We start from the raw sequence: 57,671 nt of genomic DNA, 5'->3' as shown, positions 1-57,671 counted from the left end.
TTTTCCTTTTATGTGAGCAATTTCGGCAATTACTCCGCAACTTACGGGAGCCTTGGCGGGATTATCATTTTAATCATCTGGTTTTTCCTGACCGGACTGATTCTCATGATCGGCGCAGTGATTAATGTGCTCTATCATCAGCGGCGCATCCGACGGAACCCGGAGAAAAATAAAGCTTCCCATATTTAAACACAGAACTTTAGGGGATGTCCTTTTCAAAGGGCATCCTCTTTTTTACCTGGACAACACCCCTGTCAGCAAATCCGCAAGCCGGTTTTCATGGGAGAAGAAATCAGACCAGGGCACCTGCATGGGTTGCAATGGTGTGATGAACGTGGCACCATCACGGAATCGTCCGGACGGTTCATCTGCAGCCCACTCCCCGGGCTCCACTCCGCTGGTGATCTCCAGCATACTATCACGTTTGATCCCTGTTTCCACCGTCTGTTTGATTAGTTTGCCTTCTTCATTCATTTTCCATACAGTATCAGCAAATACAACATCGTCAAAAAGCACGGTCGCATTTTCGGAAACTTGCACGCTTATCGCCAAATTCCCATGGTATCCCGGCAAAAGACCTTCCGTTTCTATTTCTTCATCAAATGTGATCTCGAATGGATACACGCTCTCCCCGTCAACCTGCAGTGCTTTTGGCGCGTCGCTGATCTGGCTGATTTCTCCGGTGAGGACGGCATTTGTTTCTTTCAACTTTACAGTAACCGGCATCCCTTCTTCTACGGTCGCCCGCTCTCGCTCGCTCAGCTCGCCTTCTGCCTGCAATGGGGCATTTTCAATCGTCAGCAACGGATCCCCGAGTGATATGGAGACATCACTCACCCTTCCGGCAAACGGACTCTCCATCGTAATCGTGTCCCCCGTTTGCTGCAGTTCAGTTAATTGAGCTTCGGCGCTCTCCAGTTCCGCAGTAGCCGCTGCCAGCTCCATTTCTTTTTCAATAATGTACTGTTCCTTGATGAGTTCTGCCTCTGCTGTTTGAGACTCCCCACTAGGCTGGGTTTGTCTGATTGGGTCATTCTGAGCAGGCTGCGTTCCACCAATCGAATTATCTTCGTCTCCCCCAAAAGGTGACTCTCCCGGTGGGTCCCCTCCGATTTCACCGGTGAATATATCCGGCAGGCTGGTCTGAGTGGAGGAAGCTGCCCCGTCATCCGGGATCTCATACAGATTCATCTCGGAAATCGCTGTTTCAATCGCAGCAATTTCTCCGTTCAAGGTCTCGATTTTTCCCATTAAATCGGCCTCTGTCTGATAATAATTGTCCACCTGATAGGAAAATAGCGGATCGCCCTCACTGACTCGGCTGCCCTCTTCCACCCCAAATTGCTGGAAACTGCCAAGGCTTTCGTCAAAGTAAATGTGTTCCTCACTCGAGTAAGCGAGAACGCCAGGTTTGTACAATTCATCAGCTATATCTGTAGAAAAACTCTCTGACCAATGGTTAATATATGATATCCTGTCAACCTTATTCTCGTCATCCAGGTAAACAAGGAGAAAATTAACGCCAATGAACAAAACTGTCAGGATCTGCAGAATTCTTAGCCCTCTTCGCTGCATCATACAAACCACCCGTTTATAAGATAAGTATCAAGTTCGGCCAGCAGTGTGGCCAAGCCCCAGAAAATAATATGTAAGAAAATCACCGTCATCCACAGCCACCGCTGCTTCATCATCGTCATCGCACGCAGGTATTTCACCTGGAACCAGATCAGCCACAGTTGAAAGAGCGAGATCGACCCAAAGAAATAAATCACCCACGACTCTTCCGTCAGATAGGAGGCAATGATCCCAAAGGACAGTGGCGACACATACCAGTCCAGCCCGGCATAAAGGACAAGCGGCACCCAAACTACCCGCTCCACTAAAAGAACAACCAGCACCGCCAGCTGCATAATCATCAGCTTGCGGTAAGGTATATCGGTGACCGCATAATAAATGAGCGATGGGACAAACAGCACCAGCGCTGCAAAGATGAGCGCAAACCCCACCCTTCCAAGCAAAAACCAGCCCTTCACCGTCTCATAACCCGCCGGGCTCAATTCAGTCGCATAGCCGGAGAGAATATTTGTGCCAACCCCCAGATAGGCCATCCAGCCATAAATCAGCATAGTGAGGAGGACAAGCAGCCCGCTTACTTTCCACAAATTATGTATCTGCTCCGCTTTTCGAATCCGGAAGAGATGATCCTCCAGCGAAAATGCCATTCTAAATAAATTCACACTATATTTCATTTCATCCCATTCCCTCTTCGCGATTCGACAGCGCCCGCCGCAATTTTAAATATTATTTTAATTTTAACGTAAAATTCGAGGGAATTCTATTGTTTTGGTGAAATTTTTTATGCGTTTGGTGGATGGGCTTGCGCGATTTTGGGGTGTGTGGCGCGATGCAGTGGGTAAGGCGCGCTATTTGAGGTGACGGCTGCGCGATTTGAGGTGCGGGTCGCGCTATTTGACGTGTGAAGCCACTCGCCCGATTCGAGGCGGTGATCCCTCAACTCAGCAACTGCAACCTCGCCCAAAAAAATTTCAAAAATCAATGATCCAATCTTCTTTTCTTTACGTTAGCTTTAAAGAATAAATCAAAAAGAGGAGCGTGAAGAACATGAAAAGGAAACACGCAGGAAAGAAGCTGCTTGCTGTCGTGATGAGCTTTGCTTTATTTTTCCCATTGGCGCAGCCAGTGCTGGCAAATGAAGAGTCATCTGCAGACACCCCCGCGGCTGAGTTGCGGTCGAATTTGGACCATTTACTGTCTGAGCATTTTGTGCTTGCAGCCATCTCAATGATGACTGCTTATGATGAAGCAGGATCAGCTGAATCGGTCAGGGAGCAATTGGAGCAAAATGCACAAGACATGACGCCGGCCATTGCTTCTATTTATGGGGAAGAAAATGCCGCAGAGTTTGAGCGGATTTTCACAGAACACAATACCTATACGGACGATATCGTGACAGCTGCACAAGAGGATGACGCTGCTATGAGGGAAGAAGCGGAAGCACAGCTCGACGCTTTTGTTGATGAGTTAGCTGCTTTTCTCACCACAGCGACAGAGGGTAATTTGCCCGAAGAAGCTGCTGCCGAGGCAATTATGCTGCATGAAGAGCAAGTATTGATGTTCTTTGATCACTATGTAGCTGGAGAATACCAGGAGGCATATCAGGCATTCCGTGATGGGATCGCGCATATGCACATGGTGAGTAAAGCCTTATCTACAGCAATCACTACCCAAATGCCGGAAGAATTCGATCACACCAGGGCGGATACTCCTGCAGCTGACTTGAGATCTAACCTGAACCAGTTGGCTGCTGAACACTTTGCGCTGGGTTCCCTTGGAATGTTGAAAGGTTCCACCCAATCGGCTGACTATGATTTCATTACATGGGCGGAAGATCAAAATACGAAAGACTTTAAAGCGGCCATTGCATCCATTTATGGAGAAGAACCTGCCGCGGCATTTCAGGAGGTATGGCAAACAGACCATATCAGTGCAGAAGCAGATCTTGTGACTGCAACGCTTGAAGAGGACGAAGAGGGCATTCAAGAAGCGAAAGACCGTCTCCTGAGTACCTTCCCGGCTGATATGGGTGCATTCCTAGCTTTTGCGACCGATGGAATTATCAGTGAAGAAGCTGCCGTTGAATCCCTGATGACGCATGAACAGCAAAAGATTGATACGTTCGATGCCTATGTAGCGGGAGATTTTCAGGCGAGCTTTAAGACATTCCGTGAAGGCTATGAATTTATGTATGGTGTTGGAAAAACACTGTCAGGTGCAATCGTTACGCAAATGCCTGGCGAATTCCAAGGTGAGGTGACCATGCCGGAAGAAATGCCGAAAACCGGCCTGGGCGGAATGAGTGAGACTTCCAACGTACCCATGATGACATGGGCAGTAGTTGGATCATTCATTTTTGTAGCTGGCGCTTCTCTCTTCCTTATTTATCGAAAAACGCACGAGCGGGAGTAGGATAATCCATGAAGCTCATGACCCTGTTTACCATTAGCGGCCTGCTGTGCCTGGTTCTTGTTTTTAATTATGCCAGTGCCTTTTATTCCGATCAGGCTGCAAAACAAGAAGGCCAGCAGGAAGCACTGATGGAAGTTGCAGAATCTGATGAATCTGATTTGCCGGAACAGCAGCAAGACCTGGCGGAGGAATTTTCCCTGCTTGACAGTTCAGCAAAAGAAGCACAGGCAACTGAAGAAGCAGGCATCGTTCCTGCCACGCTGGAAATCCCGGCAATCGATGTGACCGCACCTGTAGAAACGGTGGGAGTTTTGGAAAATGGCCAGATGGGCGTTCCTGCTGAAACCAAAAACGTCGGCTGGTTTGAGCCTGGTTTCCGTCCCGGCACCAAGGGCAATGCCGTGCTTGCCGGCCATGTCGACAGCAAAACCGGCCCTGCCGTATTTTATCACCTGGAAGATCTGCAGCCAGGAGATGAAATTGTCGTGAACAATGAAAATGGCGAGTCTTTAACATTTACTGTACAGGATCTCACAAGCTATCCAAGGAATGAAGCGCCGATAGAAGAGATCTTCGGCAATACGGATGGAAGGTATCTGAATCTCATTACCTGTGTCGGCACATTCGATCAATCTGCCGGCACCCATGATAAGCGCCTGGTGGTTAGAGCGGAATTAAATGAAGAAAGTGCAGAGCCGGATACCGAACCGCCCGCCGCTCCGGAAAACGTGGAAATCAGCGGGAATTTCGTGACCTGGCATGCAGTAAGGGATGAAAATATTGCCGGATACCGTGTGTACCGCAGTGAAGATGACGGCGAATTTGAGCATGTTGCCAGCATCTCGGAACATGAACGGAAAACTTATACTGATGAGGAAGCAACGGAACATCGCTACTATATTACAGCGGTCAATCTGGCCGGACAGGAATCGGAACCATCGGAAATTGCCGGAGATTAACCCGGAAATTTTAAAAAGCTGAGAAGGCCCGCGTCCCCATGTGGCGGGTTTTCTCAGCTTTTTCATTAGATTTTACAGGAATTACGCCCAAAAAAATTCAAGAAAAAATGATCCAATCCATGATCTCAAACCGTAAGCTTAGTAAAAGCGAGGTGAATCAAGATGATTGATGCAACTCAAATTTTATCAGATATCCTGAACGACAGTGCCAACAATGCGGTAAACGTGGATATCGAGATCAGCAACTTAATCTAAATTAAAAAATCTGGAATTAAAGGTTTAACTTTCCATAAACGAGGTAAAGTAGTATTGAAGGCGACGATAAGTCGTTTTAAAAACTAAATGGAGAAACGATAGGAAATCATTTCTTCCAAGCTTACTTAAGCTTTACAGAAAGCGAGGTGACATCAACCATGGATGTGACTCAAATCCTAAGCGATGTCCTGAACGGCAGTGTAAATGACACTGGTAACGTGAACGTGGACGTAAGCGACATTCTCTAAATTGAACCTAAATAACGAAAACGAATGACCAACCACAAGGAGGTGACATCACCATGGATGTAACTCAAATCTTAAGCGATGTCCTCAATGGAAGTGCCAATGAATCTGGCAACTTTGACGTGGACGTTAGCAGCATTCTGTAAATTTGAACCTAAATAACGAAAACGAATGACCAACCACAAGGAGGTGACATCAACCATGGATGTAACTCAAATCCTAAGCGATGTCCTGAACGGCAGTGTAAATGACACTGGTAACGTGAGCGTGGACGTAAGCGACATTCTCTAAATTGAACCTAAATAACGAAAACGAATGACCACCCACAAGGAGGTGACATCACCATGGATGTAACTCAAATCTTAAGCGATGTCCTCAACGGAAGTGCCAATGAATCTGGCAACTTTGACGTGGACGTTAGCGACATTCTGTAAATTGTACCTAAATAACAAAAACGTACGACCAACCACAAGGAGGTGACATCACCATGGATGTAACTCAAATCTTAAGCGATGTCCTCAATGGAAGTGCCAATGAATCTGGCAACTTTGACGTGGACGTTAGCGACATTCTGTAAATTGTACCTAAATAACAAAAACGTACGACCAACCACAAGGAGGTGACATCAACCATGGATGTAACTCAAATCCTAAGCGATGTCCTCAATGGAAGTGCCAATGAATCTGGCAACTTTGACGTGGACGTTAGCAGCATTCTGTAAATTTGAACCTAAATAACAAAAACGTACGACCAACCACAAGGAGGTGACATCAACCATGGATGTAACTCAAATCCTAAGCGATGTCCTCAATGGAAGTGCCAATGAATCTGGCACCTTTGACGTGGACGTAAGCAACATTCTGTAAATTTGAACGGAAAAACACAATGACAAAAATATGGAGGTGAATCATCATGACTGATGTAACTCAAATTCTAGGTGACATCTTAAACGGCAGTGCCAATGATTCTGCCAACATTGATGTCGACGTAAGCAACATCCTGTAAATTAGAACCCAAATAACAAAAGCGTACGACCAATCACAAGGAGGTGACATCAATGATAGACGCAACTCAAATTTTAAGCGACATTCTGAATGACACTGGAAATAACTCAGGTAACTTTGATGTCGATGTAAGTGAATTTCTGTAAGCTGAAAACTTTTTAAGACAAAAATACCATGGAGGTGAGATGAATGGATTTCACACAAATTTTGAGCGACATTCTGAATGACTCCGCGAACGAATCAGGCAATGTCGATTTAGACGTAAGTAACTTGCTATAAGCTTAGTTTATGAGAATTGCGAACGCCGGGATTTTCATATAAACTGAGATTAGAAAACAGCCGGGGTGAGGCCACCCCGGCTTTCTTCATTCATAGTCCTGAAAGGTACATAGTAAGGTGATGACATATGCTAAAACTTTTCCGTCTGTTAAAACCATATCGCTTACAAATCGCCGCAGTGCTGGTGCTTATTTTTCTGCAGTCGATTTCGCAATTATTCCTTCCCACACTGATGGCAGCGATTGTGGATACAGGCATTGTAAATGAAAATATCTCCTTTATCATACAAATTGGCGGAATTATGCTGGCGGTTGCTGCAATTGGAGTCGTTGTTTCCATCTGGAGCGGTTTTTTTACGGCAAAAATCTCCGCCGGTTTCGGCAGAAATGTGCGGGAGCGGGTTTTTGCCCAGGCAGAGAATTTTTCTTTGCAGGAGTTCGATACATTCGGCACCTCCTCCCTGATTACCAGAACCACCAATGACATCATGCAGGTGCAGCAAGTGCTGACATTGCTCTTGCGCACGATGATTATGGCACCAATGTTGTTTATCGGTGCGATGGTGCTTGCCGTCTGGATGAATCCCCAGCTGTCCCTGATTATCTTCGCTCCCCTGCCGATCATTGTGATTGCTGTCGTGATTATTGCCAAAAAAGGAATTCCGCTTTTTAAAGCGCTGAAAGAAAAAACCGATCGCCTCAACCTGGTGCTGCGCGAGGTTCTGACCGGTGTCCGGGTGATTCGGTCATTTAATCGTGCGGATTATGAGCGGGAGCGTTTTGATGAAGCGAATCAGGACTATGCCGATACTGCAATCAAAGTAAATCGGATTATTATCCATGCTACGCCGATCATGATGCTCGTGTTGAATTTCTCCGTAATCGCTATTATCTGGTTTGGTTCTTATAGCATCAGCAACGGTAATTTGCAGGTCGGGGAATTAATGGCCTTCATCCAATATGCAACGCAAATCATGTTTGCCTTCATCATGGCATCCGTGATGTTTGTCGCGATCCCAAGAGCCGCTGTCTCTGCGGGCAGGATTAATGAAATTCTGGAAACCGAACCAAAAGTAAAAGAGCCGGAGAATGCGATACCTTTAAGCGAAGTTCGTGGTCAGGTCGAATTCCGGGACGTGACATTCAGCTATCCCGGTGCCGAAAAACCAGTGCTTTCCAGGATTTCTTTTCAAGCCAACCCGGGAGAAGTAACAGCAATTATCGGCGGAACCGGCTCGGGAAAATCCACGCTGGTCAGTCTGATTCCGCGCTTTTATGATATTGACGAAGGGCACATCCTCCTCGACGGGGTCGATATCCGGAATATTACCCAACAGGAGCTGCGCGACCAGGTAGGTTTCACGCCGCAGCAGGCTTATCTGTTTGCCGGGACGATTAATGTCAACATCCGCTATGGCCGGGATTCGGCAACCGAGGAAGAAGTGCGAGAGGCCGCAAAAGCCGCTCAGGCAGACGAATTTATTTCTCAGCTGGAACAAGGCTTGGAAACACCGGTCGCCCAGCGTGGTGCCAACCTGTCCGGAGGGCAGCGGCAGCGGCTGGCGATTGCACGTACCCTGTTGCGGAACCCTGCCATTTACATTTTTGATGACAGTTTTTCCGCATTGGATTTTAAAACCCACTCCAGGGTTCGGGATGCTTTGCGGGAGAAAACGGCAGATGCCACGGTTCTTTTGGTCACCCAGCGGGCCTCTACGGTGATGGATGCGGACAAAATCGTAGTGCTCGACCAGGGAGAAATCGCCGGGATTGGCGATCATAGCGAGCTGATGCAGAGCAGTGAAGTGTATCGGGAAATTGTTGCTTCCCAGTTTACCGAGGAGGATACCTCATCATGAAAGAATTCTTGCGCCGTCTCTTGGGGGCCTCAAATAAAGAAGAAAAACCTGCCCCTTCCAAAGACACACCCAAACAATTCAAAGCGACGTTAATCCGGCTGTCCGGCTATCTGTCTGCCCATAAGCTTGCCCTCATTGCTGTTATGATCACTGCACTCTTGGGTACGGCATTCATGATTCTCAGCCCAAAAATTCTCGGCCTTGCCGTTACAGAGCTATTTCAGGGTGTGATGGGAGAAGGCATTGATTTTTTCCGGATACTGCAAATTCTTCTGCTGCTTGCTGCTTTATATTTGCTCAGCAGCTATTTCACCTATGTGCAGGAGTATCTCATGGTGGGAATTGCACAAAAAATTGTCTATGTGCTGCGAAAGGAAGTAAATGAAAAATTATCCCGCCTCCCTTTAAACTTTTTCGATTCCGTGAGCCACGGGGATGTCCTGAGCCGGGCCGTGAATGATCTGGAAAAGGTGAGCAGCACCATGCAGCAAAGCCTTACCCAGCTGATTACTTCACTGATTACCATGATTGGTGTTTCGATCATGATGCTCTTGATCAGCCCGCTGATGACGCTAATTGTCTGGGTGACGCTCCCGCTTAGCTTTTTCATTACCAAAAAAGTGGTTGCCCGCTCGCAAAATTATTTTAAAGGACAGCAGCAGGCACTTGGTAAGTTAAACGGCCATGTAGCCGAGTCGTATGCCGGCCATGAGACCGTCAAGGCTTTTGGCCGGGAACAGCAGACCGTCGGCACGTTTAACAAAATGAACCAAACGCTCTATGAATCCAGCTGGCGGGCGCAGTTTATATCCAGCATCATTATGCCTCTCTTGCGCTTTGTCAATAATATCGTTTATGTGGCGGTGTGTGTGGTCGGGAGTATCCTTGTCACCCAGCGGACGATCCCAATCGGCGACGTGCAGGCATTTATTATGTATGTGCGCCTGTTCTCCCAGCCGATCACCCGAGTGGCGAACATCTCCAATATTATTCAGTCGACTGCCGCTGCGGCCGAGCGTGTGTTTGAAATTCTTGATCAGCAGGAGGAGTCTGCTGGTTCAAGGGTTGGCCGCTCCCTTGACCAGCCAAAAGGAGAGGTGCGGTTTGAGGACGTATCTTTCCGCTACCAAAAGGATAAGCCGCTCCTTGAGAATGTTAATTTTTATGTGGAGCAGGGTCAAACGGTCGCTATTGTCGGTCCGACTGGGGCTGGTAAAACAACGCTGATCAACTTGCTGATGCGTTTTTATGATATCGACAGTGGACGAATTTCCATTGATGGTGTGGATATTCAGAAGCTCGAACTGGAGGAGCTTCGGCGCTTGTTCGGCATGGTACTGCAGGACACGTGGCTCTTTCATGGTACTATCCGAGATAATATCGCCTACGGACGGGAAAATGTTTCCGATGATGAGGTGATTCAGGCAGCCAGAGCAGCCCGCGCCGACCATTTCATCCGCACGCTTCCGGATGGCTACGATACTGTATTGAATGAATCTGCATCAAATATTTCCGCGGGACAGAAACAGCTGATAACCATCGCTCGAGCGATTGTTTCCAATCCGGCACTACTGTTGTTGGATGAGGCGACAAGCAGTGTGGACACCAGAACGGAAATCCATATTCAGCAGGCCTTGAAGCGACTGATGCACGGGCGAACCAGTTTCATTATCGCTCATCGTCTCTCCACTATCCGCGATGCCGATATGATTCTCGTGATGGACCAGGGACAGATTGTTGAACAGGGAAGCCATGAGGAGCTGTTGGAGAAAGGCGGATTTTATGCTGAGTTGTATGAGAGTCAGTTTGCGAGTGAAGCTTCGGGGTGATGGTTTTGCTGAGTGTGGTGTATCGGTGCGGGAGTTTTGGCCAGGGGGTGAGGGCTTCCTGGCTGGAGCTTTGGCATCATTATTATGTTTTTTGACATTGGTAAGTGGGTCTCACGGACATTTCACGCGCTTTCCCACCGGTTTTATCCTCGAGAACGCCTACTCTACATTATTTTGAATGCTTACTCAGTCATTCTTAGCTTCCCGACTGTGAACTTTGGAATCCTGCTGTGCTTCCATGCCACATCCAACAACTCCACTGAAAATTACTAAAGCCACTGGAACTCATTTAGGTTATAATAGATGCCAAACATGGATTTACAGAGGTGAAGCTATGATTGTTATTATCGATAATTACGACTCTTTTACATACAATTTGCTTCAATATTATAAACAAATCACAAGCGATGTTTGTGTATATAAAAATGATGAGGTTACCGTTCAGCAAATCGAGCGGATCCACCCTCATTTGATTGTATTATCACCAGGGCCGGGGACCCCTGAAGAGACAGGGATCTCAAGAAATATCATAGAAGCATTTCACCAGCAAACACCGATCTTTGGGGTTTGTCTTGGCCTTCAATTGATTGTGGAATTTTTTGGCGGATCGATTGTAAAAGGTCCCCAGCCAATGCATGGAAAAGTGACCAAAGTGGCGCATGATCAGCTTGGGGTTTTTGCTCAGGTTCCATCCCCTGCCTATGTGACACGCTATCACTCGTTGATCGCAGACAGCAATACCCTCCCTGCTCAACTGGAGATTAGCTCGCTTGATGACAAGGGAACAATTATGGGAATCCGCCACAAAAAACATCCTGTAGAGGGAGTTCAGTTCCACCCAGAATCGATTTTAACAGAACATGGTTTTCAAATGATTCAAAACAGCTATGAACAAGCTTTATTACACAGAACCGAGGGGGTGAAATGAATGATGAGCGCAGGGAACCCTTTTTTGCTCTTTGATTTTGAAACAAAAAAAGGCAGAAACTCACCTTATATATTTCAGGATCCTGTCCTAGTCTATCAAACCAATGATTTACAAGGAATAACAACGATTTTTTCTAAACTGGAAGACGCCATTGATGAGGGATATTATGTCGCAGGATGTGTAAGTTATGAAGCAGCTCCTGCATTTGATTCAACCCTTTCCGTTCATTCTCACTCAGCTTTTCCCTTGGTTTGGTTTGGGGTATTTGAACGTCCGGCAAATATAGAAATTCCAGCATTCAACGAGCCTTACCATGTAACGAAATGGACATACGGTTTGAGTTACAATCAGTATCAAGCAGCGATTGGCAAAATTAAAGACGCAATTGAAGCCGGGAACACATATCAAATCAATTTCACCTCCCGATTACAAGCACAATTTTCCGGAGATGACTTTTCCTTTTATCAACAACTGGCAAGAAATCAGCAAGCAGCTTATAGCGCCTATTTAAATTTGGGGAGATTTCGTGTTTTATCCGCTTCTCCTGAACTATTTTTTCAAGTTGAAGAAAATCGTATTTCTGCAAAGCCAATGAAAGGAACGGCCAAACGTGGACGTTTTCCATCAGAGGATCTTTCCTTAAAAGAGCAGCTAAAGCAATCAAAAAAGGAGCAAGCAGAAAATGTCATGATTGTCGATTTGATACGGAATGATATAGGGAGAATCGCTGTACCTGGGAGTGTTCGCGTACCGGATTTATTTGTTGTTGAATCCTATCCCACTGTTCACCAGATGACTTCTACTGTAGAAGCGGAGCTGGAAGAACATACAACTATTTTTGATTGGTTTCAAGCATTATTTCCCTGTGGATCGATTACCGGGGCACCAAAAAGGAGTACCATGAATTATATTGCGGAGTTAGAACAGTCCCCCAGAGACGTATATTGTGGTGCGATTGGATTTATTACCCCAAAAAGAGAAGCTATTTTTAATGTCCCGATTCGCACGGTCCTCCTTGATACCAATCAAAATAAAGCTATTTATGGTGTTGGCGGCGGAATCACCTGGGACTCAACGGTGGCTGGAGAATACGAAGAAATGGCTGCGAAAGCCCAATTACTGACGGAACGACGACCCGAATTTCAATTACTCGAATCACTCGCACTCACTTGTGGCGATTATCCACTTTTAAACGAGCACCTAAACCGCCTCAGGGATTCAGCGCGTTATTTCAACTTTAAAATGAATGAAGAAGATGTGAAAAATCATTTGCATCAATTAGCGTCCACCTGCACGGACGGGGAACATAAGGTGCGATTATTAATCAACCGATTTGGAGAAGTCTCGACGGAATCAAGCCGGATATCAAAAACGCAAGAACCAGTGAATTGTTCCCTTGCAAAATCACCAATCGATCGCCGTGATCCATACCTTTATCATAAAACGACGAATCGGACAATCTATGAAAGACATCAACAACAAGCAGCGAATGATGTTTTTTCCGTTTTATTATGGAACGAACAAAATGAAATCACGGAATTCACAACAGGAAACGTTGTGTTAAAACAAGGCAGCAAATTTTACACCCCTCCTGTCACATGCGGATTGTTAGAAGGAACGTTCCGAAAACAATTGCTGGATCAAGGGATTATTGAAGAAAAAAGGATAAATAAAGAAGACCTTGCCGAATATGACGAGATCTGGTTTATCAATGGGGTTCGAGGGTGGCTCCGGGTTAACTTGATCTTTTCATGAATGCCGGAATAAACATGTTCCGCTTTGTGTGTCAGCTTATCATAAAAAACGAAGGAGAGAGAATATGCCTGACTTAAAAAATCATGTCATTCTTATCACAGGTGCCAACCGCGGTCAGGGAAAAGCTATCGCTCGGCATCTTGCCTCGTTAGGTGGTACTGTGGTGGTTGGTGCCCGGAATTATGACAAGGCAGTGGAAGTGGCCGCTACTATAGGTGAAGACCGCGCATATCCGGTTCAGCTGGATGTAACAAAGGAATCACACTGGAAAGCAGCTACAGATGAGATTATGGAGGAATTTGGGGAAATTAATGTACTGGTTAATAATGCCGGAGCCCTTATAAGCAAACCGTTTACAGACATAACGATCGATGATTATCAACAGTTGATTAATGTGAATCAGCTCGGAGTGTTCCTGGGGATGCAGGCGGTTATTCCGCATATGGATAAGCAGCAAAAAGGTTCTATCATCAACAATATATCGATCTCTGCGTTTGCCCCAATAGGTCATTCTTCAGCCTATGCTGCGACAAAAGCGTCCGTGGTCGCAATGTCTAAAGCAGCAGCTATTGAATTGGGGCAAAAGGGAATCCGCGTTAATATGGTTCATCCGGGCGGAATCGAAACAGAAATGGCTACCCAAGGGGAGGGTGTCCCGGAATTTTATCATTCGATTCCGCTCGGACGTATCGGACAGCCGATTGAAATTGCCCGGGCTATAGCGTTCCTTGCATCTGATGAAAGTTCCTATTGCACAGGAACAGAAATTGTCGTTGATGGCGGGATGACTCTGGGGGCCCCTCGGGGAGAATAATATTCCGCGGGGTGCGAAAGTTGCAGCCAGGGGGAAGGGCTTTCTGGCTGCGGGCTTTGGTCCTCTTGACTGTGAACTTTGGCATTAAGAAAGGGCCTCTTCGGCATTTCAACTGTATAGTCAGCCAGTTTTGTCGGTGAGAAGCGGTCTCGCGGACATTTCGAGGACTTCTTTCGCTTGTTTTGTCCTAGAGAAGCGCCTATACGTCACTTCATCCTCCACTCAATTATTCATCAAAATTCTGCCACGTCTTCCCGTCCGTGTTATTCCGGACAATTTCTTGCATTGGAGCAAGCGGGCTGCCCTTTGGAAGTTTCTCGTTATGACTGGGATAATGCTCCAGTCCGCTTTCAATGACATCGTCCAAAATAGCAGGATTGCTGGTTTCATTTTGCACATTTTTCGCGTGTCTGTTATCGCGTTCGTCATTCCACATAGTAAGTCACCCCGATCTTTCATGCATATTGTCCATAGCATTTCCGGATTTTTGGTAACTATACAGATTAAGAGGTCACTCCAAGGTAAGAAGAATTTTATTCTAATTTAAACCTGAAGCAAAACATGCAGAAGCAATTGCCGCCATTTGTGCAGCCGGCTGGCGGCAAACAGTAGAAGGCAGGATCAGCGAAGAGTACCAGCGGAAGAACATAGAATTTTGGTATAACCATGCCCGTGTATGTAATGATATTCAAAAAGGTGCTTATACACATATAGCTCTGGCAGGTTCAAACGTTGCCGGTGTGATTGGCGGCGGCATGACCGGGTCGGATACTGCTGAAATTTTCGTGCTTTATGTGGACGAAACATACCGATATAAAGGCATCGGCACACTTTTGCTTGATGCCCTGACAAAAGAACATAGGAAAAATGGAGCTTCCCGGCAATGTGTTTCTGTCGAGGAAGATAATCAGTATGGTATTCCTTTTTATGAATCTCGCGGTTTTCTCTGCCAGGGAAGAGAGACGCTGACAGAAACAGGGGAACAGCATGTTTCGCTGCGATATGCAAGGTCATTGAAATAGGTTTGAAGGGTTGATACATATTGCGCGACTCATACGTATCAACCTTTCCTCCCCAACTTTAACGCCCCAATAACCAGCGGAATCTGCAAGGGCAAACGCAGCCATAAAACCCAAGGATTCGCTTCTTCTCCCGGCCGGAATGATATTTTTTTCACAGCCATGTACACATTTGCCGGGAAAACAGCGATCATAAATAATGCCAAGAGCTTTCCTGTGATATGTTGTCCTTTTTTCACCCAGAGCAAGACGGAAAAGATTATTTCAAAAACTCCCGTGATCAGCACTGCGGCCCGCCTGAAAGGAAGTGCTTTTGGAACGATCCTGCGAAAGCTTCGTTCATGGACAAAATGCAAGACACCTGCGCCAAATAAGATGATTGAGTAAAGTGATCGGAAAAATAATTTCATATGGATGCCACCTTTCCATGTGCGCTCAAAATATTAGCTGGAAAAATTAAATAAGAAACCTTGCACGGAAACATAAAAAACAAAAAGTGAAACAATAATACTAAGAAAGCCCATCCGCCTTCGTTCCTTTTTGATCTCGGATAAACCCATCGCCAAAAGCATTACTCCCATGAAAAACATCATATAGGGCATGACATGATGATTTCCTGTTATCAGCGCATAAATTGCTAAGGAACCGGCAATTACTGCTGTTATTATCCTAATTATATTTAACAATTTATACCTCCCTCTTTTCTGGAAAATAGCTGTTTATGAATTTTCAGTTCCCATCTTGCTATAAATTTCATAAGCAAAGTATCCAAGTAAATAGCCGATTGCAGCGCCTAAGCTAACTGAAGTTAACATGGTAACGGGGAAAAATATACTCAAAATTACACCGATAGCACAACCAAAAACCATTCCCATCGGTATTAAACTATCTAATACATTTTGAGCGGATTTTGATTTTTTCTTGCCAAGGTTACCTTGGTTATATTTATGTTTAAGCCGGTAAATGACAAATACCGCAATCGCTCCCGCTATTAAAACAGGTGCAATTGCCGTGAGGAACTCCATGTTAGAACCTCCCTTCTTTTTTTAATCAGATCATACCATCATAACCTCAGAAATCGTCATAGGTTAACCCTTCAGTGAATTTCTCCACTTTAACTGCGGCAGATAAAATCTCTTCTAAAAAAACTCTAAGCTCCATCTGCATATATAGTTCTCCTTAATATATCGGGTTTTAATGCGGGTTTAATATCATCTGCTATGATAAAATCTACCGGCTTTTGAAAATGATCCTCCATGTTAAATTTTAGATCCATGTAATTATCAAAAGACAATTCCGTATCATTAAATTCTACTATCACATCAATGTCGCTGAATTCTTTTTGCTCTTCGCGACTGTACGAACCAAACAAACCAATTCGCTTAACACCGTATTTCTCTTTCCAGGTGTTCAGGTTTTTTGACAATTCATCAAGGATTTTTTATTGAGATAACATATCAGCACTGCCCTACATTGATATTGGTTATTTATTTTGATTATAACATGGCGCTCTATATTTATTCTCTGGGTGCAGAGAAAAAGCTTCAAGTGAAGCATCTTACTACTCTTTCATATTATAAAAAGAATGAATAGCCACTAAAGAAGCAAAAGCCAGCAAGCGTTTCTCCTCAGGCAAATCATACGGAATATCAATAATATGTCCTCCATAAGGGAATAATTCCATTGATTGTCGGGGGATTCCGCCTACCTTTACTTGCATCCATTGGTCTTCCTCGTTCCCGGTAAGCTTAATAAGGTCCCCATGAAACCCGCCATGCAGCAATGCCAAGTAGTCGTCATCCCTACTCTTCACGTGAATTTTTATCATGATTAACTCGATCCATTTGTATGTGAATTTAGCGATAACTTTCCCATCATTATCCTTTAAATAAAATGGTTTTAATCCAGCCGTTTTCTCCAATGTTAACCTATTAGTATCGGAAATAAAAAACTCAAACTTCATGGACATCCAAATGCGTAAGTTTAAAAGACAGAGGATCGCAATCCAGATCATATTTTTAGGGTTAACTTCCTGAGCATACGCAATGCGTTTTCCTTTCACGGTAAAGAAATGAATGCCGTACCGCCAATGCGTTTCTCTCATCGCCATGACGCGTGAACTTTCAAGAAGCGGTCTCGCAGAACCCTCCAGCTCCTCTGCAGTTACAGATAAAGCTCCTTGCTTCGATAAATGCCTCAGCCATAATCCCCCAACATAACTCGCAACGGCTATTGGCAACAATGAAAAAATGAACGTGATGAAAGTACCTCTTAACCAAACGATGTCCCAAACCAGATAGGTGATTCCGGCAAACAATAAAGCGCCTGCCACTGCAACATGCCCTATAAGAAAAGCCCTACGAACCCTCCTTTTTTGCAGATCATTAAAGTTCATCATAAATCCCCTTGTATATTATGTTTAGACCTATCGCTTTCTTTGGTACTTTTTCGTTATTCAAACCTCTCATCAATTACGAACTCCTCTAACCAGTCTTATTTAAATATTATCACACCTTATTCTGCTATACGAAAACATTTTAAATTGTACTCGTGCCCTTTCATTTTTAAAAAAGGTCTAATCATTCGATATTATTTATGTTAAAAATGTCGAGTATTATTAAAGGGGCTTTGCTATGATGTAGACATGGAGGAGGGATACATTGCTAAAAGAATTAAACCTGGTGATGGACTATATTGAAGATCATTTAACCGATGAACTGTCTCTTGAAGATATTTCTGAATTTGCCGGGGTTTCCGACTATCACTTTAGAAAGATATTTTTTTATCTTTCAGGGCTGACGCTAAGTGAATATATAAGAAACAGAAAATTGGCGGAAGCAAATAAGGATTTATTGAATGGGGAGACGGTAACAGATGTTGCCTTTAAATATGGCTATCAGTCAGTGGATGGCTTTACTAGAGCATTTAAAAATTGGAGTGGGTTTTTACCCTCAGATATTATGAAAAAAGGGATCAGCAAATCGTATCCCAAACTTTCATTTATAATCACTGTTAAAGGAGGAACTAGTATGGAGTTTAGAATTGAAGATAAACCAGCATTTAATTTAGTCGGTGTAAGCAAACGTGTTCCGATGCAATTTGAGGGTGTTAATCAGGAGATTGAAAAGCTTGCGGAAAGCATAACAGAAGAACAAAGAGAAGAAATGCATTCCCTTCAGAATATCGAACCAAAGAAGATCGTTAATGCTTCTTATGATGCTGACGCTAAGTTTTTAAAAGAAGAAGGAGATTTAACGCACTTGATCGGTGTATTAACGACTAAAAATCAAGTTAGCGATCTATTAGACGCCGTGCCAGTTAAAGCCTATACTTGGGCAATATTTCCAAATGAAGGACCGTTTCCATCTACGTTGCAGGATACCATGGCAAAAACCTATTCAGAATGGCTTCCTGCTTCCGATTATGAGGTAATCAATGCGCCCAGTTTTTCTTTTACTAAAATGGATGATCAGAAAAAGGATTACGCTTATAGTGAAGTTTGGATCCCTGTCCGGAAAAAATATTCGTCGCAATGAAGCAACACAAGCGCTTTCCAACAAAAACAGGCTGCCGAAACATTGTCCCGGCAGCCTGACTATTGGAATTAATACCACATCGTCATTTATCCTATCTTCCTCAAAAACTACTCCGATTCATCAGCAAATGATCTGACGAAGCCATCAATGCCTTAGAAACCCAGCCTTTGTACGGAGGCTGGGTTTTCATACATCAAAATGGAAATTCTCTAGCTCTCTTCTGAACAGAAATCCACTTGCCCTCTGTAAACTCATCAATAATATATGGGCTGCCAAAACGGCCGATCCCGCTTTGACCCATACCCCCAAACATGGCGGTTGGTTCATCATTGACTGGCTGATCGTTAATGTGGGTCATGCCAAAATTGAGTTCCAGAGCATACTCACGTGCTTTATCCTCGTCCTTGGAGAAGATAGCAGAACTTAAGCCAAATTGGGTGTCATTAGCTTTTGCAATGATATCTTCATCTGAAGAACCTTTTACGATTAGTGCAATCGGTGAGAACATTTCCGTTTTGAGTAGATCACTATCGTTATCAATATTTCCGATAACAGTTGGTGTTAGAATGTTGCCGATCTGTTCCCCTTCAAGCAGCATGTCATAGCCGGCATCTTTGGCCTTTTGGATATGGGTCAATGATTTTTCCATCTGTTCTTCGTTGATCAGCGGTCCGACAATAACATCCGGGTCACGCGGATCACCGTGTTTCACTTCTTTGGAACGCGCAACGAATTTTTCCGTGAATTCATCATAGACATCCTTGTGTACAATAAAGCGATTGGTCATCATACAAATTTGACCCTGGTGCAGGTATTTACCGAAAACAGCTGCATCAACGGCTTTGTCAATATCGGCATCGCTCATCACACAAAATGGAGCGTTACCGCCAAGCTCCAATGACACGTCTTTCAGTTGCTCACCTGCCACTTTTCCAATCCGGCGGCCGACGGATGTGGAGCCGGTAAAGCTTACAAGGTTTGCCGCTTCATGATTAAACATGGCATCACCAGTTACATCCGGTGTTGTTAACAATGATTGAAATACACCTGATGGAATGCCAGCTTCTTCAAATGCTTTGGCGATTGCTGAGCCTGACACCAGGCCGCATTGAAGGTCTGCTTTGTGGACAACGGCATTACCGAGTGCCAGGGCCGGTGCAATCGTGCGCATCGATAGATACAGCGGAAAGTTAAATGGTGCGATGGATGAAATAACGCCCTTTGGCAGTCGGTAGTTCTCGTTCATTTTATCCGGGATGATGGATGTCTTTTCTTCAAATTTTCCAATGTGGTCGACCAGTGTCAGGGCCTCCTCCATCACACCCGCTGTCAAATCAAATTCAAGGTTCGCTTTGATGGCTGTGCTGCCTGATTCAAGTGTCAATATTTCCATGATGTCGTCTTTATGGTCTTTAAAATATTTAATGGCATTCGTCATAACCTTTTTACGCAATGCTGCATTCTTGCCCCAGTCTTTCTGTGCTTCCTTGGAACCGTTGAACGCCTCATTCACCTGTTCAAGGGAAGCAATCTTGACGTTTGCCAGGACATCCATGTTATATGGATTATGCAACTCAATCACTGTATCTTCGGCTCCGTCAATCCATTTTCCGTTGATATAACTTTGATTAAGCTTTTGATATTGATTCATCACGATAGCCTCCTGTCGAAAAAACTTTGGGTCATTTTAGGGATGGTGAAAGACTGTGTGTCAGCCCATTTTTACAATTGGCTTAACAGTTGTTCCTTCCTTAGAATCCTTAAATGCTTGATTAATTTCATCGAACTCATAAAACTTCACCAGCTTGTCAAATGGAAACTTGCCTGCCTTATAATAACTTATTAACTTCGGTATGAATAACTGCGGAATGGCATTTCCCTCAATCGCTCCTACAATTGATTTTCCCTCTGCCATAATATCCTCAAACACATTGAATTCCGCTTCTTGTGTAACACCTACAACAGCTGATACTCCCAAGGGTTTCAACGCCTGGACTGAATAGCGCGCAAGAGTGGGAACACTGGTTGATTCGACTGTATAGTTTACTCCCCCGTCAGTGATATTTTTAATTTCATCAACGATATCTACCTCTTTACTATTTATAACATCTGTTGCACCGAGTTCTTTAGCTAATTCCAGGCGACTATCATGCACATCCACGGCAATGATTTTTGCACAACCAACAATGTTTGCTGCCATAATCGCACTTAGACCAACTGCACCACATCCATAAACCGCAATGGTTTCCCCGAAGTTGGGCTGGAGTTTATTTAGTACGGTACCGGCTCCTGTCTGGATGCCGCACCCCAATGGGCCCAGCAAAGATAAATCCACATCTTTATCCACTTTTACGACATTCCTTGCGTTGGCAACAGCATATGTACCGAATGAAGATTGTCCGAAAAAGGTAGACAGTTCCTGATCCCCCTGATGGATTCGTTTTGTCTGATCATTCATGACCCCGCCAAAATTTAGGTCGTTAAAATATAAACAGTAAGTCGGATGTCCTGACAGACAATTTTCACAATGCCCGCATGAAGAAAATGATAATACAACATGGTCTCCGGACTCCACCGTTTGTACATTGGAACCAACCTTTTCTACAATACCGGAACCTTCATGTCCCAAGACAGCGGGCAGGGGAACAGGAACATCTTGATCCTTTGCGACAGCATCTGTGTGACAGACACCAGAAGCAACTATTTTTACTAACACCTCATTATCTTTAGGGTCATCCAATCTAACTTCTTCCAGTTTGAAATCTTTCCCCTTGTCATGTGTTACTGCTGCTTTAATTTCCATGTTTGTTTTCTCCTTTCAGTTAGTAGATGTATTCTAATAGCAGTATTCCCGTTAGAGATAAATTAACCCTTGCCTAAAAATGTTATGTTTTTCAGCAGTATGGCTCGAAAGTGGAATATCATGACATAAAACATCCTTAGACAAAGTACACGCAAAGTGGCTCGATAGTAAACTTTGTCTTTGCCCCTAAAATATTGCCATTAGTATTCCCAGTTCATACCAAAAAACCAGGCTGCCAAAACATTGTCCCGGCAACCTGGTCATTATTGAGATTTTAAAGTTTTAGCCTAACGCCATTTACCTATCAAATAATCCGCGTCTATTTTGAGTGTTTCATAGGCTTGTTCTGAAAGTAATGCATTCTCACGCTGATAATCCAGCAATCTTTTAAAGCCATCCATATGTTTGACGACCCTTTCCCCTGAGCCAATGTCTTCATAATGGCTGACAGAAGCCAGGTGGATCTTCAATGCACGAGCAGCCTCAACATCGGCTAATTCCCCTTCTTCCTCAAAATACGCAACAAGATCCGCTAAACTGGAGGCATCAAATGGATTGCTCCCAGGCTCAAGGATGATATCTGCCGTAACCGGAAGATGATCGGATGCCATCGACGGAATAACACTTGCTGACTGGACATCCATCCCTGTTGCTGTTAACACATAATCTATTCTTCTATCCGGAGCTTCTGCCGGAAACGTATAGCCTGGTTCCTCATTTGTTAAGTCCCACGTGTCTTCAAACTGCTGAAAAAGCGGTGCCAATTCAGGTGATTCAGGTGTCGCATTCATATCACCGACTAAAATATTGTTAGGGTGGGCGGGCATAATGTCGAGCATATCACTGACCTGCATTTCCCGAACGGTCGGATCTGAGCGATAATCAAGGTGTGTGACATAAAACCACACTTCTTCTCCCTTGACATGGATTTGCGCTTCAAGAAAACCCGGAGCAGGTGTCGGGACTGGGTTAGCATCCTGTGTCGACAACCTTGCTATCTCGCGGTTTTCAGCATGCAATATCGGGTATTTGCTTAAAACGGCTACACCGTATTGTCTTCTTGGCTCCCCTGATGCAAGCGGATCAAAATTGTAAATTGGTGCAAAAAAATAGTCCATATCCAATGTGTCAGCCAGTATTTGGATTTGATTTTCAAAATCGCTCCTGCTGCTCCAGTGAACATCCACTTCCTGCAACCCAATAATGTCTGCACCGGATTCACGAATCGTATTGGCTATTCTTTCCAAATGGTAATTGCCATCTGTTCCAATACCTGTGTGCATATTATAAGTTGCAACTCGGATTGTCTTCTCGTTACTTTCATCCGCGCTGACACTACCGACTGAAGACAATAGCAAAAACAATAAAACAGCAATGAGTGTATACCACTTTTTCATATAGATCCCTCCATTTCTAAGAATGGAAAACCGTGAGTAAAGATGGGTATCCAGTAAGGTGATCCTTCAACCAGCAGGGGTTTTACCCCCGCTGGTTGAATTGCTCCCCAGTTTGCTTATGACTTGATCAATCTGTCAATCTAGCATCCTACTCCCATTTACTCAGCAAATTGTCAGACGTAGCCATCAACGCCTCATAAGCCGCCTCCGAAATCAACTCGCTATCCTTCTGGTGTTCAACCAGCGCCTTAAATCCATTCAGATGTTTAATCGCTTTACCTATGGATTCAGAGCTTTCATATTGAGCAAGAGCACTCAAATGCATTTCAGCTTGGCTGGTTGCTCGCTCGTCTTGAAATTCTCCGCCATCCGCCAATTCACCAACAAGATTTTGCAAATCCGCTACCGTTGACTCTTCCGGTTGTGCATCTTCCTCCCCATGTTTCGCCAGCACTGTCGCAATCTCATCCTCAATACCTTTTACCGATCCTCCCAAATAGTTATTGATCATAATCGAGAAGGTCAGTTTTTCCCCATCCGCTGTGGTGACATAACCTGACAAAGCAGACATGCCGGTCAGCGAGCCGGTTTTCGCCAATACATTGCCCTGGACAGGTTCTTCGGTCATTCGGTATCTGAGTGTACCGCCGACAAAACGCTCTGGATGGCCAGCGACTGGCAGTGATTCTTCAAACGCCGGAAACCAGCTCGCGTCCTGGATCGCATAGAGCAGCTGGCTGATCTCATTGGCCGGGATCATGTTTTTATGCGACATGCCCGAACCGTCACGCAAAAGCATCGTATCAGGCTTCATACCATAGTCTGCCACCGTCTCTTCAAGCACGTCCAGACCGGCATCCCAGCTTCCTTCACCTTCCAGTACTTTGCCCATTTCCTTTGTCAGCACTTCGCCGTGACCGTTATTGCTCAGTTTCATAAATCTGGTGTAAATATCCTCAAGCGGAATGGACTGTTTTTCCGCTAACAGGTCTGCATCTTCCGGAGTCGGAGCAAATTTAATCGACGATTGCCCGATCAACTGGATGCCCTGCTCCTTGAGGGATTTTTTAAACACATCCATCGCATAGCCCGTCGGTTCCCATACCGAGACCCATGATTTGGAGTTCGAGCCGTCAACCGGCATCTGACCTTCAATTACTATATCGTTATTTCCATGTTGCCGCCGGATGGAAATATCCTTATCCTCGGATGCTGCCACCATTTCCGTGTTGTTGATGATGTTGACATAATCTGTCTCCGGGGTGAGTTTGACCTCTGCCTTGCCGCCTGCTTCCTCTGCCGCCATCACTTCCACCACGACAGTCCCGGCATCATAATCGGTGTCCGGTGCAAGTGTAAGCGCAGAGATTTGCGCACCGGTGTAAAACGGCTCATCGGACCAGTTGAGATCCTGCGACAGACGGACATCATCATACCAGGTATCATCACCGACAAGATCCCCCTTGATTCGATCAATCCCTTGTTCCTTCAGATCTTGGGCAAATTCATCAAGATCCTCTTTCATTAGCGTCGGATTGCCTTTCCCTTTCAGATAGAGATCCCCGTGCAGCACTGGTCCCCGCACCTCGCCATCTGTCCATATCTCGGTGGAAAACTGGTAATCCGGCCCAAGATTCTCCATTCCGGCCGCTCCTGACAAGAGCTTCATATTGGAGGCAGGGTGGAGCCGGAGATCGCCATTTTCCTCATAAAGCAGCTCGCCAGTCTCCGCACTCCGTACACTGACGCCAGTGGTTGTCCCATCCAGCCGCTCTTCCTCCAACACCGCATCGATCTTCTCCTCCAGGCTACTGTTATCTTCCTGGGAGGCTTGAACCATTGCGTCATTTTCCTGATGCATCAGCGGTAAAATGAGCAGCATCACAGCAATCAGCAGAAACGGAATTCTTCGTTTTGCCTGCATTTTACTGTCACTTCCTTCCCCTTTTTTTATATAGAACTTGGTTTGTCGCCATGTTTCTATTGAACTAGCGCCATTTCCCGATCAAATAATCCGCATTCGTTTTCAGCGTTTCATAGGCTTCTTCGGAAATGAATTCATTCATCCGCTGATAATCCAGCAAATAGTTAAAGCCTTCCATATGTTTCACCACTTTTTCCGCCAAATCTCTGTCTTCATAATGACTGATCGCGTTTAGATGGATCTGTAAGGAACGGGCGGCTTGATCGTTTGAGAATTCGTCGCGGGCTGCAAAATCCTCGACAAGCTCTGTCATCGTGTTAGCACTCCAGGCATTAATGGCGGCGGCTGTCTTCTCTGCCACTTCCCGACGTATCGGATTGGTGGATGGCGCTTCTCTTGTGGGGTGGACTGCATTTGTCAGTAAAATGGCTACCGTTTCTTTGTCCGGATTAATAACGATCGATGTTCCCGTAAAACCGGTATGTCCCATCGTTGTCGGACTGGACAGGTCATCCATATACCAATCCTGGTTCAGTTCCCATGCCAAGCTGTGCGCATCACCAGGGAACTCAGGAATTTCATTTGTTTCCATTATCTCCACGGTCTCCGCTTCGAGAATACGCTCGCCTTGATATATCCCGTCATTAAGAATCATTTGTGCAAATACCGCTAAATCCTGTGCAGTAGAAAACAAACCGGCGTGACCGGCAACGCCATCCATCGCCCAGGCGTTTTCGTCATGCACCTCGCCCCATACGATTCCCCTGTCTGTCTGCGGCTGATATTCCGTTGCAGCGGTGCGCATTTTTAATGATTCTGGCGGGTTGAACATCGTGTCCGTCATCCCAAGCGGTTCGGTAATATGCTCATTTATATACTGATCAAGCCGCTCGCCTGAAATTTCTTCGATTATTGCAGCAACTGTAATCATGTTCAGATCGCTGTATCCGTAATGGGTGCCGGGCTCGTGTTCCAGTGCCGTTGAGAAAACTTGCTGATAGGCTTCCTCGCGGGTCTCCGCCGTCCGATAAAACGGGATCCATGCCGGAAAACCGGATGTGTGTGTCAGCAATTGCCTGATCGTTACATCAGCCTTTCCATTTTGCGCAAATTCCGGAATGTAATCCGCCACCGGATCGTCCAGGTTAAATTCACCCTGTTCATATAACTGCATGGCCGCCGTCGCCGTAAACACTTTCGTAATGGAAGCTAAGTCAAATATCGTATCGGTTTGCATCTCCACCGGATTTTCCATTTCCGTATAGTCAGCATCCACATAGCGCGCCGCATATCCGTAGGCGTCTTGCTTCACTATGGTCCCGGCTCTGGCTGTCAAGAAGACAGAACCTGCCATGTACCCATCAGCGATCCCTTGCTGCATCACGCCGTCTATTTCATCTAATGGCTGCTGGAGCATCTCGACATTGCCTGGCGGTCCGGGCTCCACGACAGGATCGCCAGCAGCTATAGCTTTTTCGCTTCCTGAAACGAACATAGATGCAGATAAAACACAAGCCAGCGTGACCGAAATGAATCTGTTTTTCATCATGTTTCTCCTCCCTTTAGGGACAGGATCCCTCACGGCGAGCCGCGGCCCGCCGAAGGAACCACCCTATGAAACTACCCCCACTGGCCAATCATCGATTCCGCTTTTCCATAAAGCGCCTCATACGCATCCTCGGAAATCAGCTCATTACCCAGATGGTGGTCAAGTAGCAATTTAAAACTGTTGATATGCTTTTCGACTTTGTCAGCTTCAGCCCTTTGTTCAAACCGTTCCACGGCCTTCAAATGGACCTTTAAGGAACGAGCTGCTCCATCATTTGCAAACGCCCCTTCTGCTTCAAATTGTTCCGCCATGTCGATCATCTCCTGGGCGCTTGTGGTATACAGGAGGTAATCTCTCCGTACGTCTTTAAACTCCTCCAAACCTTCTTGCCAGTTGGCGATGATCTCATCAACGGATGTGCCATTTTCGATCGCCTCGCGCACCCAGCCATTGCCGATCAGGTTATCAAAAAAGGAGACGCCCTGGCTGTTTTCAGCGCGGAATGCAAAGTCATCCGGATACATGTCATGAATCGTTTTAACGATGGTAAGACCGGTTTTCACAGGCTGATAAGCTGTTTTGTCCTTTACGTGAATTTGAATGCCGCCGGACAGCTCACCAGCATGTTTGGAAAACTGCGGTGTGAAATAGGCAGAACGGAATTGCACACCAGCAAGTCCTGCATCATTCAGCTGTTCTGCAAGTTCGGCACCATCAATGAATGGCGCACCAATCAATTCAAACGGCTTGGTTGTGCCGCGTCCTTCCGAAACATTCGTCCCCTCGATCAAAGCGGCACCCGGATAGACGATAGCTGTATCCAATGTCGGCATATTTGGTGACGGAAGCACCCATTCAAGCGGTGTCTCATCGTAATAATCGGAACGCTCCCATCCATTCATTTCGACCACTGATAAATCCGCTCCAAGGTCAAACTCATCGTTAAATAACAATGCCAGCTCGCCAACCGTCATGCCGTGGCGAAGCGGAATCGGGTACAATCCGACAAACGATGAGTAGTCAGGATCAAGCACTGGCCCCTCTACATTGACACCGCCGATCGGGTTCGGACGGTCAAGCACCATAAATTCGATGTTATTTTCCGCAGCGGCTTCCATCGCATAAGCCATCGTGTAGATATACGTGTAGAAACGTGTGCCGACATCCTGAATGTCAAACAGCAGGACATCAACGCCCTCCAGCATTTCCGGTGTCGGTTTCCGCGTTTCCCCGTACAAACTGTAAACAGGCAGCCCTGTTCTTTCATCAATATAAAACTCAACATAATCCCCGGCCTGTTCACTGCCGCGCACACCGTGTTCCGGCCCGTATAAGGAAACAAGATTCACATCCGGGTGATTGTGCAGCGTATCGACAATACTGTTTAATTCCTGGTCAACACCAGTCGGATTCGTGATCAGCCCAACATTTTTGCCTTCCAGCTGATCCAGTTCTTCATCAAGCAGTACTTCCACACCAGCCGAAAAACTTTCCTCACCCGTTGAATCCGTCTTTCCAATACCGGTAACTGCCGCTGCCGGTATTAATGCCAGCAAAAGGACAACCGCCAAAGCCATGAAAAACCATTTTTTCATTGATTTCCCCTCCATTTTTAATTTTTGAAGGCACCCTGGGAAAGTTTACCACTCTGCCCAGGATGACCTTGTACTTCCAAACTATCAAACTATTGCCACTCCTCGATCAAAGCATCCGCATCATCCTGGAGAAAATTAAATGCCTCCGTAGAAATCAACGCATTCTCATGCTGAAAGTCTATACTTGGATGCTTCCTTTTCCACCTCGCTACCAGGTGCATGTGGGCCTATCACTTCACTTAAGTGCTCGATATGCGCGCCATCTCCCGATCTGAATAGAAAGTGGACGCTTCCCATTTCGCAATTAACGCATCTGCCTGAGACTGAAGAAGGTTATATGCGTCTAGCGAGATCAAATCATTATCTTGTTGATAATCCAGTAAACTTTTAAATCCTTGCATGTGCTTGATAACTTTTTCTGCTGCTTCTTGTTGTTCATAATGGCTAACTGCGGTCAAATGACGTTTCAGAGCATGCGAAGCGATATCACTTTCAAATGCTCCTTCATCCTCCAGCCGATCAACATGTGCTTTAATATCATCTGCACTTTCAGGTGGCTCCGCCTCTGCCTCATAATCCTCTCCATGACCAAACTCATAATGACCTTCAATGGTTACCGGAAGTTTGCCTCCCGGATTTGCACCATAAATGACATCGACAGCAGCTTCCCAGGAGACCGGGACAGCTGAACCCCATCTTTCAATAGCGTATGTTGCTATGTGTGCATCCACATCAGGGTATTCCTTAATGTCGTATGGAAGGCCTAAAGATATGGACACAGCCGGAGTTTCAATTTCCTCCAAGGCATTAACCAACTGGCTTTGACCATCAGCAAGTTCGCTGGCAGAAAAAGTAGAAACAATGATTCGATCTGCATGTTCGGCACGCTGGACGACTTCATCAATTTCGCTTTCGGATGGATTTTCGGAAGTGACATACGTCTCCACTTCCCCATTCGTTTTCTCTTGCACGGCACCAGCAATATCTTCCATATAGTGACTTTGATTGTAGATTTCCGGACCAACAACAAAAGTAGATTCATTGGATTCAGGATCAAAAGGCAAAGTATCATCATTTTTCACGAGAGTCATCGAGTCCTGTGCCATGCTTTGCGCCAATTCCTTGTGGGATTCCGTATTCACAATATCTGTCGCTTCTTGTGGATCGACATAACGATCATTAAAAAGCCCATAGATCACCTTTGTTGACAAAATCCGCTGAAGGGACTCGTCTACGCGTTTTTGTGAAAGCTCACCTGATTCATAGGCGGCAAGCAGAGTTTCAAAGGTTTCTTTTTGTTCCTCCAATGTTCCAGTAGCCATGACGATATCTGCTCCTGCCTGAATTGTCATGACGGCTGCTTCACCTGCTCCCCAATTATCTTTAATAGCTTGCATCGACATAGCATCCGTTACGATAATCCCGTTAAAGCCCATATCTTCACGAAGCAATCCAGTCAAAACATCTTCTGACAATGTTGCCGGAAGCTCTGGATCAATAGCTTCAATGATTACGTGGGATGTCATAATCGATGCAGCACCAGCATCAATGGCAGCTTGGAAAGGTGGAAGATGGACCTCTTTTAGTGTTTGCAGGTCGTATCCGACAGAAGGCAGGTCATAATGAGAGTCTTCACTCGTATCCCCATGCCCCGGAAAATGCTTTGGCGTCGATAATACGCCATTTTCTTGATACCCTTCCACTTGGGCAACAGTCATATCCGAAACGAGCTCGGTATTTTCTCCAAAGGAACGTACGCCAATCACAGGATTGTTCGGATTGGTATTTACATCAGCAAGCGGGGAATAATTCCAGTTAAATCCTGTTGCTTTCATTTCTTTTGCTGTGACACTTGCCATTTCCTTAGCTGCTTCTAAATCTCTTGTTGCAGCAATTCCCATTTGACGAGGAAATGCTGTAGCATCTGTTACATGCTGGTTAACACCATATTCAAGATCAGCTGTTGAAAATAATGGTACATTCATACGCGTATCCGATGCCCATTCCTGGAGTTGATTGTTATAGGCTGCCGTCGTGCTGGCGTCACGGTTTCCGTAAATGATGACAGAACCGGCTTTGTACTCTTTAATCAGCTCTTCGGTGTCCTCATTCGGCATGTTCTGCTCGTTATCATGAGTGGATGGCATCACAAGCTGGCCGATTTTTTCTTTCGGATCCATTTGTTGAATCATTTGTTGAATCATCTGTTGATTCGCATTATTAAGCATTTCAGCAGGCTTATTACCTTGTTGGGTCAAAGATGATTGTGCAGTGGTCGAGACTTGTGCCGTAAGAAGAACAAGCAATAACACGAAACTTAGAGATTGAACTGCTTTCTTCACTTTCACTCTCTCCTCTCATATGAATCTTTGATCTGCTAATTTTCTCCTTTAAAAAAGTCCCATAAAACTCTTTCGCCAATCGATGTGAGTAAAAATATGGTACTTGTACATGAAAGAGGCAGGCTCCATTCATCCTGCCCCTCTGTGTTAGTTGATCTATTACTCTTCCTCTTCTGCTGTTTGCTGGGCATTAAATGTCCATTCCAGATTTAGCGAATCACCCTGGAATTGGTTTTGATCCTCTCCGTTATCGACGAAGGTGAATGTAACAACGAGGTCATCGCTCGTACCTGTTTCCAGACCATCTTCTTCAAGCGCCGGAAGGAATACTTCTTCTTGTACAGCTTCAGGTGTCATGTCTCGCAGTTCAGCCAACGTTGTTTCAAAAACCACCTCATTCAGCTGATCCGCATTGTATAAAAACTCCACCTGAATGTGGTTTCCAAAGTCATCTGTATTGTCGCCTTCTGCATCTATAACGGAATAATCAGTCTCCAGGAGCACACTGTTAATATCCGTTGAGCCGTTGTTCTCAAGTTCAAAATCCCGGGTATATGATTCACCAGGCGAAATATTTTCCACATCAATTACTTCCGTAGGCTCCACAGCTAAGTCCAGCGTCCCCGCCGCAAATGTATTGTTTGATGTCTCGCTGTCACTGAAATACGCAAACGTTCCCCCTCCGATTAACGATAAACCAAGTCCCGCCGTCAACACACCCATGCCAAGTTGCTTTTTAATACCCATTTGAATTCCTCCCTTTAAATTTTTCCCAAGACTATTGGGATATTTATTGGAATACCTCATAGATTGGGTATCTATGGGCATTACAAACTATTCTAAGAGGATGTTCAAAAAACTCCGGTGAAAATGACACGTCATAGGGGGATCTTCTGCTAAAACCGCCCACGTCCTGTGGGCAACGCAGAAGTCACCACATCCTGTGGAAGCTCGTTGGCTTGCTTTTCCGCTACTCACGTATCTAAAAGCATACGCTCCGTTCCTTGGAAAAGAAAACCACTTTTCCTGCGTGCTGGATCGTCTGCTCAAAGCTGCGCCACCTCGAACTTCTCGGTCCTTTTCATCCTCGTTTTTGAACACACAATTAATGATTCTCCTTTACAGCTTTGCCTTCTGAACCTTCCAGTCGTCCCAGCACACGCCAGATGGTAACAACAGAGTAACCAAACAGCATAAGCCCTGGTAAAATAAGCAGGAGTGCAGCACCTTCAGGGGTATTAGCAAAACTCATCGCATAACCGACATATGGTATGGTGAATCCCGTGTAGGTGCCGACGATATTTTGCGCAATCACTGGCTCGGAATCAGCCTCTTCATTGTTATCCCCCTTGGTAATATATTGCTCCCCGCCTTCCATTACTTGGTCAACCCGGTGAGTGATGAGTATATTGTCAGCGTTTCGGAATGTGATCACATCACCTTTTTCAAATCGTGTCATATCCCCGCCCAGTTTGATTGCAATAATCGACCCCGTTTGCATCTCTGGTTCCATCGAGCCGGAGAGGACCGATTTTACTTGATAGCCGAAAAGATCTGCCTCCCCGCCCGATGCCCGGAAAGAGATCACCATCAGCGCGGTTGCAATTAACAGGACAAATAATAGAAATGTAGTGATGGAGCTTATCCCTTTCATGATCCGCCTAATCATTTTTCATCACCCCGTTCCGGATTTGACTCCGAAGTTTCATTCGACTTTTCGCTGGTGTTTGTTTTGGAAGTATTCGCTTGTTCTGCTTCGGCTTTGTTCTTTTCTGCATCTTTGCTGTCTGTTTTTGTAGATTGATTTGGTTCCTCGGTATTTGTCGGTTCTTCTTCCTTGGGCTCGGTTTTCTCCTGTGCCTTGTCTTCTGATGTATTTGCTGCGTCTTCTGTTTCCTTTGCGGCTTTCTCTTCGGTTGATTCAGAAGATGAAGTGGTTTCCTTATTTTCTTCCTCTTCCTCATTTACCTCATTTACCTCATTTACCTCTTCCTGCTCCTCGTCTCCCGTTTCAGATGGCTCCGTATGCTCCTCCTCCTCTGTGTCAGGATCCGCATCTGCTTCTTCCGGATCCTCACTTTCTTCCTCATTGGAACCTTCAGCAGCCGAAATGATAACGGAAACGCTCTCAAAATCACTGTAATGAGCAGTTGTCGGCTTATTAAGCAGAAAACCGATGCAAAACAACAAGTAAGCCGCAGCAAACATTTTAACAATCACATTCATGACTAAACGGTGACGTCTCATAAGATAAACACCTTCTTAAAATCCAGCTCATTCGTGCTACTCAACCTGTGACCAGTTCTCGATCAACCTGTCAGCTTCCGTCACAAGATAACTGTGAGCCTTCGCTGAAATCATCTCATTATCTCTGTAATGATCGAGCAGTATTTTGAAATTCTCCATATGTTTCACGACTTTATCTGCCGAATCCCTTTCTTCAAAATGGCTCACAGACCGCAGATGCATCGTTATGGAGCGTTCTGTACCGCCATCCTCGATTTCTCCCTCTTCTACCAAGGTTTCAACGAGTGCCTTCATGCCATCGGCGCTCTCTTCTGTTTCCACATAATCCAATCCATGCCCATACTCATATAAGTCAGGGATTGTGACCGGGAGTTTTCCGAATGGATTGACTTCCCCTGCGATGACATTTGCCAGTGCCTTCACCGACACATCCTGGAAGCCATATGTTGTCAAATAACCATCCACTTCCGGAAATACCATCAGGTCATACGGGTTCCGGATCGCTGCCACAATGACCGGTTTGCCAGTTGCCTCCAGTTCCTGCACCAGCTGCTCTTGTGCCGCATTGGTGTTGGCGGTATACGTTGTGACAATGACTTTATCGGCATCTTCCGCGTTCGCTACCGCCTCATCGATTTGTGCACCAGTCGGGCTTGTCCCAGTTGCAAAACTGGATGCCTCTATCCCTTTTTCATTTAACTCATCAGAAAGCAAACCAGGTTTCGCTGCTGATGGCCCGGTAATGAATACATCACCACTGCCGTCTAGCGGTAATACGTCACCCTCATTTTTCACCAGTGTAATACTTCTGTTGGCAATTTCCTCGGCAGTCTGCAAATGATCTTCCGTGCCGATATTTTCAATTGCTTCCGGAGCAGTGTACGGGTCTTCAAAAAGCCCTTTATCCATTTTTGCTTCTAAAATACGATAAACGGACTCATCTACTCTCTCTTCACTGATCTCCCCGCTTTCGACAGCTTCCATCATGCTGTTGTATGCCAGTTCAACATTCGGCGGGTTGAGAAGAATGTCGTTTCCGGCTTTGAACGCTTCAATAGCAACACGATCCTCCGGAACAACATTTGCGCCTGACATACCAAGACTGTCGGTGACAATTAATCCTTCAAAACCCATCTCCCCGCGCAATAAATCGGTAAGAATCGGCTCAGAAAGCGTTGCCGGCAGTCCGGAGTCATCAAGAGCCGGGACGACAATATGGGCCGTCATAATGGAATCGACGCCTGCGTCAATTGCAGCTTTAAATGGTGCTAAATCTACTTCATGCAGTGTCTCCAGATCATGGTCGATAATCGGCAGCCCGTAATGGGAATCCACATTCGTGTCCCCGTGGCCAGGAAAGTGTTTCGCCGATGGAATAATATTTTCTTCCTGGTATGCGTTTACTTGTGCAACAGCCAGACGTGAAACCAAACCAGGATCCTCACCAAAAGACCGTACCCCGATCACCGGATTCGCCGGATTGATATTGACGTCCGCAACAGGGGCGAAGTTCATGTTAATCCCAAGACTCTTCAGTTCCTCACCCAGAATGCCAGCTGACTCGGCTGCGTACGCTTCGGACCGTGTCGCACCAAGCGCCATATTGCCCGGAAAGACGGTGCCAGGACTTGTCACCCTTTGCACAATGCCGCCTTCCTGGTCTGTCGAAATGAAGAGCGGAATCTCACTCCGCTGATCCATCGCAATCTCCTGCAAACCATTTGAAAGCGCATTCACTTGTGCGGTATCGACAGGAATCCCGATATTATCGGTCCAGTTAAAATAAATCACGCCACCGATATGATAATTCTCAATGACTTCTTTGAAATTTTTTCCTCCGCGGTTGTTATTCATGTTGATTTGTTCATAGTTAGGATCGGTCGGGGTTTTTCCGTACACATGGACGATAAATAACTGCCCAATCTTTTCTTCCAGCGTCATGTCACTCATTATACTAAGGATTTCATCTCTTGTTCCATCTTCACTATCGGCCAGGGTGCTAACCGGGAAGATGAGCGTAAAAACCAGTAGCAGCGAAAGGATCGACAATAATGGACGATTTTGCATGGTTTTCCTCCTCCTAAAATGAATGGATGTTCCTGAACCAAGGGTGACAACAGTCGATATACCTGCCTCCTTTCATTCGCCAAAGTTAATAGATTTGGCGGGCTATGGCCAGATGCGTCGAAGAATTGCTGAGACATAATTCTGTGAAATGTTCTATTATTACACACAGGTTACCAAGTTCTTACACGGTCGTCTATGGTCCTTTGTAATTAAATTTCAGGATATTTTTATAATGTTAACATCTTATTACCTAGTACATTTTTCGCATTTTATTGAAAGGTGATAATTGAATGATTATTCATTCATATATTTCTGCGGTATTTGTGGTATTTTGCTAAGTGTTTGTTGGTGGGTTTTTTACAATTTACGCCTTGGTTGGCAACTTTGTCGTTGGCTGCTGATTACTACCCGAAGACAAAAAACCAGGCTGTCGAAACATCTTCGTTTCGACAGCCTGGTTTTTGAAAACTATTAACGAGGGCGGCTCAGCGCAACACTTCTTGTAAGTACGTTACTCGTTGTTTCGAGAGCCTTGCTTCATATCTCACTTGATTATACTGCTGTATATCCACCATCAACAAGAAGGCTTGCTCCTGTAATAAAGGATGCATCATCACTCGCCAGGAAAAGAACAGCTTTTGCTACTTCTTCTGGTTTTCCTAAGCGACCGATTGGATGAAGATTGATCAACTCCTGTTTTGCTTCCTCTGGCAAATCTGAGAGTAAAGGAGTATCTGTATAACCAGGATTAACATTATTTATACGAATTCCTTTCGCGGCGTATTCTGCAGTTTCCGTTTGCGTTAATAGCTTTACCCCGCCTTTAGCAGCACTATAGGCCCCGACACTCATTTTTCCAACAACCCCGTGAATAGAGTCATTGTTGACAATTGCTCCGCCGTTTTCTTGTTTCAGCATTTGAGCAATTGCATATTTATTGCAAAGGAAGACCCCATGTAAGTTGACATCAATTATTTTCTTCCATTCTGTAAAGTCCGTTTCGTGTACAAGAGTCATGCCGCCAATTCCTGCATTCGCGAAAAGAACGTCAAGACTGCCATATTTATCAACTGTTGATTCCACCAGGCTTTTAACTTCATCTTCCTTCGTAACATCTGCTTTTATGAACGTTGTATCATACCCGTCTTGATTCAGTTGATCCGATAAACTTTCTCCCTTATCAGACATATCCGAAATAACAACATTTGCACCTTCTTTTGCAAATTCCTTTACGGTTGCTTCACCAATTCCACTTGCTCCGCCTGTTACAATGATTGTTTTATTTCTGAAACGCTCTGCCATAATCTTTCGTTCCTCCTTGCAGTTATAGTTTGTAGATTTTAATCAGGAAAATAATGAACTCTCCACTTTATATCTTGCCAAATAAAGTTGTATATAAACGAAGATTTCATAAGAAGCATTTGTGAATTATTGATCAATTTAAGGGGGTTAGAAAAAGATACGAGTAGTAATTTAGTTTTAGGAGAGGACCGCATTTGACATAAGCAACGTATTCCGGGCACAAAGAACCAGGCTGGCGAAACAACTTCGTTTCGACAGCCTGGTTCTTTGGAATTAATAACGCGGGCGGCGGCGATTGTCACCCTCCGGATCCTGGAAGGTCCCTTTGGTTTTGTCCTTCTTTCCGCTCGCCTGCATTTTTTGGTTATTCATTGCGTTTCCCGCCTGGTCTTTCACTTCACCTTTTGCCTTGCTGACTTTTCCCTTTACTTTGTCCGAGGTTTTGTTATTCATGGTAACTCCTCCTTGTAGGTACGATACACGTTTTGGGGAGGAGTTAAACCTTGGATCTGATTCTTTCTTAGTCTTGCTGTTTTATTTGCTTTTTCATTTTTGCAGCAGTCTCTCTGGGGTTCTGGCTTTTCGTAATAGCACTGCCTGCAATGACTATATCAGGCTTTTCCGTTATAACATCAGGCAATGTATCAATTCCGATTCCCCCGGCAACAGCAACCTCCATATCAACGTTCTTCACAAGGGAAAAAACACTTGTATCAAATTTTGCACCCGACTGCTGTTGGTCTTTGCCAATATGCAAACTTACCAGGTCCACATTCAATTTTTTTAACCACGCGATCTTCTCTCTTGATGTAACTCCGAGCAGATCAATCATGATTCGTTTTTTATAGTTATCAGCCACCTGAAGCGTGTCTAATATAGTTGCCTCTGAAGAAAATGCCATGACGGTTGTAATATCTGCGCCTGCTTCAAATGCCTGTTTTGCCTCATGCGCTCCTGCATCACAGGTCTTCATGTCGGCAAGGATCAACTTATCCGAGTAAAGCTGGCGTATTTCCCTGACAATCGGCATCCCATATTCTTTAATTACACCAGTTCCGACTTCGATGATGTCGATGGATTCGCTTGTTTCGTTCGTTAGTTGGATGCATTGTTCTCTTGTTAGACGGTCTAGTGCGAGTTGTAGTTTCATCTTTATTACACTCCAGAATACGCCATAAAACCGCCATCGACAGGGATAGTTACACCCGTTACAAAGCCGGAGTAATCCGAATCAACCAACCAAAGCAATGTGCCGATTAAATCATTGGGATCTCCAAATCGCTCCATTGGTGTATTGTTAATTATTTTCTTTGCCCTTGATGTATGACCGCCATTTTCATCTAATAATAGATTTTCATTTTGTGTAGTCAGAAAGAAACCTGGAGCAATAGCATTTACTCTCAAACCCGTATTGGCAAAATGAACAGAAAGCCACATTGTAAAATTGTTAATTGCTGCTTTTGCCGCAGAATACGCGGGCACTTTTGTCATTGGAGCATACGCGCTCATAGAGGAAATATTGAGGATAGTGGAACCAGATTGCTCCAGAAGTGCATCCCCGAATACTTTGCATGCTAAAAAGCTTCCTGTGAAATTGCTGTCAAACACCTTTGAAAAACCTTCTTCTTTCAGGTCAAAAAAGGCTTTCTCTGCTTTTTCATCCGGACCATATGTCTCTTCAGATGTAATTGCATCAGGATGGTTTCCACCTGCACCATTGATCAATATATCTATCTTTCCATACCGATTAATAATTTGTTCTTTCGCTTTATATAATGTATCGGTCTCAAGCACATTGGCAGCAATAGCTATAGCTTCTCCGCCGCTATGATTGATTTCATCCGCTACTTTTTGACCTTTTTCCAGCGTTCTGTTTAATATCGCAACTTTTACATCTTGTCTGCCCAATTCTTTTGCCATGGCAGAACACAGAACACCGCTTCCGCCTGTGATTACAGCTACTTTCCCTTTTAGATTTTCATGAATTGGAAACATGTTAGTTCTGCTCCTTTCCGCCATTATTAAAGGCATCCCACAACCCATTCAGGTACATAACTCCAAGAGCCCTGTCAAACAATCCATAGCCAGGTCTGGATTCTTCATTCCAAATATGCCTTCCGTGGTCAGGTCTGATGTAGCCATCATAGTCTATCTCGCTTAAATGCCTGACAATGTCTCTAATATTAATCGAGCCATCCCGGGTCAGATGAGAGGTTTCGATAAAATCTCCATTGTTATGAATCTTTATGTTTCTGACATGCAGGAAAGGTGATTCTTCAGCAAATTTCTTAATAATATCTACCGTGTCATTGTCTGGGTTTGCCCCCAGGGCTCCAGAACAGAATGTCAGACCATTGGATGGGGAATCCGATATTGTCAGCATACGCTCTAAATCCGCTTCTTTTTTCATAATCCTCGGCAATCCAAAAACAGGATATGGCGGATCGTCCGGATGGATAGCCAGCTTAATGCCATTGCTTTCTGCCACAGGCAATACTTCATGCAAAAAATAAGCCAGGTTGTTCCAGAGGTCTTCCTCTGTTATATTTTTGTACTCTTCCAGCAAGCCTTCGAGCTGACTGAGCTTTTCAGGTTCCCAGCCGGGCAGCGTTAAATCACTGGAATTTAACACATCATCCGCCATTGCTTTAAGGTCGGTATTTTCAACGACTGATTTTTCGTAAAACAGGGCTGTGGATCCATCCGGCAAAGGTTCTCGCATGTTCGTTCTTACCCAATCAAAAACAGGCATGAAATTATAACAAATAACTTTAACGCCATGACACGCCAGGTTTTTAATTGTCTGTTTATAATTGTCAATATACCGATCCCTGTCACTGTTTCCTATTTTAATAGCTTCATGAATATTAACGCTCTCCACCACATCTGCATGAAAACCAAAAGACTTAATATAGTCGACTTCCTTTTTTATCGCCTGTTCTTCCCAAACCTCCCCTGGGGGCAATTTATGCAATGCCCATACAATTCCTTTGACACCAGGGATTTGTTTGATGTCCTGCAAAGAAACGGTATCATTGTCTCTGCCAAACCACCGAAACGTGATATTCATTTATCTCTGCCCCCTTATTGCTTCTGCATAACTTCGGGCCAGTTTTGATACGCCGTTTGATCCATCTTTTTTGTAGGCCTTGGTCAAATCACTGCCAATACCAACGGAAAAAGCCCCTGCATCTAGCCACCCATTGATGTTGTCTCTGTTAATGCCTCCTGTCGGCATTACTTCAACATTTGGTATTGGTCCCTTTATTGCTTTAATATAGCTTGGTTCAAAAGCATTTGCCGGAAATAGCTTAATAATAGAGCAATCATATTCAAGCGCATGCAATATTTCTTTTATCGTCATACATCCAGGCATATACAGGACACTGTACCGATTGCATAACTTGGCAATCTCGGAATCAAAATGAGGACTTACAATGAAATCTGCTCCATCCAAAATGGCATTCCTTGCTGTTTGGACATCGAGAACAGTCCCTGCTCCTACAAGCGTGTCAGCGGAATCCAGCTTTTTAAAAACTTCATCCACAGAAGGAGTAGTATACGTCAATTCAATAATACTAATACCACCTGCAGAAGAGGATTTGGCGATTGCTAAAGCTTCTTCTGCACTATCTGCCCTTATTACTGCTATTATTTTTGAAAGTCGAATTCGATCGATGACTTCTGACTTTAACATCAAGATTCTCCTTCTTTCTTAATCAAACTCAATGACGGCTTTTCTGACTTTCTGAGGATTTTCCTCAACAAATGTAAGCGCCTCTTGTACCTCGCTTAACGGAAATTTATGAGTAACCAGTCCATTTTGCGTCAGTTGTCTTGTGTTGATTAGATCGATAACTTTTTCAAATTGATTGGTCTGCAGCCTGGAACCCGCAATTGTCAGCTCTTTTTTGGTGATTTGCATCATTGCGATGGCAGAAGGTTTTTTATCAAAGCCCAATGTGACTACATAGCCGGCAGGAGATGCCACATCGACACTTAGTTCAAAGGTTTTCGGGGTTCCTACCGCGTCAATAACCGCATTTGCGCCTTCTCCTTCTGTGATCTCACTAATTTTTGCTGTCACATCCGATTCTGAAGGGTTAATGGTATGATCGGCTCCGTTCTCTTTCGCAAATTCCAAACGTTCGTTCATAATATCTGAGATAATGACATTCGCACCAAGCAGTTTCACCATTTTCAAAACGGTAATGCCGATAGGACCAGCTCCTTGAATGAAGACAGTCTGTCCTGCTTGTACATTCCCTCTCCAAGCCGCCTGGGCGCCGATTGTATATGGTTCAGCCATTACCGCTTCATCCCAATCAATCTCGGCATTCACTTTATGCACCTGCTTTGCCGGCATTACGGCAAATTCTCTCATCCCGCCATCTTCATGCACTCCGAAAACGGATAATTCTTTACATACATTTGGTCTGCCATTTTTACATGCAAAACACTCACCGCAATATCTAATTGGCTCTACCACTACATGGTCTCCAACTGACACATTAGTTACATCTGAACCAGTCGCTGCCACTTCTGCTGCTACCTCATGCCCAACAATTCTTGGATATGTGGCCATCGGGTTTGTCCCATGGTAGATATGCATATCTGAACCGCAAATGCCGACTCGCTTTATTTTCAGCAATACCTCGTGGTCTTTTTTAATTTGCGGTTTGTCAATATCAACTACTTCCATGGTATGGGGTTCCGGAAAGATAACTGCTTTCATTACCTACTCACTCCTATTCAAAAAGACTTGGTAAAAATAACGTAACTTGTGGAACAAAAGCTACAAGTAACAGCACAAAAATTCCAACCGCAAAGAATGGAATTAATTCAATTGTCACTTTACCCATAGAGACTCTTCCTATCTGCGATGCCACAAACAGACAAACCCCCACAGGCGGAGTCATTAATCCCAGCATTAGCGTCAGGACCATCACTACACCAAACTGGATTGGATCCATGCCAATTTGCGTTGCTACAGGAAGCAATACAGGGAAAAGGATTACCAGTGCTGCAATGGTTTCCATAAATGTTCCCACAAATAACAAAAGCAACATGATAAGCAAAATAACTACTGCTGCATTTGTCGAAAAACCTAAGATGGAATCAGCAATCATTTGTGGTATTTGTTCTCTTGTCATAATCCATCCAAATAAATTCGCGAATGCAACCAGCAGCATAATAGAAGCTGCAGTGGTCATTGAGTTTAAAATAACCCCAGGCAAGTCCTTGATTGTCAACTCTCTGTAAATAAACAGGCCAACAATGATTGCATACAAAACAGCAATAATAGAGGCTTCTGTAGGAGTAAAGTAACCTCCCAAAATACCGTATAAGATAATTACTGTCATAAATAAAGCCCAAAAAGCTCCCCAAAAACTGCTGAATATTTCTTTCAGTGAACTTCTTTCCCCTTTTGGGTAGTTTCTTTTGACTGAAATTAAATAGGTCGGAATCATTAAACCAAGACCCAGTAATGCACCAGGTATAACACCAGCTACAAATAGATCGCCAATAGAAATGGCCCCAAGGGTACCCACAATGATCATTGGCAGAGACGGCGGGATAATTGGCCCAACCACAGAGGAAGATGCTGTTACAGCAGATGAAAATCCTGCACCATAGCCCTGTTTCTTCATGGAAGGTATCATAACCGACCCAATACTCGCTGTATCCGCGAGGGCTGTTCCGGAGATGCCGGCAAATCCCATCGAGGCTCCGACGTTCGCAAGACCTAATCCACCGCGAATATGCCCAAGAAGGCTATTTGCAAAATGAATGATACGATCAGTAATCCCGCCGGCATTCATTAAATTACCGGCAAGAATAAATCCCGGTATACAAAGTAATGTAAATGAGTTTAAACCGCCAAACATTCGTTGTGGGATGATTGATAAAGGGATGTCTGCAATAATCAAATATAATAAAGATGATACACCCAGACTGAAGGCAACTGGTACCCCTAAAAATATCAAAACAATAAATGAAATAAATAGTAACCCGGCCATAATTATTCCTCCTCGTAGCCTTGTTCAAAATTGTATTGGTTCTTTAATATCCGTACAATTTGAACAATCGAGTAGTAAGCCAAAAACACACCTAAAATGACAAATCCAACGTGGATGTACGACATTGGAAAGCCCATGGTTGCCGACATTTGGCTGTGTCCAATTTGTGTGAATTTAACACCCTCTATGATGAGAACGATATTTAAAATGAAGATTAATAGAAATATACCTATCTCGTAATACTTTCGAATGAACAAGGGAATTCTGGAGACAATAATGTCCACATTAATATATTCTCCTTTTAATAACCCTAAAGGGGCACCAAAGCACACCGTAAATATAAAGAAATATCTTGTTATTTCCTCTGTCCATGCCGCATTATATGGCAGATACCTGGACATGATCTGCACCATTACGGCACTAATAACACCAACGAAACTTAGAATGGTCAAAAAACCAAGTACACGTCCTATCAGTTTATTCATCCTCACCATCCCTTTCCAAATTCCCTCAGAGTACAAAATTAGAAAAAGGGACATGATCCATCTTGCGCTGCCTTGATATTACTTTTATGGATCATGCCCTCTGTATTTTCTACTCTACTTCCAGAATTCTGTTATAAAGATCCAGCTGTTCTTCGGTCAGGGAGTTTTCCACTGCTGGAATCATCGCTTCCCGGAATGCTTCTTGATCTACTTCGACGAATTCCATTCCACTTTCCATTAATTCGCTTTCAATCGTTTGAATTTCTTCATCGTACAATTCTTTACCATATTGCTGTGCTTCTTCTGCTGCTTCCATGACTGCTGCTCTTTGTTCATCATTCAGTGACGCCAGCTGCTCGTTTCCAACCAATACATAGATCCAGGAACGAACATGTTCTGTTCTATTTACGTAGTCCTGAACTTCATAAAGTCCACCGCTTTGGATTAGGTCAACCGGGTTTTCCTGCCCATCAATAACCCCTTGCTGTATTCCCGTGAAAACTTCGTTAAAGTCCATTACCTGCGGGTTTGCTCCAGCGGCTTCCCACACATCCAGGAATAAAGGAACGTTTGGAACCCGCATGCTGAATCCGCTCAGATCTTCCGGCGTCTCAATAGGCTCATTGGACGTCAGGTTTCTTGGTGCACGATTGTGATAGTACAGTGGTGTTAAACCCGCTTCATCTATAATTTGCTGTTCGATTTCCTGACCAATATCCCCTTCAACAACGGAAGTGACATGCTCCATATCACGAAATGCATAGGGTGCTGCCAGCAATGCCGATTTAGGTGCCCAGTTTTGCAAGGTTTCACCTGAAATAACCATGTCGGCTGTTCCCGCCTGAATCGAGTTAATTGTGTCCGTTTCTCCACCCAGGGAATTGTTTGGGTAAATGGTAATTTCAATTCCGCCATTCGTCTTTTCACTAACTAAGCTGGCAAATTCTTCAGCAGTTCTATGCCAAATGTGTTCTTCGTTAGCTAAATGCCCCAGTGTCCACTCTATTGTTTCTCCGCTTGATCCATCACCGGACGCATCTTCACCAGAGCCGCACGCTGCCAATAAAACGCTTGCAAATAGTAACACCGCTAAAAACTTAAATTTTTTCATTTTAATCTCCCCTTTATTTTGTTAGATACTCATAAACAGTTGAAGCGATTTTAATTCCATCCACCTTATTTCTTTCTTCATTCATCTGTTCAATTTCTCCAGGTACCAACACCTTGTCAAATCCTTCTGCCGGGCTTGATTGGTGCAGTTCATCAATCATTTGATCCATGTTCTGCAGGAAGTTCTCTTTATCCGTGAAGAACGAAGGGTTGATGACACAGAAATAGTGCCCTAAACGCCGGTACTGATCCAGATCATCATACATCCTGTTTACATGTGGACCGAAAGCTGCCCCCGCTAACAGACCTGAAAAAATATCAACAACAAGAGACAACCCATAACCCTTTGGACCGCCAAATGGAGTTAAAGCTTCTACTTTTGCAGGGTCTGTCGTGCTGTTTCCTTGTGCGTCAACTCCCCATCCATGTGGAATCTCCTTGCCTTCCTCCTTATATTGGAGTACTTTGCCCAATGCTACGGCAGATGTTGCCATGTCCAATATAAATGGCCTGTGCTTTTTTGCAGGGACTCCGTATGCAATTGGGTTTGTTCCCAAGAAAGATTCTTTTCCTCCAAACGGAGCAACGATCTTATCCGTATGGGTCATGGCAATTCCAATCAGGTTTTCTTCAGCAGCCTTGTTTACAAAATAGCTCAATGCCCCGCAGTGACTGCTGTTCATCGCCGTAACCATGCCAACCCCGTTTTCTTTTGCTGATTCAATCGCAGTAGACATTGCTTTGTCAGCAATCAAGTGGCCAAAACCATTATCCCCATCGACTACAGCAGTGACTTGTCCAGTTTTCTCTACGGTAATATTCGGGTCATTATTCATCCCCCCTTGTTGCAGTCGATTTACATAATGCTCGGTTCTCAGAACGCCGTGTGAACTGACTCCTCTCAAGTCTGCATGAATCAGCACATCAGCAATTTTCTCTGCATGATCGAGTTTCAGACCAGCTTGTTCCAATTTGCCGATTACCAGATTTTTCACTTCATCTGCTTGTACGGTAACTGTACTCATCGCTTCCTCCTATTCCAGATTACTGTGTAACCTTTTTAGTTTGTTGTTGGCATCTTTCGCCTCTATGCTGTCTATGATTGCTGCATCCAATAGCAAATGTGCAAATTGGTCAAATTGATTGCCCAGCGGCTGAATGGTATCAGGTTCACTTTCTTTTCTGTGCTTTGTGGCAGCATTGATGAGCAATCCATTATTCTGCTCCAGTTTTATGGTATTGGTCGTAACTAAAAATACCTCAGCCCCGTTTTTCTGAGCGCTTTCTATTAAATTGACGATATTTCCTGATGAAGCTGACCCTGAGACAATGATTAAGAGATCCCCTTCTTGTATAGCAGGCGTTGTGGTCTCGCCGACTGCAAAAACCGCTTTGCCGCTATGCATCAATCGCATTGCTGCTGTCTTTGCTATCAGTCCTGACCGACCTTCTCCAGCGAAGAAAAACCTTCTATCCTCTTTCAACCTTTCAACCAGCTTATGATAATGCTCTTCATACACGGTCCGGGAAACATCTTCTAATTCACCCAATATGGTTTTTAAGGTTTGCATCTGGTACACCCTCCTATCTTTCTACTATGTTTTTTCCATTTAGAAAGTTTTCAACGTCTTCCAGATAAGGCAAACCCTCGTTATCCCCGGAGACGGTGGTAACAAGTGCTCCAACTGCATTTGCAAACATTAGTTTTTCAGTATCAGACTTGTAGTTCAGTGCGCTATATATATATCCGGCATCAAATCCATCCCCGGCCCCAACAGTATCCACAACGTTTACTTTGAAGGCATCTTGATAAATCCATTTATTCCCTGAATATAATCTGGAACCATTCCCGCCATCTTTAATGACCATTTCAGAGATATTATGTTTTTCTGCAAACTGCTCGAGCTCTGCTTCTCTGGAAGAGCCTGTTATCTGTTCGATTTCATCCAACCCTGTCAGCAGAATATCTACATAAGGAAAGATCTCATAATACACTTTTCTGGCTTCTTCTATGCTCCATAGTTTTAACCGGATATTCGGGTCAAATGAAACAGGAATCCCTTTTTGGGCGGCAAATTCCACTACTTTTTGAGCAACTTTCCGGTTATTTTCATTTATTGCCATGTAAACACCGGTCAAATGTACAAGGGACACATCGTCTAACAATTCTTCTTGGATATCCTCTGCTGTCAATGTCAAAATTGGCGACTCGTGTCTGTAGTAAAATGTGCGACCAGAGCCATCTTCATTTATTTCTTTAAAATTTACAGAGGTGGCATAGCTTTCCATCAGCTCTACATGATTAGTATTTATGCCTTCTCCTCTTGCAAAGTTATAAATTTGTCTTCCAAATTCATCTTTGCCTAAGCGGCTGATCCATGTTGAATTCAGACTTAATCTGCTGCAGGCGATGGCAAAGTTAAATTCCGCTCCGCCAACTTTCTTTTCAAAATGTGTCACAAATCTCAGCGGACCCGTAGTTGTGGGGTTCATCGTTATCATCGCATCACCGATTGTTAACACTTTCTGTTCCGTGCTCATTCACTTCCACCTCATTCGCGACTAACCTTCTCTGTTTTATGGTTGGTGTAAACCTGTTTACTTGATAGGTTTGCTTTAATGCATCATCCTCAATTAATTTCAATAGGCACTCGGTTGCCGATCTTCCCATTTCAATCGTCGGCTGTTTGATTACGGTTATCGGCGGCTGCAGGAGATCCAGAAAAACGGAATCATCAATTGTAATAATGCTTACATCATCAGGGACTCTTAAGCGCTTTCTTTTTATGAATGTTAATAGCTCAATAAGTGAGATATCGTTGACTGTAAAAAAGGCTCTTGGTAAATTGCCTGCAGCATAAAGCTCTTCCAGCTTTTCTTGAATGGCCTCTTTACCCCCTGATATTATCCATTCCTCATGATTTCTGTTTGCTAAAGCCTTTTTGAACCCTTCTAATCTTTCTCTACGTGGAGTAACACCTTCCTTTAAAGGGGGCAACACTATTCCCAATTCGTCAATTTCCTTCTCGGAAAAAGTCTTTACCGCCATATTAGATGCTTCATCGTTATCCAAAAGAAAAGTCGGGTATAAGTTCTCATCTATCTTCCGGTCCATAAAAACAACTGGGAAATTCAGCTGTTTCAGTGTTTTGTAATAATCGAAGTTGCCTGATGTAGGGAATATAATCAATCCATCTACTTGTTTAGCTAATAAAATATCAATATAATTTCTTTCTTTTTCCGAATCATCATCCGCATTACAAACAAAGATTTGAAAATTATTTTTCTCACATTCTTCCTCAATGGCATGGATAACTTCACTGGAAAAAGAGTGCAAACTATTGGCGACTATGACACCAATCGTACTGGTCTTCTTTTGCTTCAAACTTTTAGCAGTATGGTTCGGAAAATACTGCAACTCATCAATCGCATCTTTTATCCGCGCTTTTGTAGCCTGAGACATATAAGTAAACCTGTTATTGATATACTGGGAAACCGTGCTTTTGGATACACCAGCATGCTTGGCTACATCTGCCATCGTTGCCTTTTTCATCTGCCGACCCCCTTTCACAAAACCGATTTACTAAACCGATTTACTAAACCGATTTAAGTAGATTATAACTGAAAGGGTTTTCAGTTTCAATAGTTTTTTATAAAAAAATTAAATTCCATTATCTGGCGGGTTGTGTTTTTTTATAAAGAGCTTTTTGAAGAGAAAAAAATTACATAGAGACATACTTCCTGAAATTTAATGGAACAACAAGACTACACATCAAATACTGTTGCAATTATATATTGGTATGGTCTGGTTAAGACGAAATTATGTAATATATAATCGGCTAACGGATAAATAAGATTTGATTATCTTGGTGTAGTATTTTTACTAGCGTTTCAGTGATTATTGCACAAGAGGTAGATCAAGGGTATCATGGTGGGGACGGTAATCTACTAAAACCTGATCCCACCGTTGCTAGTACCTACCAAAATTAAAGCAATCCGTTTAGATAGGAGCATCAACATGGAAAAGAAGGTTATTTCAGCTAAGGATGTAGCAAAGTTGGCAAATGTTTCTCAATCTACCGTTTCACGAGTTTTTACTAGTGGTGCAAGTGTTTCTGAAAAGTCAAGAAAAAAAGTATTGAAGGTAGCAGATGAACTAAATTATCGTCCAAATGCATTAGCAAGGGGCTTAATCAAACAGAAGACAAATATGGTCGGTCTAGCAATGAAAGATATTCAAAACCCTTTTTATCATGAAGTATTGGGTATGTTTACTCAAAAGTTAAAGGAGAAAGGGTTTAGCGTGTTATTTGTATATACGGAAAATGAAGAGATTGAACAAGAGGAAATTAATAATTTTCTAGAATATAATGTGGAGGGTATTATTGTCACCGATGCACTTCTATCTTCTAAGGTAGTTACCAAACTTCATAACAATAACATTCCGGTAATATTATTCAACCGGTATCACAAAGATATAAACTGTGATTCTGTTTCTTGTGATAATATTAATGCTGCATCAGAAATTGCTGGTTATATTTATGATGAAGGATATCGGGATATTGTTTTTATTACGGGAAAAAGTAATACATCAACAAGCAGAGATAGACAAAAGGGCTTCACTGATTTTTTAAAACACAAAGGGATTGATATTACTATTTTAGAGGGAGATTATTCATACGAGGAATCTTATCATCTAACGGAAACTATGATTGAAAACGGTCACCAGCCTGAGGTGATTTTTGGAGCTAATGATGTTACAGCCATAGGTGCCTTAGATGCGTTAAAGGCAATGTCTATATCTGTGCCAGAGGAGGTTAGTGTTATAGGATTTGATGATATAAAAATGTCTTCCTGGCCAAGTTATATGCTGTCTACTTGGGCACAACCAATAGAAGAAATGATAAATGAAACAATAAATCTACTTTTGACAAATTCAAAGCATAAAGAAACATTAAAACTAAAAGGTCATTTTATTCACCGTAATACGACAAAATAATAGGAACGCTTTTTTATTGACATTGTAACCGTTTTCGTTTATATTTTCTATAAAGCTATTCGTATAGCTTTTTATTTAAAACGTTTTTGCATACGTATGCAAAATGGAGGGAGAGAGATAACATGGCAACATATCTCAAAAAAGGGAAAGTAGAAGAAGATATCCAGAAAGAAGATGCAAAGGTATCCGAAATCGTCCGTTCAACTATTAGTAACATTGAAAATGAAGGAGATAAAGCGGTCAGAGAGCTATCGAAGAAATTCGATAACTGGAGTCCAGAGAGCTTTCGATTAACAGAGGAACAAATTGAAGAGATATGTTCGACTATTTCTGAACAAACGGTAAAAGACATCGAGTTTGCACAAAGCAATATAAGAAAATTTGCTGAGGAACAACGAAATTCCATGAAAAACATTGAAGTAGAAATGATGCCTGATGTACTACTTGGTCATAAAAATATTCCTGTGAATAGTGTGGGCTGTTATATACCTGGTGGTCGCTATCCAATGGTTGCTTCTGCTCATATGAGTGTTTTAACTGCTAAAGTGGCTGGTGTGAAACGAGTGATTGCTTGCACGCCACCAATAAATGGCGAAATACCAGCTGCAACTGTTTTTGCCATGCACAAAGCAGGTGCAGATGAAATTTATATCCTTGGTGGAATTCAGGCAATGGCTGGAATGGCAATCGGGACAGAAACAATAGCCCCCGTAGATATGATTGTCGGGCCAGGTAATGCATTTGTCGCAGAAACAAAACGTCAGCTTTTCGGACGAGTAGGAATAGACTTGCTCGCGGGTCCAACCGAAACCCTTGTAGTTGCAGATGAATCAAGTGATCCTGAAATGATTGCCACGGATCTTTTGGGACAAGGAGAACACGGGCCGACATCACCTGGTGCTTTAATTACAACTTCTAAAGAGATTGCTGAGGAGACATTAAAAGAGATTGAACGACAATTAAAAGATTTACCAACTGCTGATGTGGCTAGTGTTTCTTGGGAAGATTACGGACAAATTATTCTCGTTGATAATGAGCAAGAGGCTTTAAAAGAAGCAGACCGTCTGGCTTTTGAACATGTGGAAATTTTAACGAAAAATCCTGATTTCTTTTTAGAAAACATGACGAATTACGGTTGCCTATTCTTAGGGCCTGAAACAAATGTTGCTTATGGGGATAAAGTAATTGGAACGAACCATACATTGCCAACAAAACGAGCAGCTAAGTATACTGGAGGACTTTGGGTAGGTAAGTTTTTAAAAACTGTTACCTATCAAAAAATCACTTCTGAAGAACAAAGTGCTAACATCGGTGAATATGCCGCCAGACTTTGTCAGCTAGAAAATTTCTCCGGCCATGCTGAACAAGCCTTTTTGCGAGTTCGTAAGTATGGAAATAAAGGGTGAAGGTGACTTTTTAATTAGAAATGTAAGCAATATAAGAAAAACCGGGCGAAGTTTAAGTTAGCCCGGTTTTTCTTATATATTAATGCCGATTGTTTGATGTAACTATTTACCAAACAGTCCATCCACCATCGACAAAAATTGTTTGTCCTGTCACCATACTTGAAGATGCGGAACTTAAAAATAATATTGCCCCGAATAGATCCTCTGGTTTTGCCAGCCGGCCAAGGGGTATGCGGCTCATTACATCTTTTTGAAAATCGGGATCATCTAGCATCGGTTTAGTAAGTGGCGTTTCAACGAATGTTGGAGCGACAGCATTAACGTTTATATTATGATTAGCCCACTCGATAGCGAGAGCTCGTGTCAATTGGGTTATGCCACCTTTACTCGAACTGTAAGCACTGCGTTTATAATATCCGACAGCAGCCATTTGTGAGGACATATTAATAATTTTTCCGTTCTCGCTTTTCTTTATATATTCTGCAGCAGCTTGACAGCAGAAGAAGGCACTTTTTAAATTCAGATCCAGCACTTGATCCCAATCCTCTTCAGTGATCTCTTCTGCCGGTTTTGTAATATTTGTTCCTGCGTTATTTAATAAGATATCAATTTGACCAAAGTGGTTATTGATTTTTCCCATAGCAGTAGGGATCTTTTCTGTCTCTTTTATATCGAGTGGTACGGCAAGGGCCTTATGTCCTGAATCTGTAAGTTCTTTTTCAAGTGCTTTAAGCTTGTCTTCATTTCTTGCGATAAGTGCAACACCTGCTCCTGACTCAGCCATGAATTTTGCAATCTCAATGCCAAGTCCTTGGCTCGCACCAGTAATAACGGCTACTTTCCCTGTTAGGTCAAAAAGTTTATTTATCATATACTTCCATTCCTTCCGTAAGACTTCAATGCCTATTAACCTTTTTCAGCAAGCTTAACAATTGCATTTGCACTAACTTCCGGACCAGTTAAAATTGGCGTAGAACCTCTTTCGTAAGAATCAAGTGAACTTGCCATAGAATACTGTGCTAGTACCACTGCATCAGATTCCTTAGATAGTTTGTCAATTTCTGCATGTATCAATTCGTCATGCTTCGCTTGATTAGCTTTTTGTAAAGCTTGGAAAGCCTCCGGTAGGACGACAGTGTTGACATCAATCTTTTTACCTTTCTCTTCCGCCGTTTTATATAACAAGTTTGTTGTTGTCGGACCTGCCTTTTCCACAGTTGCGATAACGCTGATTCTACCTCCAATTTCTACCGCTTTATCCAACATACTTTCATCTGAACTCAGTGTTGGCACACCAAATAAATGTGTGATTTCCGGAACGTACGGAGAAAATGAAGAACATGTTAATAAAATAGCATCGGCACCTGCGTCTTCCGCTTTTCCTGTGATGTCCATTAATCTTCTAATCATACTTTGCGTAATTGTATTCGTTTCATTTAATTCATAAATTAGTCCTTCATCCATCACGTTGATCAAGTCTACAGATGGATGATATGTATGAAACGCATGCAAAATTGGTTGAACAGAATTCATTGTTGCATGAACCAGGCCAATTTTTGTACTCATCGAATTCCCTCCAATAAAATAAATAACTGTCAACTAGCTGCAATTGATACCGTCTCTTAGTAACTACTGGTTTGATACCAACTACGATATTCTTAAAAAATATTGCTTCTACCTACTGGACTATCAGCCTCAGTCATAAACAGAAAGAAACTATAATCTATTACGCAACTCCCATGCAATATTAGCGCTTTCTTCCATTTCTTCCAGTGCATTAAAAGCATGCATTAAATCGTTCCCTGGAACAACGGGACCATGATGACTTAAAAGCCATCCATCACTGGCTGCTACACGTTCATTAAATGCATCAAAAAGCTCATTACTTCCAGGATGTTCATAAGGAATTAAACCGACAGTTCCCAACTGCATTTTTAAATATGGAGTATGATCTGGAATGCAATCTGATTCATTTAAATCGGGCACACAACTCCAAAGCACAGAATATTTACTATGGACATGTATAACTGCACCAGTTTGGGGTTTTGCTTTGAAGACAGATAAATGTAATGGCAATTCTTTACTTGGTTTTAATTTATCGTACCTATGGCCATCAAGACCCACAACAGCAAAATCATTTGGTCGCAATTTTCCGAAACATGTTCCGCTGCCTGTGATATAAACTTTCTCTTCATGTAAAAAACTTAAATTTGCAACACTACCTGTAGCTTTACCACGGTTGAATAGGCTGTGGGCAATCCATATAGCATCATCAAACTTTTCCTCTAAACTTTTATCCATACTTATCCCATCCTTCATTATGTTAAAGATAATGCACGCAGAAAAAAGTCCGTATCTCCAAAATTTCCACTTTTGAGCACTATTCGAGTTCGGGTATCCTGAGTAGGAATCATAACAGGCACTCCCGGTGCAATACTTTGCCCAATATGGTATCCCGTATACCCTAGTTTTTTTGTTACCGCTCCACTTGTTTCCCCCCCAGCTACAATAATACGGTGATATCCTTCTTTCACAGCAAGTGCTGCCAAATCCGCCGTAGCTTTCTCCAATGTTTCGGCAACTTCTTCTTTTCCTTGTTCCTGTGTCCTTCTAACATTCTCCGGTGTATCACTGCTATAAACTAATACAGATTCCTTCCTATTCTGAGAGATGAAGTTCCAAATGTTTTCCACCGATTCTTCACCTGATAATAATTTCATTGGATCAATAAAATAACTTTCTCCACCAGATCTTTCATATTCAGCAATCTGATTTCTAGTTGTTTCACTGCAACTGCCGGATAAAATTATAGCCGGTGCTTCTGAACCTTCAAAGTCTTTGGTTTCTAAACTTTGCTTGTATTTTCTCGCTAACGGTTCTGCCAGCCCACTCCCGCCAGTAATCAGTTTTAAATCCCCAAAAGATCGAACTATTTTTTCTGCATCTTCGTCTTTTTCATAGTCGGGTACAATGTAAAACCGCTCTGCATCTGTTTCGTTTGATACTTTTTCGATAAATTCATCAGTATCCTCTTCCCGATGAGAATTCGGCAATTTTACACTTGGATAATTACTTTGTGCATCCATCAAGCGAGCTAAATCGCTATCCCACATCGGTGTAAGTGGATGATCTTTCATCGGGCTTTCGTGTAATGGAATGCCATTTACATATAAGTGCCCCTCTTTAACCGTTCGTCCATTTACAGGGAGGGCAGGGCAAAGAATAGTATGAGGCACATCAAGTTCTTCCATTACAGCGTCACAAATTGGTCCTATGTTACCTTCAGGCGTTGAATCAAACGTAGAACAGTATTTCACATAAAATTGTTGTATACCACGCTCTTGCAACCACTTTATTGCTTTGAGAGAATCGTTGACAGCCGTTTTTGTTTCCTGAGTACGGGTTTTTAAGGCTATGACACATACATCGGATTGTTCAGCAACCTCCCCTTCAGGTACTCCATTGTATAAAATTGTACTAAGGCCACCTTTTGCAAAAAAAGAGGCTATATCACTTCCACCAGTAAAATCATCTGCAATACAACCAATGAGAAACATATTTACCTCCTGATATTCCATAATCTTTAAGAGTTAATTCAGCTGAGCAAATCCACCTAGAGTAAGATTTGCATTTACACTAAGTGGATAAGAACAAAACACAACTGAATATTATTAACTTCTACCTATTGCTCAACGCCTTCTTTGCGAACTTTTACACCTAACATATCTTCATAGAAGCGAACCATGGCATGTTTATAATAGTCACGCTGTCCACCCTGTAATGCGAGCTGATAGGATTGCATTGCCCCATTTAATGTTGGCAGTGGAATTTCATTTTTCACTAACACTTCATACATACTATCCATATCCTTATATGCTTTATCAAGTGAAAATCCATGTTCAAAATTCCCCTCTAACACTTTAGGGATCAACGTTTTTGAAGCAAAACTTGAACCGGTAGCTGTCATTAATACATCCCCAAGCTTTTCAGGATCCAGACCAAGCTTTACACCTACTGGCATTAGTTCAGAAAAGCTTGCTGTACAGATGTTTAGTGCACAGTTATTTATCATTTTTGTCAATTGCCCGGCACCATTGCCACCCATATAAAGGACTTGAGAGCCCATTTTGTCAAGCAATGGTTTTATGTTATTAAATATTTCCTCATTACCACCGCACATGATGCTGAGTGTTCCATCCATGCTTTTAGCTTGTTGTCCGGAAATCGGGCAATCCAGAAAATCAATTCCCTTGTCCTGGCATTTTTCTGCAATTTCTTGTACACCCAGGTAACTTATTGTGCTAAAGTCGACGATCGTCTGTCCCGGTTTTATATGTTGCAGGATACCATTTTCACCTAACACAACTTCTTTAACGATTTTTAAATTTGGCAGACATAGAAATATATAATCACTATCTGTGGCATCAATAATATTAGATGAGGTGTTTAAACCTGCTTTTTGGAAGTCTTCAAGAGCTTGTGGATTTGTATCACATGCAAGATACTCATACCCGCCTTCTTCTGCACCCTTTGCCAGATTTAAAGCCATTCCTTTTCCCATTACGCCTAGTCCAATAAAACTTACCTTCATTATGAAAATCTCCTTTGTTTTATACTTGTTGTTTGAAAATATTACCTTCAATTACTGTTTTTGATCTTCTACTGCTTTTAATACTGCTTCCACTGCCTCTTTTGGACTTGTCAATACAGGAAGTCCTAGTGATACAGCTTCTTGTTCAGCGGAGCTTTGAGTAATCTGTGATAAAATTACAACCTCAGATCCTCTCTTTTTTAGCTCAGCTGCCGCATTGCGGTTAAGCCGGTTGTGTTCCTCTTCATTCCCAGCTTTTAATTCTGTCATAGCTTGCGTGTCTATTTCGACATCCACCTCTACTGTTTTACCAAATTCTTCTGCGAGCTTTTCTAATTGATTTTTAGTTGCTGGTCCAGAAGGTGCATTTGTAGCAACCACACCTATTTTTTTGTAGTTATTTATGGCTTTTTCCAACATCGGTCTATCCACTGCTAATATTGGTACTTTTATAAATGGCTTTACAGCATCTACAATAGGAGTTAGAACGGTACACGCTACAATGATTGCATCAACTTCTGCTTCTTGTGCTTTAATTGTAATATGAACAAAATCCCGATATATTTTATCATCAATACCTTTAATCTGGTTCGCATGATATTGAATATTTTCATCTACAAAATTTAGCACAGTTACATCAGGAGCAAGTTTTTTAAATGCTGAATTTAAAGGTGGTACAGCATTACATGTTGCATGAATAATACCAATCTTCATGGGCAAATCTCCTTAAATATATTAGTTTAAGAGAGTATTCATAAAAGAATTTCCAGTTAAAATCTCCTAATTAATATGGGTTTCCATATTAATTTTGATCATGTAATAGTATGAACGATTCTTCTGCATCCATTTTTACATCTCTGGAAATTAGCTTTTCAAATTTGTTTCTAGCATTTCGTACATGGCTAGTTCGCTGTTTTTTGCTTCAAGATGAGATTGCATATACATTCTCGCATTATTAGGATCTCTTCTCGCAATTGCGTTAGCAATCATCTGATGATAATGGACAGCTTTTTCAACCATTTCTGCTTTTTTCGCATGACTGTGCATAAGTATTAATTCTTCTTGTAGCTCTTCATACGCTTTAATGGCGTATTCATTGTGCGTTGCTTGAACAATTAACTTATGAAAACGCAAATCTTCCTCGTGAGTTGATTGATTATTCTCAGCCAATTCTCTCATGATATTAGTTGATTCATTAATCAGTTCTATTTCAGCATTAAAAGCTTGCCTTGCAGCTTCGTCTGCGAAAGAAGGCTCTATCATAATGCGAAATTCTGTTAACTTTAATAGTTTCATAAAGAATGAGCGGCTCACATTTGTAAACTGCATCGAGCTATTATAACTCACGAAAGTACCTCTACCTTGTTGAATAGTGACGTAACCTTTTGATTCCAGAGATCTATATACTTCACGCATAGTAGAGTTACCTACATTATTTTTAATAGCTGATTCAGTTATAGTTGGAAGCCTTGTTCCAATTTTCCATTCTTCACTTTCAATCATTTTTGTGATTTCATCTAAAATCTTTTGAAATTGAATCTTAGACATAAGATACCTCCATTGTTTGTGGTGGTGCATTACATTCAAAGATATCATATGAATTTCAAAGTCGAAAACAGCACTTTACTGCTAATAATTCAACTTAATATCATACTAGTATTTTTAAACAATTAGCATCCCCACGCAAAACATGTTTGACCCCTAGCTTTAAGTATAATTTTCTATAGCCTATTTTTTGAACAGCGCTGCTACCTTACCAAATAATGGTGTCGATTGAAGAACAGAGATCAAAGCTATTACTAATAGTATTACCGCTACTGGACTTGTCAGGAATACCCCCCAGCTTCCATCTCCTATTAATAAGGACTGATGCAAACTTGTATCTAACATACCTCCAAGGATCATACCAACAACAAGAGGTGCTACAGGTATACTTAATTTATCCATAAAGTAACCAAGAATGCCAAAGCCAAACATAATCATTACATCAACCATACTGTTTTGCACTGCAAAAGTCCCGACCACACATAGCAAAACAATAATTGGAGCCAATACCCTTCCAGGTATCCTAGTAATACCTACTGCTACTTTTGTGTATAAGAGACCAATGAAAAATAAAAATATACATGAAATTAATACTGCCCATAGTAAAGTATAGGCTACATCGGCATGCTCAGTCATTAGTGTAGGTCCTGGCATAATTCCATGTATCATCAGCCCCCCGAGCAATACAGCTGTTGTTGAGCTTCCAGGAACCCCCAATGTTATCGTTGGAACAAGCGCCCCACCAACTACTGCATTATTAGCAGATTCAGGAGCGACTAATCCTTCAACATGTCCAGTGCCAAATTTTTCCTTTTCCCTTGAAAATCTTTTTGCCTCGTTATAACTAAACCAACTAGCTGTATCCCCACCTGTACCTGGGATTAAACCAGTAATAACTCCAATCAGGCTTGAACGTAAAAGATTCAACCTTTGCCCTATAATTAATCTCCACGGCGGCAAAATTTTATCTTTAATTTTACTAGCTTTTACTAATTCTTGATCTTTTTCTATCAGTTTTAAAGCTTGAGGAATCGAAAATAGACCAATCAATGCGACAACAAAAGAGATGCCATCAAATAAATATATGCTTCCAAAGGTAAACCTTGGAATTCCAGTTATTGCATGCATACCCATCAAGGAAATTAATAATCCAAGCGAACCAGACATAAGACCTTTGATTACAGATCCAGCAGACAATGACGAAATAATCGTAATCCCTAATACGGCAACCGCAAACATCTCTAGAGCTCCTATATTAAGAGCAACCCTTCCTAAAAAAGGAGCAATCGACAAAAGAACGATACTGCCTATAACCCCGCCTACAAGGCCTGATATAAGTGAAATACCTAAAGCTCTCCCAGCCTGCCCATTCTCTGTCATTATGTATCCATCTAATACTGTAGCAGCTGCAGCAGGTGTTCCAGGAGTTCGGAGCAATATAGCTAATATCGACCCTCCGTACATCCCTCCCATATATAAGGAAGCTAACATTGAAATCCCATTTGCCGGATCCATGCTATATGTCAGTGGCAGTAAAATTGCGATTGCCATTGTAGCAGATAAACCTGGCATAGAACCAACAAATATTCCTAAAGCCATACCTAAAGCTATAAAAAATAAACTATCTATCGAGAGAACGTTTATTAAGCCAGTCATAATATCATTCATCCAAAATCCCTCCTCGTACTATGTACTGTTTATTAACCTTTTGTTTCATCTAGTCTTCACCTCGTCTTAAAATATCAACTCAAAAAATTAGCGGGAAAACTTTATGAAAAAATTCCCATTGGAAGAGGAATATTTAGGAACATACTAAAGAGA

54 protein-coding genes and 1 pseudogene (2 of these 55 cut by a window edge) are annotated in these 57,671 nt (G+C 43.1%); 12 read left to right on the top strand and 43 right to left on the bottom strand.

Annotated elements, in window-relative coordinates; all coding sequences use genetic code 11:
• Positions 1–189: the 3' end of a YihY/virulence factor BrkB family protein gene (locus CEG13_RS15105; protein ID WP_338033020.1), read on the top strand. The gene continues 666 nt to the left of window position 1, outside the view; 189 of the gene's 855 nt are visible here — the last part of the coding sequence; its start codon lies beyond the left edge, outside the window; it ends in the stop codon at positions 187–189.
• 45 nt (positions 190–234) lie between these two features.
• Here the strand turns inward: CEG13_RS15105 and CEG13_RS15100 are convergent, their stop codons facing one another.
• On the bottom strand, positions 235–1,578 hold the full coding sequence (locus CEG13_RS15100; RefSeq protein WP_239984666.1) for an efflux RND transporter periplasmic adaptor subunit: 1,344 nt from the start codon (positions 1,576–1,578) through the stop codon (positions 235–237).
• Positions 1,575–2,249 (bottom strand): hypothetical protein, encoded by a 675-nt coding sequence (locus CEG13_RS15095; RefSeq protein ID WP_100012727.1) that lies wholly within the window; start codon positions 2,247–2,249, stop codon positions 1,575–1,577. Before CEG13_RS15095 ends, CEG13_RS15100 begins: the two co-directional genes overlap by 4 nt.
• 373 nt (positions 2,250–2,622) lie before the next feature.
• Between CEG13_RS15095 and CEG13_RS15090 the strand changes: the two genes are divergently transcribed.
• From CEG13_RS15090 to CEG13_RS15060, 7 genes are all read left to right on the top strand, one after another.
• Positions 2,623–3,987 carry a copper amine oxidase gene (locus tag CEG13_RS15090; protein ID WP_100012726.1) on the top strand — a complete coding sequence of 455 codons (1,365 nt, stop codon included), beginning with the start codon at positions 2,623–2,625 and terminating at the stop codon, positions 3,985–3,987.
• An 8-nt stretch (positions 3,988–3,995) separates the two neighbouring features.
• Positions 3,996–4,946, top strand: coding sequence for a class F sortase (locus CEG13_RS15085; RefSeq protein WP_100012725.1), 951 nt, complete (start codon positions 3,996–3,998; stop codon positions 4,944–4,946).
• Positions 4,947–6,856: 1,910 nt separating this feature from the next.
• On the top strand, positions 6,857–8,587 hold the full coding sequence (locus tag CEG13_RS15080; protein ID WP_100012724.1) for an ABC transporter ATP-binding protein: 1,731 nt from the start codon (positions 6,857–6,859) through the stop codon (positions 8,585–8,587).
• Positions 8,584–10,416 (top strand): ABC transporter ATP-binding protein, encoded by a 1,833-nt coding sequence (locus tag CEG13_RS15075; RefSeq protein ID WP_100012723.1) that lies wholly within the window; start codon positions 8,584–8,586, stop codon positions 10,414–10,416. The genes CEG13_RS15080 and CEG13_RS15075 overlap by 4 nt, the downstream gene beginning before the upstream one ends.
• Before the next feature lie 334 nt (positions 10,417–10,750).
• A complete protein-coding gene (locus CEG13_RS15070; RefSeq protein ID WP_100012722.1) occupies positions 10,751–11,344 on the top strand; it encodes an anthranilate synthase component II in 594 nt (197 codons plus the stop codon).
• Positions 11,345–13,099, top strand: coding sequence for an aminodeoxychorismate synthase component I (pabB, locus tag CEG13_RS15065; RefSeq protein WP_100012721.1), 1,755 nt, complete (start codon positions 11,345–11,347; stop codon positions 13,097–13,099).
• A 64-nt stretch (positions 13,100–13,163) separates the two neighbouring features.
• Positions 13,164–13,913, top strand: coding sequence for an SDR family NAD(P)-dependent oxidoreductase (locus CEG13_RS15060; protein ID WP_100012720.1), 750 nt, complete (start codon positions 13,164–13,166; stop codon positions 13,911–13,913).
• A 226-nt stretch (positions 13,914–14,139) separates the two neighbouring features.
• Here CEG13_RS15060 and CEG13_RS15055 read toward each other — a convergent pair whose 3' ends face one another.
• On the bottom strand, positions 14,140–14,349 hold the full coding sequence (locus CEG13_RS15055; RefSeq protein ID WP_100012719.1) for a hypothetical protein: 210 nt from the start codon (positions 14,347–14,349) through the stop codon (positions 14,140–14,142).
• Positions 14,350–14,485: 136 nt separating this feature from the next.
• Between CEG13_RS15055 and CEG13_RS15050 the strand changes: the two genes are divergently transcribed.
• Positions 14,486–14,935: a GNAT family N-acetyltransferase gene (locus tag CEG13_RS15050; protein WP_100012718.1), complete on the top strand. Its 450-nt coding sequence runs from the start codon at positions 14,486–14,488 to the stop codon at positions 14,933–14,935.
• Positions 14,936–14,973: 38 nt separating this feature from the next.
• Here CEG13_RS15050 and CEG13_RS15045 read toward each other — a convergent pair whose 3' ends face one another.
• The 5 genes from CEG13_RS15045 to CEG13_RS15025 all read right to left on the bottom strand — a co-directional run bounded on the left by CEG13_RS15045 (position 14,974) and on the right by CEG13_RS15025 (position 17,330).
• Positions 14,974–15,342, bottom strand: coding sequence for a DoxX family protein (locus CEG13_RS15045; protein ID WP_100012717.1), 369 nt, complete (start codon positions 15,340–15,342; stop codon positions 14,974–14,976).
• A gap of 33 nt (positions 15,343–15,375) precedes the next feature.
• Positions 15,376–15,618 (bottom strand): YczI family protein, encoded by a 243-nt coding sequence (locus CEG13_RS15040; protein WP_143469683.1) that lies wholly within the window; start codon positions 15,616–15,618, stop codon positions 15,376–15,378.
• Between the two features lie 33 nt (positions 15,619–15,651).
• A complete protein-coding gene (locus tag CEG13_RS15035) occupies positions 15,652–15,957 on the bottom strand; it encodes a hypothetical protein (protein ID WP_100012716.1) in 306 nt (101 codons plus the stop codon).
• A gap of 125 nt (positions 15,958–16,082) precedes the next feature.
• On the bottom strand, positions 16,083–16,358 hold the full coding sequence (locus tag CEG13_RS15030; protein ID WP_100012715.1) for a nucleotidyltransferase family protein: 276 nt from the start codon (positions 16,356–16,358) through the stop codon (positions 16,083–16,085).
• Positions 16,359–16,493: 135 nt separating this feature from the next.
• On the bottom strand, positions 16,494–17,330 hold the full coding sequence (locus tag CEG13_RS15025; RefSeq protein WP_143469682.1) for a hypothetical protein: 837 nt from the start codon (positions 17,328–17,330) through the stop codon (positions 16,494–16,496).
• A gap of 262 nt (positions 17,331–17,592) precedes the next feature.
• On the opposite strand from CEG13_RS15025, the gene CEG13_RS15020 reads away from it, so the two are divergent.
• Positions 17,593–18,468 carry an AraC family transcriptional regulator gene (locus tag CEG13_RS15020; RefSeq protein ID WP_100012713.1) on the top strand — a complete coding sequence of 292 codons (876 nt, stop codon included), beginning with the start codon at positions 17,593–17,595 and terminating at the stop codon, positions 18,466–18,468.
• A 193-nt stretch (positions 18,469–18,661) separates the two neighbouring features.
• Here the strand turns inward: CEG13_RS15020 and CEG13_RS15015 are convergent, their stop codons facing one another.
• From CEG13_RS15015 to CEG13_RS14895, 26 genes and pseudogenes are all read right to left on the bottom strand, one after another.
• Positions 18,662–20,119 carry an aldehyde dehydrogenase family protein gene (locus CEG13_RS15015; RefSeq protein WP_100012712.1) on the bottom strand — a complete coding sequence of 486 codons (1,458 nt, stop codon included), beginning with the start codon at positions 20,117–20,119 and terminating at the stop codon, positions 18,662–18,664.
• Positions 20,120–20,179: 60 nt separating this feature from the next.
• A complete protein-coding gene (locus CEG13_RS15010; protein WP_100012711.1) occupies positions 20,180–21,271 on the bottom strand; it encodes an NAD(P)-dependent alcohol dehydrogenase in 1,092 nt (363 codons plus the stop codon).
• 287 nt (positions 21,272–21,558) lie between these two features.
• The gene (locus CEG13_RS15005) at positions 21,559–22,668 is read right to left on the bottom strand and encodes an endonuclease/exonuclease/phosphatase family protein (RefSeq protein ID WP_100012710.1); all 1,110 of its coding nucleotides are present in this window, start codon (positions 22,666–22,668) and stop codon (positions 21,559–21,561) included.
• A gap of 148 nt (positions 22,669–22,816) precedes the next feature.
• A complete protein-coding gene (gene dacB, locus CEG13_RS15000) occupies positions 22,817–24,592 on the bottom strand; it encodes a D-alanyl-D-alanine carboxypeptidase/D-alanyl-D-alanine endopeptidase (RefSeq protein ID WP_100012709.1) in 1,776 nt (591 codons plus the stop codon).
• 64 nt (positions 24,593–24,656) lie between these two features.
• A complete protein-coding gene (locus CEG13_RS14995) occupies positions 24,657–26,138 on the bottom strand; it encodes a serine hydrolase domain-containing protein (RefSeq protein ID WP_100012743.1) in 1,482 nt (493 codons plus the stop codon).
• Between the two features lie 74 nt (positions 26,139–26,212).
• Positions 26,213–26,461: an FIMAH domain-containing protein gene (locus CEG13_RS19400; protein WP_420843805.1), complete on the bottom strand. Its 249-nt coding sequence runs from the start codon at positions 26,459–26,461 to the stop codon at positions 26,213–26,215.
• An 18-nt stretch (positions 26,462–26,479) separates the two neighbouring features.
• Positions 26,480–27,736 (bottom strand): annotated as a pseudogene (locus CEG13_RS14990) (exo-beta-N-acetylmuramidase NamZ family protein); the annotation flags it as partial.
• A 239-nt stretch (positions 27,737–27,975) separates the two neighbouring features.
• Positions 27,976–30,078: a glycoside hydrolase family 3 protein gene (locus CEG13_RS14985; protein WP_100012707.1), complete on the bottom strand. Its 2,103-nt coding sequence runs from the start codon at positions 30,076–30,078 to the stop codon at positions 27,976–27,978.
• Positions 30,079–30,237: 159 nt separating this feature from the next.
• Positions 30,238–30,825 carry a TasA family protein gene (locus tag CEG13_RS14980; protein WP_100012706.1) on the bottom strand — a complete coding sequence of 196 codons (588 nt, stop codon included), beginning with the start codon at positions 30,823–30,825 and terminating at the stop codon, positions 30,238–30,240.
• Between the two features lie 358 nt (positions 30,826–31,183).
• A complete protein-coding gene (sipW, locus tag CEG13_RS14975; RefSeq protein WP_100012705.1) occupies positions 31,184–31,747 on the bottom strand; it encodes a signal peptidase I SipW in 564 nt (187 codons plus the stop codon).
• Positions 31,744–32,325 carry a hypothetical protein gene (locus CEG13_RS14970; protein WP_100012704.1) on the bottom strand — a complete coding sequence of 194 codons (582 nt, stop codon included), beginning with the start codon at positions 32,323–32,325 and terminating at the stop codon, positions 31,744–31,746. Before CEG13_RS14970 ends, sipW begins: the two co-directional genes overlap by 4 nt.
• Positions 32,326–32,361: 36 nt before the next feature.
• On the bottom strand, positions 32,362–34,392 hold the full coding sequence (locus tag CEG13_RS14965; protein WP_100012703.1) for a glycoside hydrolase family 3 protein: 2,031 nt from the start codon (positions 34,390–34,392) through the stop codon (positions 32,362–32,364).
• 552 nt (positions 34,393–34,944) lie between these two features.
• Complete coding sequence (locus CEG13_RS14960; protein WP_100012702.1) at positions 34,945–35,694, bottom strand: SDR family NAD(P)-dependent oxidoreductase; 750 nt, start codon at positions 35,692–35,694, stop codon at positions 34,945–34,947.
• 273 nt (positions 35,695–35,967) lie between these two features.
• A complete protein-coding gene (locus tag CEG13_RS14955; protein WP_100012701.1) occupies positions 35,968–36,147 on the bottom strand; it encodes a CsbD family protein in 180 nt (59 codons plus the stop codon).
• A gap of 67 nt (positions 36,148–36,214) precedes the next feature.
• Positions 36,215–36,844 carry a 3-hexulose-6-phosphate synthase gene (gene hxlA / locus CEG13_RS14950; protein ID WP_100012700.1) on the bottom strand — a complete coding sequence of 210 codons (630 nt, stop codon included), beginning with the start codon at positions 36,842–36,844 and terminating at the stop codon, positions 36,215–36,217.
• 5 nt (positions 36,845–36,849) lie between these two features.
• On the bottom strand, positions 36,850–37,689 hold the full coding sequence (locus CEG13_RS14945; RefSeq protein ID WP_100012699.1) for an SDR family oxidoreductase: 840 nt from the start codon (positions 37,687–37,689) through the stop codon (positions 36,850–36,852).
• A 1-nt stretch (position 37,690) separates the two neighbouring features.
• Positions 37,691–38,764, bottom strand: coding sequence for a mannonate dehydratase (uxuA, locus tag CEG13_RS14940; RefSeq protein ID WP_100012698.1), 1,074 nt, complete (start codon positions 38,762–38,764; stop codon positions 37,691–37,693).
• On the bottom strand, positions 38,765–39,391 hold the full coding sequence (locus CEG13_RS14935) for a bifunctional 2-keto-4-hydroxyglutarate aldolase/2-keto-3-deoxy-6-phosphogluconate aldolase (protein ID WP_100012697.1): 627 nt from the start codon (positions 39,389–39,391) through the stop codon (positions 38,765–38,767).
• Between the two features lie 18 nt (positions 39,392–39,409).
• Positions 39,410–40,429 carry a zinc-binding alcohol dehydrogenase family protein gene (locus tag CEG13_RS14930; RefSeq protein WP_100012696.1) on the bottom strand — a complete coding sequence of 340 codons (1,020 nt, stop codon included), beginning with the start codon at positions 40,427–40,429 and terminating at the stop codon, positions 39,410–39,412.
• Positions 40,430–40,442: 13 nt separating this feature from the next.
• Positions 40,443–41,717, bottom strand: a complete 1,275-nt coding sequence (locus CEG13_RS14925) for a TRAP transporter large permease (protein WP_100012695.1) — start codon at positions 41,715–41,717, stop codon at positions 40,443–40,445.
• Entirely contained in the window at positions 41,717–42,199 is a 483-nt protein-coding gene (locus CEG13_RS14920; RefSeq protein WP_239984665.1) for a TRAP transporter small permease, read from the bottom strand. The genes CEG13_RS14925 and CEG13_RS14920 overlap by 1 nt, the downstream gene beginning before the upstream one ends.
• Positions 42,200–42,308: 109 nt before the next feature.
• Positions 42,309–43,310 (bottom strand): TRAP transporter substrate-binding protein, encoded by a 1,002-nt coding sequence (locus tag CEG13_RS14915; RefSeq protein ID WP_100012694.1) that lies wholly within the window; start codon positions 43,308–43,310, stop codon positions 42,309–42,311.
• Positions 43,311–43,323: 13 nt separating this feature from the next.
• Positions 43,324–44,334, bottom strand: a complete 1,011-nt coding sequence (allD, locus tag CEG13_RS14910) for an ureidoglycolate dehydrogenase (protein ID WP_100012693.1) — start codon at positions 44,332–44,334, stop codon at positions 43,324–43,326.
• 9 nt (positions 44,335–44,343) lie between these two features.
• Positions 44,344–44,880, bottom strand: a complete 537-nt coding sequence (gene hxlB, locus CEG13_RS14905) for a 6-phospho-3-hexuloisomerase (protein WP_100012692.1) — start codon at positions 44,878–44,880, stop codon at positions 44,344–44,346.
• 13 nt (positions 44,881–44,893) lie between these two features.
• Complete coding sequence (locus tag CEG13_RS14900) at positions 44,894–45,850, bottom strand: sugar kinase (protein ID WP_100012691.1); 957 nt, start codon at positions 45,848–45,850, stop codon at positions 44,894–44,896.
• Complete coding sequence (locus CEG13_RS14895) at positions 45,816–46,862, bottom strand: LacI family DNA-binding transcriptional regulator (RefSeq protein WP_100012690.1); 1,047 nt, start codon at positions 46,860–46,862, stop codon at positions 45,816–45,818. The genes CEG13_RS14900 and CEG13_RS14895 overlap by 35 nt, the downstream gene beginning before the upstream one ends.
• A gap of 465 nt (positions 46,863–47,327) precedes the next feature.
• Here CEG13_RS14895 and CEG13_RS14890 point away from each other — a divergent pair, with 465 nt between their 5' ends.
• Together CEG13_RS14890 and hisD are read left to right on the top strand one after the other, a co-directional pair.
• Entirely contained in the window at positions 47,328–48,308 is a 981-nt protein-coding gene (locus CEG13_RS14890; protein WP_100012689.1) for a LacI family DNA-binding transcriptional regulator, read from the top strand.
• A 122-nt stretch (positions 48,309–48,430) separates the two neighbouring features.
• Positions 48,431–49,714, top strand: coding sequence for a histidinol dehydrogenase (gene hisD, locus CEG13_RS14885; protein WP_100012688.1), 1,284 nt, complete (start codon positions 48,431–48,433; stop codon positions 49,712–49,714).
• Positions 49,715–49,820: 106 nt separating this feature from the next.
• Here the strand turns inward: hisD and CEG13_RS14880 are convergent, their stop codons facing one another.
• From CEG13_RS14880 to CEG13_RS14840, 9 genes are all read right to left on the bottom strand, one after another.
• Positions 49,821–50,585 (bottom strand): SDR family NAD(P)-dependent oxidoreductase, encoded by a 765-nt coding sequence (locus CEG13_RS14880; protein WP_100012687.1) that lies wholly within the window; start codon positions 50,583–50,585, stop codon positions 49,821–49,823.
• A gap of 35 nt (positions 50,586–50,620) precedes the next feature.
• Positions 50,621–51,280 (bottom strand): aspartate/glutamate racemase family protein, encoded by a 660-nt coding sequence (locus tag CEG13_RS14875; RefSeq protein WP_100012686.1) that lies wholly within the window; start codon positions 51,278–51,280, stop codon positions 50,621–50,623.
• Between the two features lie 150 nt (positions 51,281–51,430).
• A complete protein-coding gene (locus tag CEG13_RS14870; protein ID WP_100012685.1) occupies positions 51,431–52,015 on the bottom strand; it encodes a class II aldolase/adducin family protein in 585 nt (194 codons plus the stop codon).
• Positions 52,016–52,032: 17 nt separating this feature from the next.
• On the bottom strand, positions 52,033–53,271 hold the full coding sequence (gene otnK, locus CEG13_RS14865) for a 3-oxo-tetronate kinase (protein WP_100012684.1): 1,239 nt from the start codon (positions 53,269–53,271) through the stop codon (positions 52,033–52,035).
• 125 nt (positions 53,272–53,396) lie between these two features.
• The gene (locus tag CEG13_RS14860) at positions 53,397–54,305 is read right to left on the bottom strand and encodes an NAD(P)-dependent oxidoreductase (protein WP_100012683.1); all 909 of its coding nucleotides are present in this window, start codon (positions 54,303–54,305) and stop codon (positions 53,397–53,399) included.
• Positions 54,306–54,356: 51 nt separating this feature from the next.
• Positions 54,357–55,019: an aspartate/glutamate racemase family protein gene (locus tag CEG13_RS14855; RefSeq protein WP_100012682.1), complete on the bottom strand. Its 663-nt coding sequence runs from the start codon at positions 55,017–55,019 to the stop codon at positions 54,357–54,359.
• A 150-nt stretch (positions 55,020–55,169) separates the two neighbouring features.
• Complete coding sequence (locus tag CEG13_RS14850) at positions 55,170–55,853, bottom strand: FadR/GntR family transcriptional regulator (protein WP_158234710.1); 684 nt, start codon at positions 55,851–55,853, stop codon at positions 55,170–55,172.
• 180 nt (positions 55,854–56,033) lie between these two features.
• Entirely contained in the window at positions 56,034–57,518 is a 1,485-nt protein-coding gene (locus CEG13_RS14845; RefSeq protein WP_100012680.1) for a tripartite tricarboxylate transporter permease, read from the bottom strand.
• A gap of 101 nt (positions 57,519–57,619) precedes the next feature.
• Positions 57,620–57,671 carry the end of a tripartite tricarboxylate transporter TctB family protein gene (locus CEG13_RS14840; RefSeq protein WP_100012679.1) on the bottom strand. The gene runs 401 nt beyond the window's last position, so the window shows 52 of its 453 coding nt (coding positions 402–453); its start codon lies beyond the right edge, outside the window — the gene reads right to left on this strand; its stop codon occupies positions 57,620–57,622.

It is taken from the genome of Lentibacillus sediminis, assembly GCF_002763455.1.
Lineage (GTDB): Bacteria > Bacillota > Bacilli > Bacillales > Amphibacillaceae > Lentibacillus_D > Lentibacillus_D sediminis_A.
This window is presented reverse-complemented; position numbering and strand designations above follow the sequence as displayed.

What these genes read in the sequence shown, in the direction of transcription:
- CEG13_RS15100 (WP_239984666.1), bottom strand. Translation starts at nt 1,578, where the DNA reads ATGATGCAGCGAAGAGGGCTAAGAATTCTGCAGATCCTGACAGTTTTG.
- CEG13_RS15095 (WP_100012727.1), bottom strand. Translation starts at nt 2,249, where the DNA reads ATGAAATATAGTGTGAATTTATTTAGAATGGCATTTTCGCTGGAGGAT.
- CEG13_RS15090 (WP_100012726.1), top strand. Translation starts at nt 2,623, where the DNA reads ATGAAAAGGAAACACGCAGGAAAGAAGCTGCTTGCTGTCGTGATGAGC.
- CEG13_RS15085 (WP_100012725.1), top strand. Translation starts at nt 3,996, where the DNA reads ATGAAGCTCATGACCCTGTTTACCATTAGCGGCCTGCTGTGCCTGGTT.
- CEG13_RS15080 (WP_100012724.1), top strand. Translation starts at nt 6,857, where the DNA reads ATGCTAAAACTTTTCCGTCTGTTAAAACCATATCGCTTACAAATCGCC.
- CEG13_RS15075 (WP_100012723.1), top strand. Translation starts at nt 8,584, where the DNA reads ATGAAAGAATTCTTGCGCCGTCTCTTGGGGGCCTCAAATAAAGAAGAA.
- CEG13_RS15070 (WP_100012722.1), top strand. Translation starts at nt 10,751, where the DNA reads ATGATTGTTATTATCGATAATTACGACTCTTTTACATACAATTTGCTT.
- pabB (WP_100012721.1), top strand. Translation starts at nt 11,345, where the DNA reads ATGATGAGCGCAGGGAACCCTTTTTTGCTCTTTGATTTTGAAACAAAA.
- CEG13_RS15060 (WP_100012720.1), top strand. Translation starts at nt 13,164, where the DNA reads ATGCCTGACTTAAAAAATCATGTCATTCTTATCACAGGTGCCAACCGC.
- CEG13_RS15055 (WP_100012719.1), bottom strand. Translation starts at nt 14,349, where the DNA reads ATGTGGAATGACGAACGCGATAACAGACACGCGAAAAATGTGCAAAAT.
- CEG13_RS15045 (WP_100012717.1), bottom strand. Translation starts at nt 15,342, where the DNA reads ATGAAATTATTTTTCCGATCACTTTACTCAATCATCTTATTTGGCGCA.
- CEG13_RS15035 (WP_100012716.1), bottom strand. Translation starts at nt 15,957, where the DNA reads ATGGAGTTCCTCACGGCAATTGCACCTGTTTTAATAGCGGGAGCGATT.
- CEG13_RS15025 (WP_143469682.1), bottom strand. Translation starts at nt 17,330, where the DNA reads ATGATGAACTTTAATGATCTGCAAAAAAGGAGGGTTCGTAGGGCTTTT.
- CEG13_RS15015 (WP_100012712.1), bottom strand. Translation starts at nt 20,119, where the DNA reads ATGAATCAATATCAAAAGCTTAATCAAAGTTATATCAACGGAAAATGG.
- CEG13_RS15010 (WP_100012711.1), bottom strand. Translation starts at nt 21,271, where the DNA reads ATGGAAATTAAAGCAGCAGTAACACATGACAAGGGGAAAGATTTCAAA.
- CEG13_RS15005 (WP_100012710.1), bottom strand. Translation starts at nt 22,668, where the DNA reads ATGAAAAAGTGGTATACACTCATTGCTGTTTTATTGTTTTTGCTATTG.
- dacB (WP_100012709.1), bottom strand. Translation starts at nt 24,592, where the DNA reads ATGCAGGCAAAACGAAGAATTCCGTTTCTGCTGATTGCTGTGATGCTG.
- CEG13_RS14995 (WP_100012743.1), bottom strand. Translation starts at nt 26,138, where the DNA reads ATGAAAAACAGATTCATTTCGGTCACGCTGGCTTGTGTTTTATCTGCA.
- CEG13_RS19400 (WP_420843805.1), bottom strand. Translation starts at nt 26,461, where the DNA reads ATGATCGACATGGCGGAACAATTTGAAGCAGAAGGGGCGTTTGCAAAT.
- CEG13_RS14980 (WP_100012706.1), bottom strand. Translation starts at nt 30,825, where the DNA reads ATGGGTATTAAAAAGCAACTTGGCATGGGTGTGTTGACGGCGGGACTT.
- sipW (WP_100012705.1), bottom strand. Translation starts at nt 31,747, where the DNA reads ATGATTAGGCGGATCATGAAAGGGATAAGCTCCATCACTACATTTCTA.
- CEG13_RS14970 (WP_100012704.1), bottom strand. Translation starts at nt 32,325, where the DNA reads ATGAGACGTCACCGTTTAGTCATGAATGTGATTGTTAAAATGTTTGCT.
- CEG13_RS14965 (WP_100012703.1), bottom strand. Translation starts at nt 34,392, where the DNA reads ATGCAAAATCGTCCATTATTGTCGATCCTTTCGCTGCTACTGGTTTTT.
- CEG13_RS14960 (WP_100012702.1), bottom strand. Translation starts at nt 35,694, where the DNA reads ATGGCAGAGCGTTTCAGAAATAAAACAATCATTGTAACAGGCGGAGCA.
- CEG13_RS14955 (WP_100012701.1), bottom strand. Translation starts at nt 36,147, where the DNA reads ATGAATAACAAAACCTCGGACAAAGTAAAGGGAAAAGTCAGCAAGGCA.
- hxlA (WP_100012700.1), bottom strand. Translation starts at nt 36,844, where the DNA reads ATGAAACTACAACTCGCACTAGACCGTCTAACAAGAGAACAATGCATC.
- CEG13_RS14945 (WP_100012699.1), bottom strand. Translation starts at nt 37,689, where the DNA reads ATGTTTCCAATTCATGAAAATCTAAAAGGGAAAGTAGCTGTAATCACA.
- uxuA (WP_100012698.1), bottom strand. Translation starts at nt 38,764, where the DNA reads ATGAATATCACGTTTCGGTGGTTTGGCAGAGACAATGATACCGTTTCT.
- CEG13_RS14935 (WP_100012697.1), bottom strand. Translation starts at nt 39,391, where the DNA reads ATGTTAAAGTCAGAAGTCATCGATCGAATTCGACTTTCAAAAATAATA.
- CEG13_RS14930 (WP_100012696.1), bottom strand. Translation starts at nt 40,429, where the DNA reads ATGAAAGCAGTTATCTTTCCGGAACCCCATACCATGGAAGTAGTTGAT.
- CEG13_RS14920 (WP_239984665.1), bottom strand. Translation starts at nt 42,199, where the DNA reads ATGAATAAACTGATAGGACGTGTACTTGGTTTTTTGACCATTCTAAGT.
- CEG13_RS14915 (WP_100012694.1), bottom strand. Translation starts at nt 43,310, where the DNA reads ATGAAAAAATTTAAGTTTTTAGCGGTGTTACTATTTGCAAGCGTTTTA.
- allD (WP_100012693.1), bottom strand. Translation starts at nt 44,334, where the DNA reads ATGAGTACAGTTACCGTACAAGCAGATGAAGTGAAAAATCTGGTAATC.
- hxlB (WP_100012692.1), bottom strand. Translation starts at nt 44,880, where the DNA reads ATGCAAACCTTAAAAACCATATTGGGTGAATTAGAAGATGTTTCCCGG.
- CEG13_RS14900 (WP_100012691.1), bottom strand. Translation starts at nt 45,850, where the DNA reads ATGAGCACGGAACAGAAAGTGTTAACAATCGGTGATGCGATGATAACG.
- CEG13_RS14895 (WP_100012690.1), bottom strand. Translation starts at nt 46,862, where the DNA reads ATGAAAAAGGCAACGATGGCAGATGTAGCCAAGCATGCTGGTGTATCC.
- CEG13_RS14890 (WP_100012689.1), top strand. Translation starts at nt 47,328, where the DNA reads ATGGAAAAGAAGGTTATTTCAGCTAAGGATGTAGCAAAGTTGGCAAAT.
- hisD (WP_100012688.1), top strand. Translation starts at nt 48,431, where the DNA reads ATGGCAACATATCTCAAAAAAGGGAAAGTAGAAGAAGATATCCAGAAA.
- CEG13_RS14880 (WP_100012687.1), bottom strand. Translation starts at nt 50,585, where the DNA reads ATGATAAATAAACTTTTTGACCTAACAGGGAAAGTAGCCGTTATTACT.
- CEG13_RS14875 (WP_100012686.1), bottom strand. Translation starts at nt 51,280, where the DNA reads ATGAGTACAAAAATTGGCCTGGTTCATGCAACAATGAATTCTGTTCAA.
- CEG13_RS14870 (WP_100012685.1), bottom strand. Translation starts at nt 52,015, where the DNA reads ATGGATAAAAGTTTAGAGGAAAAGTTTGATGATGCTATATGGATTGCC.
- otnK (WP_100012684.1), bottom strand. Translation starts at nt 53,271, where the DNA reads ATGTTTCTCATTGGTTGTATTGCAGATGATTTTACTGGTGGAAGTGAT.
- CEG13_RS14860 (WP_100012683.1), bottom strand. Translation starts at nt 54,305, where the DNA reads ATGAAGGTAAGTTTTATTGGACTAGGCGTAATGGGAAAAGGAATGGCT.
- CEG13_RS14855 (WP_100012682.1), bottom strand. Translation starts at nt 55,019, where the DNA reads ATGAAGATTGGTATTATTCATGCAACATGTAATGCTGTACCACCTTTA.
- CEG13_RS14850 (WP_158234710.1), bottom strand. Translation starts at nt 55,853, where the DNA reads ATGTCTAAGATTCAATTTCAAAAGATTTTAGATGAAATCACAAAAATG.
- CEG13_RS14845 (WP_100012680.1), bottom strand. Translation starts at nt 57,518, where the DNA reads ATGAATGATATTATGACTGGCTTAATAAACGTTCTCTCGATAGATAGT.